The 57,671-nt window shown below is 49.8% G+C and carries 29 protein-coding genes and 1 pseudogene (1 of these 30 running past the window's edge); 10 read left to right on the plus strand and 20 right to left on the minus strand.

Going from position 1 to position 57,671, the window contains the following annotated elements; translation table 11 throughout:
- Both ACO6VE_RS04765 and ACO6VE_RS04770 read right to left on the minus strand, forming a co-directional pair.
- Positions 1 to 1,757, minus strand: a 1,757-nt coding sequence (locus ACO6VE_RS04765) for a hypothetical protein (protein ID WP_422460000.1), incomplete at its 3' end; no start/stop codon positions are given.
- 386 nt (positions 1,758 to 2,143) lie between these two features.
- Positions 2,144 to 2,950, minus strand: coding sequence for a hypothetical protein (locus ACO6VE_RS04770; protein WP_422460002.1), 807 nt, complete (start codon positions 2,948 to 2,950; stop codon positions 2,144 to 2,146).
- 297 nt (positions 2,951 to 3,247) lie between these two features.
- On the opposite strand from ACO6VE_RS04770, the gene sodB reads away from it, so the two are divergent.
- From sodB to ACO6VE_RS04790, 4 genes are all read left to right on the plus strand, one after another.
- Positions 3,248 to 3,829 (plus strand): superoxide dismutase [Fe], encoded by a 582-nt coding sequence (sodB, locus tag ACO6VE_RS04775; protein ID WP_422450512.1) that lies wholly within the window; start codon positions 3,248 to 3,250, stop codon positions 3,827 to 3,829.
- Positions 3,830 to 4,802: 973 nt separating this feature from the next.
- A complete protein-coding gene (locus tag ACO6VE_RS04780) occupies positions 4,803 to 6,599 on the plus strand; it encodes an ankyrin repeat domain-containing protein (RefSeq protein WP_422450511.1) in 1,797 nt (598 codons plus the stop codon).
- A 138-nt stretch (positions 6,600 to 6,737) separates the two neighbouring features.
- Complete coding sequence (locus ACO6VE_RS04785; RefSeq protein ID WP_422450510.1) at positions 6,738 to 8,951, plus strand: ankyrin repeat domain-containing protein; 2,214 nt, start codon at positions 6,738 to 6,740, stop codon at positions 8,949 to 8,951.
- An 86-nt stretch (positions 8,952 to 9,037) separates the two neighbouring features.
- Entirely contained in the window at positions 9,038 to 10,330 is a 1,293-nt protein-coding gene (locus ACO6VE_RS04790) for an ankyrin repeat domain-containing protein (RefSeq protein ID WP_422460004.1), read from the plus strand.
- Positions 10,331 to 10,347: 17 nt separating this feature from the next.
- On the opposite strand, the gene ACO6VE_RS04795 is transcribed toward ACO6VE_RS04790, so the two are convergent.
- The 13 genes and pseudogenes from ACO6VE_RS04795 to ACO6VE_RS04855 all read right to left on the minus strand — a co-directional run bounded on the left by ACO6VE_RS04795 (position 10,348) and on the right by ACO6VE_RS04855 (position 32,609).
- Positions 10,348 to 13,689 carry a hypothetical protein gene (locus ACO6VE_RS04795; RefSeq protein ID WP_422460005.1) on the minus strand — a complete coding sequence of 1,114 codons (3,342 nt, stop codon included), beginning with the start codon at positions 13,687 to 13,689 and terminating at the stop codon, positions 10,348 to 10,350.
- Positions 13,690 to 13,768: 79 nt separating this feature from the next.
- A pseudogene (locus ACO6VE_RS04800) lies at positions 13,769 to 13,939 on the minus strand (aldehyde dehydrogenase family protein); the annotation flags it as partial.
- A gap of 129 nt (positions 13,940 to 14,068) precedes the next feature.
- On the minus strand, positions 14,069 to 15,382 hold the full coding sequence (locus tag ACO6VE_RS04805; RefSeq protein ID WP_422460007.1) for a hypothetical protein: 1,314 nt from the start codon (positions 15,380 to 15,382) through the stop codon (positions 14,069 to 14,071).
- Between the two features lie 577 nt (positions 15,383 to 15,959).
- On the minus strand, positions 15,960 to 17,258 hold the full coding sequence (locus ACO6VE_RS04810; RefSeq protein WP_422460009.1) for a hypothetical protein: 1,299 nt from the start codon (positions 17,256 to 17,258) through the stop codon (positions 15,960 to 15,962).
- 768 nt (positions 17,259 to 18,026) lie between these two features.
- Positions 18,027 to 20,381 carry a hypothetical protein gene (locus tag ACO6VE_RS04815; RefSeq protein WP_422460011.1) on the minus strand — a complete coding sequence of 785 codons (2,355 nt, stop codon included), beginning with the start codon at positions 20,379 to 20,381 and terminating at the stop codon, positions 18,027 to 18,029.
- A gap of 646 nt (positions 20,382 to 21,027) precedes the next feature.
- Entirely contained in the window at positions 21,028 to 21,804 is a 777-nt protein-coding gene (locus ACO6VE_RS04820) for a ferredoxin--NADP reductase (RefSeq protein WP_101744898.1), read from the minus strand.
- A gap of 237 nt (positions 21,805 to 22,041) precedes the next feature.
- On the minus strand, positions 22,042 to 22,398 hold the full coding sequence (gene rplT, locus ACO6VE_RS04825; protein ID WP_066018014.1) for a 50S ribosomal protein L20: 357 nt from the start codon (positions 22,396 to 22,398) through the stop codon (positions 22,042 to 22,044).
- A 35-nt stretch (positions 22,399 to 22,433) separates the two neighbouring features.
- A complete protein-coding gene (gene rpmI, locus ACO6VE_RS04830; protein WP_066018013.1) occupies positions 22,434 to 22,625 on the minus strand; it encodes a 50S ribosomal protein L35 in 192 nt (63 codons plus the stop codon).
- 164 nt (positions 22,626 to 22,789) lie between these two features.
- Positions 22,790 to 23,332 (minus strand): translation initiation factor IF-3, encoded by a 543-nt coding sequence (gene infC / locus ACO6VE_RS04835; RefSeq protein WP_257284275.1) that lies wholly within the window; start codon positions 23,330 to 23,332, stop codon positions 22,790 to 22,792.
- Between the two features lie 121 nt (positions 23,333 to 23,453).
- A complete protein-coding gene (gene thrS / locus ACO6VE_RS04840) occupies positions 23,454 to 25,376 on the minus strand; it encodes a threonine--tRNA ligase (RefSeq protein ID WP_422450503.1) in 1,923 nt (640 codons plus the stop codon).
- A gap of 255 nt (positions 25,377 to 25,631) precedes the next feature.
- Positions 25,632 to 29,045: a hypothetical protein gene (locus tag ACO6VE_RS04845; RefSeq protein ID WP_422460013.1), complete on the minus strand. Its 3,414-nt coding sequence runs from the start codon at positions 29,043 to 29,045 to the stop codon at positions 25,632 to 25,634.
- Positions 29,046 to 29,178: 133 nt separating this feature from the next.
- Positions 29,179 to 30,516, minus strand: coding sequence for an HlyD family type I secretion periplasmic adaptor subunit (locus ACO6VE_RS04850; RefSeq protein WP_422460015.1), 1,338 nt, complete (start codon positions 30,514 to 30,516; stop codon positions 29,179 to 29,181).
- Positions 30,513 to 32,609 (minus strand): type I secretion system permease/ATPase, encoded by a 2,097-nt coding sequence (locus ACO6VE_RS04855; RefSeq protein WP_422460017.1) that lies wholly within the window; start codon positions 32,607 to 32,609, stop codon positions 30,513 to 30,515. The genes ACO6VE_RS04850 and ACO6VE_RS04855 overlap by 4 nt, the downstream gene beginning before the upstream one ends.
- A 235-nt stretch (positions 32,610 to 32,844) precedes the next feature.
- On the opposite strand from ACO6VE_RS04855, the gene ACO6VE_RS04860 reads away from it, so the two are divergent.
- From ACO6VE_RS04860 to ACO6VE_RS04885, 6 genes are all read left to right on the plus strand, one after another.
- Positions 32,845 to 34,194 carry a TolC family outer membrane protein gene (locus ACO6VE_RS04860; RefSeq protein WP_422460019.1) on the plus strand — a complete coding sequence of 450 codons (1,350 nt, stop codon included), beginning with the start codon at positions 32,845 to 32,847 and terminating at the stop codon, positions 34,192 to 34,194.
- A complete protein-coding gene (locus ACO6VE_RS04865) occupies positions 34,191 to 44,921 on the plus strand; it encodes an Ig-like domain-containing protein (protein ID WP_422460021.1) in 10,731 nt (3,576 codons plus the stop codon). Before ACO6VE_RS04860 ends, ACO6VE_RS04865 begins: the two co-directional genes overlap by 4 nt.
- Before the next feature lie 182 nt (positions 44,922 to 45,103).
- Entirely contained in the window at positions 45,104 to 46,225 is a 1,122-nt protein-coding gene (gene mnmH, locus ACO6VE_RS04870; protein ID WP_422460023.1) for a tRNA 2-selenouridine(34) synthase MnmH, read from the plus strand.
- A 278-nt stretch (positions 46,226 to 46,503) separates the two neighbouring features.
- Entirely contained in the window at positions 46,504 to 47,661 is a 1,158-nt protein-coding gene (locus ACO6VE_RS04875; RefSeq protein ID WP_422460025.1) for a MalY/PatB family protein, read from the plus strand.
- Between the two features lie 138 nt (positions 47,662 to 47,799).
- On the plus strand, positions 47,800 to 48,552 hold the full coding sequence (gene tsaA, locus ACO6VE_RS04880) for a tRNA (N6-threonylcarbamoyladenosine(37)-N6)-methyltransferase TrmO (RefSeq protein WP_422460027.1): 753 nt from the start codon (positions 47,800 to 47,802) through the stop codon (positions 48,550 to 48,552).
- On the plus strand, positions 48,552 to 48,788 hold the full coding sequence (locus ACO6VE_RS04885) for a YheU family protein (protein WP_422460029.1): 237 nt from the start codon (positions 48,552 to 48,554) through the stop codon (positions 48,786 to 48,788). The genes tsaA and ACO6VE_RS04885 overlap by 1 nt, the downstream gene beginning before the upstream one ends.
- A gap of 185 nt (positions 48,789 to 48,973) precedes the next feature.
- On the opposite strand, the gene ACO6VE_RS04890 is transcribed toward ACO6VE_RS04885, so the two are convergent.
- The 5 genes from ACO6VE_RS04890 to smc form a co-directional block, all read right to left on the minus strand.
- Positions 48,974 to 49,585 (minus strand): hypothetical protein, encoded by a 612-nt coding sequence (locus ACO6VE_RS04890; protein WP_422460031.1) that lies wholly within the window; start codon positions 49,583 to 49,585, stop codon positions 48,974 to 48,976.
- A gap of 446 nt (positions 49,586 to 50,031) precedes the next feature.
- Positions 50,032 to 50,613: a hypothetical protein gene (locus ACO6VE_RS04895; protein WP_422460033.1), complete on the minus strand. Its 582-nt coding sequence runs from the start codon at positions 50,611 to 50,613 to the stop codon at positions 50,032 to 50,034.
- Positions 50,614 to 50,755: 142 nt separating this feature from the next.
- Positions 50,756 to 52,810, minus strand: a complete 2,055-nt coding sequence (ligA, locus tag ACO6VE_RS04900; RefSeq protein WP_422460092.1) for an NAD-dependent DNA ligase LigA — start codon at positions 52,808 to 52,810, stop codon at positions 50,756 to 50,758.
- 84 nt (positions 52,811 to 52,894) lie between these two features.
- Positions 52,895 to 54,091 carry a cell division protein ZipA gene (gene zipA, locus ACO6VE_RS04905; RefSeq protein ID WP_422460035.1) on the minus strand — a complete coding sequence of 399 codons (1,197 nt, stop codon included), beginning with the start codon at positions 54,089 to 54,091 and terminating at the stop codon, positions 52,895 to 52,897.
- Between the two features lie 256 nt (positions 54,092 to 54,347).
- Positions 54,348 to 57,671: the 3' portion of a chromosome segregation protein SMC gene (smc, locus tag ACO6VE_RS04910; protein WP_422460037.1), read on the minus strand. It continues 186 nt past the right edge of the window; only the last 3,324 of its 3,510 coding nucleotides appear in the window; its start codon lies off the right edge, out of view; its stop codon occupies positions 54,348 to 54,350.

Below are 57,671 nucleotides of genomic sequence, written 5' to 3' on the forward strand. Positions count from 1 at the left end.
CCATCACCTGATTTCTTGGCCTCATCCCCAACCAGACTTGTTTCAGTCCCTTCAGGCATTGGCTTGAGCGAATCAGGAACCGATGTGGTCTCACTGCCTGTAATGAAGGCCCCCGGTGCTTCGGACGCTGGACTGGTTTTAATTCCCTGGTCAACTGGGGATAAAAGAGAGGTAACGTCAGAACCATCGCCTGATTTTACAGCTTCATCCCCAACCGGACTGGTTCCAGTCCCTTTAGGCATTGAACCGGGTGAGCCATCAGGAACCGGTAAGGTCTGAGTGCCAGTAGTGGAAGCACGCCGCGCTAAGGATGCTGGACTGGTTCCGGTCCTCTGGTCAACTGAAGATGAAAGAGAAGCAACGTCAGAATCATCACCTGATTCTTTAGCTTCATCTACAACCGTACTGGTTCCAGTCCCTTTAGAGATCGCCCCGGGTGAGCGATCAGGAACCGGTAAAGTCTGAGTGCCTGTAGTGGACGTACGCCGCGCTTCGGAGATTGGACTCGTTGCAGTTCCCTGGTCAACGGGAGATAAGAGAGGAGCAACGTCAGGACCATCACCTGATTTCCCGGTTGCATTCAAAGCCGGACTTTTTCCAGTACCTTCAGGCATCGGCCCGTCTGACTCAGCAACCGGTAAGGTCTGAGTGCCTGTAGTGGACGAGCGCCGCGCTATGGACGCTGGACTGGTTTCAGTTCCCTGGTCAGCTGAGGGTAAAAGAGAAGCAACGCTAGAACTATCATCTGATTTCCTGATTTCATTCACATCCGGACTTTTTCCAGTCTCTTCAGGCATCGGCCCGGATGAATCTGAAACCGGTGAGGTTTGAGTGCCTGTTGTGGACGCTCGCCGCGCTGAGGACGTTGGACTGGTTTCAGTTCTTTGATCAACTGGAGATACAGAAGAAGTTACGTCAGACCTATAACCTGATTTCCCACCTTCATCTTTGGCCTTATTGGTCACCGCAGGCACTTCATGCCCATTTGTCGCGATCAAGGCATCGTCACTGATTACGGCCGGTGTTTTCTCATCATCGGGCCTGGCCACGGTGCCGCTGCGCACGGCTGATGTTGTCTGGCCATCCGCTGAAGCAGGAGTCACAGGGTGCGACTCATCACCTGATACCTCTCCCTTGGCTGGAGCTATAATTTCTTGCTTTGTTACACCCGGCTCTCCAACACTGTAATTGCTGAGTATATCTCTAAGCTTTCCTTCCGAATCAATCAGTTGTTTGCCTGTGATTAACGTTTTGTCGTAGCCTGCGTTAAAATGCCAATCCCGGATATCATCCATTGATGAAACAATGATTTGTGCAAGCTCTTTTGGGCTGCTTAGATCCACTCTTTTAAGATCATTCAGGTGGTTTTTCAGCTTTACTGAGAAATCAGCATCCAGATTTACTTCTTTTTTTGCTGATTTGGTTTGAATATCTATTAATATGTTCTTAACTTCATCCCGGTCTGACTGTAGATTTCGACCGTCAGCCTTTATATCACCACCACTGTTCAGTGCTGTTTCCACATCCCGAAAATGATCAGACTTTAACAATCCCCTGATTTTTATATCAAGAACAGGAACCGAGCGAATCCTTCTGGCACGAAATGGTGTGCTTGAATGATCTGGACGTCTCAAGTCAGACTGGATATATCTAGGGGGTTTAGAGCTTTTTTCCTTAGCAGTTTCCTGATGATCACCCCGGAGGAGTTCTGGCGGTGTTGAAAAACTGGTTCCTCTTGGACCATTGACATTACTCATAACCTGTCCTGACTGTTTGTTGTCCTTAACTATCAGCAGGCAATCAGTTGAAAAAACATCATCAGATCCGGTTGCCGGAGTCTGATTAATCCATGATTACACTTATTTAATTTCAGGCTAGCAGAATAGAAGGGCTTATTTAGTCTTTAAATGAAAACTCAGAGCAGTTATCAATAAAACCGAACAGATTGAACAGTTTTTTTTAAATTCTCAAACAACCACCTTTTAAAAATTCATTCAGTACATTTTTTTGACTAGTCTGAAAATAGACTGCCCAGGTACCTGTATCCATGCAGTCCTGCGGTGGTCGGCAGCCTGACGAATAAACCAAAATAGTTCATGTTCACCGCCCATTTCCTTTCCAGAGCATTAAAAGTAGCTAACCGCTACTGAACTGTCAGCCCCTTCTCTTTCGGATTCCCAAGATCCCGCAGGGTGTTTTCCAGCTGTTGCAACCGCAGGGAGACCTGGCTCTGGAAAGCGCCCAGCTTTTTACTGAGTTCATCCTGGGTTTGCGCAGAGGCTTTTATTTGCTGCTCGACACTCTGCTGTGCAGATAAAGTGCTCTTTAAGCCATCAATTTCAGCTTTCAGTGCTTCAACACGGCTAACCATATCCGAATTGGCAACCAGCTGCTCAGTGGTCACAGCCTTAATGACCTGGTCCAGCTCATTCAGCTTTGAGACCGCCTGCTCGGAGGACTTTTTAGCCGCATCAAACTGTTTGACAGCAAGGTCTACTTTCTTCGCCCCCTGGTCAATCTTATCTTTATTCTCATTAATCCACTGACGGTTTCTTTTGTTAGCAACATCCCAGAGCTTGCGAATTTCAGAGTTCACTTCTTTAAGTTCTGAGCGGAAGATGGAGTCACTCTGGTTAATGGACTCACCGGTTTGAGAAACCTGCCCGGTCACCAGCCCCAGTTGATCCCGGGTTGCCTGAAGCTCCTGCCGGGTCTCCTTCAAGGCCTTCTGCAACTCAGTCACCTGCCAGTAACCGCCAGCAGTAACACCAGCCAGAAGCACAAACAGAACACCCGAGACCAGATAGCCCGCACCGCTGCTTTTACCGTTGGCTGCGGATTTACTGAAACTTTTTGGCCCGAAGCCTGTGGAACGGTGCCTGGAAGGACGCTGGTCAGCGGTTATGGATAAGTCCTGGTTTGACTGATAAATCTTGTTATCCTCTTGCATACTCACTGCTTTCCATCAAAAACACCGATCAATTTGTGTATTTATTAGACTCGGACGAAACGGTGTTCCCGGCTCCTGATTGTTCTGAACAAATGAGGAACTATTGTAAAAGAAAGAAATCCTGCCCCCAACCTTTTTATTCAACGTAAAGGAGTGAGTTGGGCTTGAAATTTCTGCGGCAAACCTCAAGATACATCCCACATGGATTCGTAGTAGCCACGGTGCTACTATCGCTTTGCGAAAAATCAGGTCTCTGAACGAAACCAATACTATTCCAACCACAGCGGGAGAACACAAATGGCTTTTCAACTGCCTGAGCTGCCCTACGAGCGCAATGCCCTTGAACCACATATCTCCAAGGAAACTCTGGATTACCATTACGGCAAACATCACCACACTTACGTGGTCAAACTGAACGGTCTGGTTGAAGGCACCGAGCTGGAAAACAAGAGCCTGGAAGAGATCATCAAGACGTCTGAAGGCGGCATCTTTAACAACGCTGCCCAGGTATGGAACCACACCTTCTACTGGAACTGCCTGAGCCCCAATGGTGGCGACAAGCCTTCCGGTGAACTGGCAGCAGCTATCGACAAAGCCTTTGGCTCTTATGATGAGTTTGTTGCCAAATTCTCTGACATGGCCGTTAACAACTTTGGTTCCTCCTGGACCTGGCTGGTAAAAAACACCGACGGTTCCCTGGAAATCGTCAACACCAGCAACGCCGGTACACCAATCACTGGCGACCAGAAGCCTCTGCTGACCTGCGACCTGTGGGAGCACGCTTACTACATCGACTACCGTAACGTGCGCCCAGACTACCTGAAAGGCTTCTGGGCCCTGGTGAACTGGGAATTTGTTGCGGCTAACTTTGCGGCTTGATCAGTCAACTGTCAGATACCCAATTAAGTTGGGAAACAAACCTGACTAATTGGCAAATAAACCTGTTGAGTTAGGAAATATTTCCGAGACAGGAGTCTATACCGCCTGATAAGAGTGCTTATCAGGCGGTATCTAAAATACTAAAAAGAGATAATAGCAACTTCCCTTAATTTCAGATCGGAAAGAAAATATTCCACTCGGGAAAAGCAAGGTCGTGGCACTGGCTCTGGCTCAGACTAGATCCCCGGACTTTTCATCACTGAAGCGCCTGCATTACACGGTAACCAGAAACACTCTGTACTAACCTCAATGTATCTGAAGACCTGCAAAACGGATTTAGTGAATGTTTCATCTATTTTTACGGTTCGCAAGAGTATTGGGATAAGTAATATGCAGACGACAAATTTCACACAAACAGAATGCAGTAAACCCTGGTCGATAAGAAATACTGATTACAGCGACACGGGATGTTTACTGGGCTGTGCTGCGGGTTGTTTCCTGGGGCATTCTGTAGTCATTTATAGCGGTGCTGGATGTCTTCTTGGCGCAGCCATTAATACGCTCTGCCAAAACGATTATAACGATAAACATTGTAAAGATCTTAAAATTATACTCTTTGGATCAGAAGAGCCTGTCAGCAAAAGATCCAACAGTATTCCTGTTACTGACCAACCGAAGCGTTGAACAAAACCGGGGCGCAATTCCACTCACTTTTGGATAGGAGCAATTACCGCGCAGGGCAGTCTATTATCGGACGCCTTAATGAATCAGGGCTTTTAATGGCTGCCAGATTTTTGTGGTTGCCATCCCTTGAATTCTGGTGAACAACCTTCTTTGCCCGGTGCAAAACGGGCAGGCTTGTGCCTGACTTAGGGATTTGAACAACAATCGTCTTATTCCAGGTTTTGTTTTATGGAATTTTCTCTGCTGATTTTTGTCCTACCCACAATTGAGTCATAAAGCAGGCAAAGCAATGAACGCGGCAGGTTTCGCATTTAATTGTCCTATTTGTTTCTACGACGGCTATATCGGAGGCCAAACTGGTGGGAATTCACTGGTCAAAACCTCTTGCCCGGCATCCCACGTTTTCCACCTGAAGTGCATCACCGAATGGCTTGAAAGTAATCAGCAGAAGATAAAAAGACTTGATCAACGCCAATGCAGTCAATGCATGCAACCGGCACTGCCACTGCTTCTTTTGGACAGGAGTAACGTCATTGACAACGAATCAGCTTATTGTGAGTCCGTAATGTTTAATGCCTGCCGTACCGGAGAGCTGGCAACACTGAAGATGTTGCTGCGCGAAGACGAGACCCTGGCAAACCGGACTTACCGTTCGGTGCTCACCGGTCATTCTGAACACCTGTTAGTTGTCGCCATCAATTACGGCCATTATCATTGTGCCCGGGCTCTGATCGACTGCGGTGCCGATGTCAATGCCGCTGGTCACGATGCTGAGACGCCCCTGTGTATCGCCATCCGGAAGAGCTGCTCCGAGGTTGTCGACATGTTGATCAGGGCCGGTGCCGATGTCAATGCCGCTGGTCACAATGGTGAGACGCCCCTGCGTATCGCCATCCGGAAGGGCCGCTCCGAGGTCGTCGACATGCTGATCAGGGCCGGTGCGAATATCAATAACGTACTTCGCACCGCTGTCCGGGAGGGCAATGTTCGACTCCTTCGATACCTGATCAGCACCCACCCCAGCCAACCAGCCCTTAATACCGCCCTGCGCGATGCTGCCGAACGGGGGCAGGCGCTGTGCCTTTTCATCCTGATCTTTGCGGGAGCGAACGACCTTAACGGTGCCCTTTACGCTGCCGCCGAGCGGGGGCATACACAGTGCATTGATATTCTGATCACAGAGGGAGCAAACGACCTTAACGGTGCACTGTACATTGCTGTTCTGACGGAAAACATCGCGGGCCAGGTTGTTCTGACCCAACAAGGAGCAAATATTGCTACCGTACTGCACACTGCTGCCAGACAAGGTTCCTGGGAATTTTTCAATCTCCTGAGCGACCCGACACACATCAATGACACCGATGCAGAAGGTCAAACGCCGTTGCATATCACCGTTGCCAACGGGCATTGCAAATGCGTGGAAAAGCTGCTTGAAACCAGGGGAGTGAATATCAATAGCACTGATAGCCTCGGCTATACGGCTCTTCACCTGGCTGCCCGCAATGGCAACACAGAGATCGTTAACATCTTGCTGGCCGCTTACGGCATCAATACCAATGCCAGGAATAAAGATGGCTGGACGGCTCTTCATTTAGCGGCCCGCCGAGGCCACACCGAGACTGTCAAGGCGTTACTGGCGGCTCGCGATATCAAGGTTAATCGGAAAGATCACGATGGCTGGACGGCTCTCCACATGGCGGCCTGGAATGGCCAAACAGAGACCGTCATGGCGTTACTGGCAGCTGACGTTATCCAGATTAATGAGAAAGATCACGATGGCTGGACGGCTCTCCACCTCGCGGCCAGATACAATCATCCAGAGTCCATCAAAGCGTTACTGCTGGCTCCGAGTATCCACGTCAATGCAACAAATACCAATGGCTGGACAGCTCTCCACCTCGCTGCCAGATACGGCTGTCCAAAGTCCATCGAAGCGTTAATGACCGCTTTCGGCATCCGGGTCAACGAGATGGATAAAAATGGCGATACGGCCCTGAGCCTGGCTACAAGGTTTGGTCACACCGCCAGTAAGGAACTTCTTGTTGAAAATGGGGCAATTAATCCACCGTTCTGCCATCTACTATGAGCCATAAAATTCGGGATCATTCATTAAACGGCTAAAACAGCTTAATCAAAAACGCCTCGTTCAAAATACTGTTTTAAGGAATTTTCTCTACCGATGTTTGTCCTAACCACAACCCTTATCACACAGTAAGCTTCAGCCATGCACAGCGTCAGCGGCAACACCACAGATTTTTCCTTTAATTGCTCGAACTGTATAGGCGACGACAGCAATATCGGAGGACAATATGGCGGACATTTACTGGTCAAAGCCTCTTGCCCGGAGTCTCACGTTTTCCACCTGGAATGCATCACCCAATGGCTGGACAGTGATCAGCAGAAAGTAAAAAGGCTTGATGAACGCCAATGCAGTCAATGCATGCAACCGGCGCTGCCATTGGTTCCTCTGGACGGTAGCCAAGTCCCTGGCGACGAATCGCCCTATTGTGAATCCCCGATGCTTAATGCCTGTCGTACCGGGAATCTGGAAACGCTGAAAATACTGCTGGCCGAAGATGAGACTTTGGCAAACCGGACTTACCGTTCAGCACTCACCGGTCATCCTGAACACCCGATAGCTGTCGCCATCAATTACGGCCATACAGATTGCGTCCGGGTCCTGGTCGACTGCCATGCTGATGTCAATGCCGTTGGTCACGATGGTGAGACACCTCTGCAAAATACCACTACCCGGCAGCGCCAGACCATTGACTTGCAAATGCTGCTGACCGGGGCCGGCGTGAATATCGATAACGTACTGCACACCGCTGTCCGGGAGGGCAATGCCGAACTCCTTGAATACCTGAACAGCACCCAACCCAGCCAGCGTGCCCTTGATAACGCCTTGAATGAAGCCGCTGGGCAGGGGCAAACGCAGTGCCTTGAGCCCCTGATCAACATGGGAGCAAACGACCTTAACGGTGCCCTGAGCGAAGCCGCCGAGCAAGGAAAAACCCAGTGCCTTACCACCTTGATCAACATGGGAGCAAACGACCTTGACGGCGCATTGCGCGAAGCCTCCAGATGGGGGAAAACGCAATGCCTTGAACTATTGATTAGCAAGGGCGCGAAAGATCTTTACGGAGCCTTGTATATTGCTGTCCTGACGAAAAATGTAGAGATACAGTGCATTCTGATGAGAAAAGGAACGGGTCTTAATACCTTATGGAGCACTGATAACAAAGAGAATCCTATGACAAGTTTCATTCGCAGGATCATCATCAGTTACCTCAATACCACCGATGAAGCAGACATAAAACCACTGCATTGCGCCGCTGCCAGGGGCTATACCAAAGGCCTTAAAACGCTGATTGAAACCAGGGGAGTGGATGTTAATGCCACTGATTACCATGACCATACGGCTCTTCGCATCGCTGCCTGCTGCGGCCACACAGAGACCGTCAAGGCATTACTGGACATTCCCGGGATCCAGGTCAATGTTGAGAATACTTCCGGCGAAACGGCTCTCCACTTTGCTGCCTGGAGTGGCCACACAAAAACCGTCAAGGCATTACTGGCCGCTGACGGCATCAAAGTCAATCTGCGGAATTGCATTGGCTGGACGGCTCTACATTTTGCCGCCAAATTCGCCAGTCCAGAAACCATCAAGGCGTTACTGGAAGCTGACGGCATCAATGTCAATGAGAAGGATGACGGAAACTGGACGGCTCTCCACGTAGCTGCCGCATACGGCAATGCAGAGAACGTCAAGATGTTACTGGCTGCTGGCGGCATCAGGATCAATGAGAAGGATGACGAAGGCTGGACGGCTCTCCATTTAGCGGTCTACGACGATGAAACAGAAGTCGTCAGGAGGTTACTGGAAGCTGACGGCATCAAGGTCAATGAGAAGACTAACGATGGCTGGACGCCTCTGCACCAGGCTATCAGATACGCCAGTGCAGAAACCGTCAAGGTGTTACTGGCTGCTAACGACAGCGGGATCAATGAGAAGAATAACAAAGGCTGGACGGCTCTCCACCTGGCTGTTGGATTCGCCAGTGTAGACATCATCAAAATGGTACTGGCAGCTGACGGCATCAAGGTCAATGAGAAGAAAAACGATGGCTGGACGGCTCTCCACTTAGCTGTCTATCGAGGTGACACAGAGATTGTCAGGTTGTTACTGGATGCTGACGGCATCGAGGTCAATGCGAAGACCAACAAAGGCTGGACTGCTCTGCATCAGGCTGCCAACAGTGGCAACACAGAGATCGTCAAGATGTTACTGGCTGCTCCAGGTATACAGATCAATGAGCAAAATAACACAGGCTCGACGGCTCTCACCCTGGCTACCAATTACGGCTACACCGCTTGTGCAAAACTCCTTGCTGAAAGCGGGGCAGTAGATAATCCATCGCCCTGCCCGCAACAGTGAGCAATGAAATGGTGGAACTCCGTTATTGAACATTTAGCGCCCTTTTTCAGTTCTATAAACACAGGCTTCACGGTAAGGAAGCAGTCATGAATATCCCGCAAAGTAATCATATTACCAATTACCTGTTTAGCACTGATCATAATGTTGTTTTTCAGGAAAGCACCGGAAACGCACTGCCGCCTAATTTAAAACATGAAATGCTGAAAATTTACCAGCAAAGCCCTACCCGCTTCAGTGAAGATAATCACAGCATTCCCATTAATCAGAGGAATATTGAACTGATCCATGTATTGCCAATTCTGGCTCAAACCGATTACTTTCTTGAGAAACTAAATAGCCATGCCCTGGAGTTCTGTAAAAACATTAACAAAATTCATTCAATAGATATACAAATGTCCCTCTGGGATACAGGCCCCTTCAAAACATTATCAGATATCGGGAAGTTCATGGAATCCATTATTGCCAGGCACAATGATAGACGTGATATAACTCATAATGAAAAAATAGCATTCAGATTTCTGTTAACCGGTTTATTAAAAATGGATCATGATTTGGATGTTTACAATTCAACCCACATATTGAATATATTATCGAAATATTTTCACCCCGACAAAAGTATCAGACATTGTGAACTCTTCTCATGTATCTTAAGCAAAGGACCACGACTTGCCATGGTGATATATGATGTGTGGAGCTTAAATAATACGCCGAAACTCTCACTTCTGAAAAATGAGGTTTTTGGTATGTCCGTTTACCGGTTAATTACATTAATTTCCAGGCTAAATGAAAGCATACATGAAATCCCAAGAGTTGCAGAGCGATGCCAGCTTCGCAAACAGATACAATTAAGGTTAGAAACACTCCAAAGCATTAGCCTGAAAGAAAACCTGTTAAAGACACTGATCAAATACAATGAACAAGCACTACTGGAAGCATTGACAAATCGTGCAGACTTCAATATCAATGAACTGCGTATTAGTGGAGAAACACCACTGATTTACGCTATTAAACAAAGAAGCCAATGGATTATCGAATTTTTAATAAAAAAGCAAGATATCAATACGCTTGGCCTGGAAAAAAAAACACCCCTTCAAATAGCCATTGATTGCTACAGTAAATATCTTGATGAGAATGAATCCGGTGATTCTTGCAACCCCTACAAACCAGTCATTGAATCTTTATTAAATTGTCCTCAACTCGACGTTAATGCTCAGGACTCACTGGGCATGACCGCTTTATGCCATATTGCCATGCTACCAAAAGCCGATTCAACATACTTTTCGTTTGTCGAGAAACTGATTTCCAGGGGTGCCAATATAGAAAAAGCTGTTTATGGCTATGGAACAGTGATTAGTTTATTAGGGCAAAATAGAACCTGACCAACGGTTAAAGATTACTAGTGATATCGCCAACCTGTCAGTATGGCAAACCAGAATAAAGAATCCAGATGAACCAGAGGGAGGGGCGCGCTGTTCGCACCAAGGTTTGGCGATTTCGCTCCTGATGAACGCCATATACCCTTACGGGTAAGGTTGTTGGGAGTCGGCGTCAGGTTCATCTTGATAAAGTCTTTATGCGTATAATCGGGGTAGACTGACCTGGGGAAGCGCTTTTTCCTGATGTCCTGCACATAGCGGACGTCAGGGTCACACCAGTAACCACACTCAAGTGCTGCCCTTCTCAGTGTTTCTGCCGGTAGTTTCTGGTGAATTATCTCCTTCATTGCTTCCGGTTGCATGCCAAAAGCGGTGCCGAACAAGTCTGCGGCAATTGCAACCAACTCCCCGGCCAACTGATTCATCTGCTCTGAATTGGTGTAATCCAGTTGGCCAGTGTCGTGGCGAACTCTCAGCCAGTTGATCGCCAGCCCGTAAAAAGTTTTCCCGAGTTCAGAGATTCTGAGCAGTTGCTGACTCTCGGCACTGGTTACATCAACGTGACACCTGGTAACGAAGAGGTCGATGGTGTGTTCATTAAAGGAACGTATATCAGCCCAGTCTCTCATTCCTACGGGGGCTGGTGCGATATTTGGATAATCCTGATGCCACTCGCCCATGTTGCCGGGACAGCGCTGCTTGCTAAAAAAAGGGGTCGGTGACCAGGCTCTGCCTTCAACCGTGTCATGAAACATGGATAATGCATCCGGTGCCTGCAAGTTTTGCCGCCACAGGCGGCCGGCATCTCTGGCAAACAGTCCGAGCCCAGCGAGTGATGCCTCAACACCGAGGCCAGCAACACCTTCAGTCTCGTAGGGATAATGGTGATAGAGCGCGCTGTTTTCTTCGTCATCAAATACCTGAAGAAAAGCGGAGTTGTCGGGTTCAAACGCAATCATTGCCAGGGTTGACTCAGGAACACCGGCCCGCTGCAACTTACTCAGGGCATCGGTCAGGCGAAAGATTCCCATGGGTTTAAGCAGTGCACTTTCCAGCCCCAGCTCCGCTTTATGCCGGCGAAAAAACTCAAGGTGTGGTTGCTCTCGAATAAAATCTCCCCAGGGCTCTCTGCCACCGGGCAACTGTTTCAGGAACTTATAACGCCGATAACCGTTTGGCGTTGCTGCACAGGGAAAAGCCAGGCTGCGCCCGTAAACCGTTATGTGGCTATTGGCAAAGAACGGTTTTTCCCAGGGTTCAGGAAGCCTGGGAATGTTTTTTTCCGTATGCCTGGCAGCAAAATTTTCAACTACACGCAAAAAGCCGACGCTGCAAGCCACCCTGGGCGCTGGGATACTGTCAGCCCCGAGTGCAAGACCAATGAGATGCCAGGGATAGTAAGACTCCTCAGGTGTATCGGCACTGCCCCGTTTAATAAACATTGACTTCCTGTCGGCCCGTGTTCTGGTCAGATACTCAAGGAGACAGTACTGCATGTCCGGTATCATAACTCTGATCACTTGAGCAAGATATTCAATCGGTAGCTCTGAGTCCTGTACAAGCATTGTTAATTCCAGCTCAGCTTGCAAATTCCAAAAAATATCGGTGTTACTTGCCAAAAAGCTGATAACACGCTGAAAAAAATCGTTCGTTGATTCCAGAGTGTGGTGGAAATTTGCCTTCTCGCATCTCTCGGGCAAAGGCGAACCAATGGGAAAGGCTGTCGGAGTGAATGTCAGGGATGGTCGTTGGTAGTAGAGGTGCTTAAAAAGGTACAGATACTCACTGAACCAGGCGACACTCATTGGGTGACCAAATGCAATCAGGCTTTGTATGCAGTCAATAAGGCTCTCCCCGGAGGTTAGCTTTAGCAGGCTATTGCGCCGACTTCTGACAAGGTTCTGGTCCGGTGAGATCAGTGGTAAGTCAGATACCTGATACGGGTGGTGATGATACAATCGCATCAAGGGAGTAGCACCACTGTCGTCCTTCATATTCGCCAGATCTCTGGCGGGCAGCAACTGGAACAGGTCATCATAGGCGACCACATAACGGTTGAGAAAGGTAAAGTGTACTCCTTCACAATAGTCAGGCAGTGCTGTAGCCAGAACGTGCAGTATGTTTGCTCCCTGATTAAATCTCTGATTGAGAATGGCCTGCCAGGAGTCTGCCAACGTCTCCTTCAGCAGACCGAACATCTGCTTCTGACCCAGAATAAAGGTGCACAAAAATAATCGTTCTCGCTGTGCGGCGTCCATCATGTGGTGCAATTCTTCTTTGATCAGCGGTTGATATCGTGAAGCGTTAACCTCAAGCTGATAAAGATTTGCTATAAAACGTTCTGAGTTGAGATCCGTTATGATGGATTGACTGATATCCTGTTCAGTCCGGGAGTCGCTCAATGTGTTACCCAACACCGCAAAAATTCCGGTTATCAGATAGTGTGCAGCACATTGGGAAAATAGCAGATTGGGATTTTTGCTTAATGGAAAATAGCTATTATAGAATTCCGGGTTGTTGTTAAAACTGTGAACGGCCTCCTTGATCTCAGCGTGAGTTAAATATTTTTCCACCGTTTGCGTACTGGTAGAATCAGCCATGTACATCATTCTTACGGCATTTATGTCCAGAAACGCCATCACAGCCTCATCGTCACTGTTGTCCAGCACCTGCCTCAGTAACAATGGAGGAACCCTTGGGTCGAATTTATAGAACCCGAGCTCTTTCACCACACCCACACCCTCATCAGCCAGTACTTGCAACACCGATAGATTGCCAGGATAGACACAATCATGAATCAGGCTTCTGACAACTTCTTGCAAGACCGGCCGCGAGGATTCAGAATTTTCAACGCGTGACAGCTCCTTTTGAAGCCGATCCATCTTTTTCTTAAAATTGGACCTTAAAGGCGTATCCAGCCTGGCCACGGCATTTTGAATGATCGCCAGGCGGTTTTGCTGGTCAGGATCAGCTGTGTGGATACGACGTTTTTTCAAAGGAGGCTCAAGCTGGTGATCAAGACCAGCTTGCTCGATTTTCTTTTTTTGCAATGGTTGTTGAGAGCGCAGCTTCCTATTAGATACGTCTCTAACCTGCCTTGTCTGGATTTGGTCCTGCCTGGCCGGACCTGGATTTACCTGAAGATCTACTCTCTCTGGCTTGACGTTACGACTGGAAACAGGCTTTTTGGATAATTTATTCCATGCTAATGAGCCCACATAAAACGTTGTCTTGACCGGGGTAGCAATGGCATAGAGAGTGTTCCAGAATGCCCAGGAAAAAAAACCACCATTTTTGACGTTTTCCAGATTAAAGCCGGGAGGAGGATAAAAAGGGGGCAATGGAGATTCAATTCCATTCATAGGGCGGATCCGTACTTTATCGTTTAAATAAAGTACTGACAAAAAAATTATGGTTTAGTTTCATTTCTTAACCCGGATATTAATTAATCCCCCCAAAACAGAGGCACTTGGTTTCCAGGTACTCTTCCAGACCTTCCTGTCCACCTTCCCGACCAAACCCAGACTGTTTAACTCCACCGAAAGGTGCCAGCTCTGTGGAAATAATGCCTTCATTGATGCCCACCGTGCCATATTCCAAAGCCTCAGCCATTGATTCAGCCAGGGGTTTGCCCTGCTCAAGGGTCATCAACCGGGCAAGGTCAGCCTGATTTCCCATCAGTTCTTGATCCCTTCAATAGTAAACCAAACGTGCCTTTGAAGCAGTGACAAATACCGTGTTTTAATTGTTTACCATCAATGAAGTTTGAATGTCTTCTAAAAAGCTCCTCAGCATATCGACAACATTTTGCTGCAACGGAAATTTCTCCATCTTGCCTATACGTTCAACCATCCTTTCAATGGTACCGGGCAAACCGGGATTATCGGTTTTGACAAAGCGTAAGGAAGTGATCAAATCATCAAGAAAAGAAGGATCGGTGTGTTTACACCTTTTTACAGCATCGACCTGATCCAAAATGTGATAGTGAAACATCTTAATGTCCAGATAAGCATTATATTTGCTGTTCAGCTCACTTGCCCAGGGAATATCTTTGTTCTCAATCGCTTTTTTCAGGAGTATATCGATGGCCTTTTGGCTCGTACAACCGCTGCTTGCCAGCCGTTGTTTACAGGCATTTTTGGCCATACGATAAATGTAGTAAAAACGCGGATCAAGCTTGCTTGCCAGCTTTTCCAGAAGCCTGCTATTCGCCGTGTCAGAGTCATCACTGGCAAACAAAGGAAAGATCAGTTCAAGCAGAAAAAACTGGCGTTCATCAAGTGCTCTGTCTATCACCACTTCGAGCTTCCCGGAATCTATCGTTGCCTGGTAATTGGTCTTCAACTGGCCTGCCCACTCTAAACCGTGAGAACCTAGGGTACTGACGGCTTTCGTCATTGCGGCATTGACGGCAGTTTGATCCCTGACACCGTGACTCAGCAGCGTGTTGATAAATCTCATATAATTGTCAAAAAAATTGCCATAGCTCCGATCAAAAAGCTTCGGAGAGTAATCCTGTGGCTGCATCGCAACGGTTTTTAAAACTTCACGCAGGATCTCTTTGCAAGACTTGTTATCTTTATCGTATAAACTCAAGATACGTTGCAACTGATAGTTTTTTTTGGCCTCATAAGTTTTAAACAGTTGTTCCTTTAATTGCACACCATTAAGAGAGATGCCATATTGCTCTTTCATGGCTTGTGCATAATCGAACCTGCCTATTGAAACAAAGAAGTCAAACGCCTCTTTCTGCACGTTTTCACTGAGTATTTTTGATTCAGCCAGTCGGTTGACCACATCCCCCGGACAGCCTTTTTTCTTCAATACTTCCTGCAAAAAATCAGAAACCAGCCTTTCAGAGGCATCATCATGGGTCATTAAATCCAGCGCCATCCGAATTTTATTTTCAGCAGAGGGTATTACAAACGCATGGAAAGTTTGTGGCAGTATCTGCCATAAAACGTCCTTAAATTGAGCGGCACTGAGTGTGATTCCATATCGGCTTTTCAGTTGCCACATTGCGGGAAAGTTATTTCTTCTTACCGCCTCGTCCATAAGCACCCTCACGGCATCCAGGGTCAGGGGGGCAGTATTCACAGGTGTTTCCAGGAACGATGGTTTTGGGTCGTTGGTTTCGGCTTTTTCACTATCCAGAGGAAAACCACGATCCAGCCTGTTTTTCGCCTGATTACCCTCAGATATTACCGTTTTACAGGCAGGACAAGTAGGAACGGACGGCAGGCTCGGGTCTCGATCAGACAGATCCCGGCAATGACTATCCCAGTTGTCAGCACATTCCCCGTGCATCAGGTGCTTACATCCCGATAATATAAATACATATTTATTTCGCCAAGAGTGACTGGGTACTTCATCGGGATACAGGTAATCAGTAATGGAGTTCAGACAAACTGAACACTCGTGTTTTCTAGCATGGCATATCGAGAGATATGAAACTGACATAATCTACACCCTCAGTTTTTGAAGCCAGTTTTCTATGCTGTTGACAAGAATGCATTCAAAAGTCTAAAAGGTATTTTCCTCAAAATAAATATTAGTTTTCTATTACATGGGACTTAAGTATGGCAGGAACAGCTCATGATTCCTGCCATTTTAAACCATTACATATCAAAATTTAACCCGGGAGGTTGTCCGAGAATTTTATCAGCTCATTGACGACACGTTGCTGCAAGGGAAAACTCTCCATTGTACATATTTGGTCAACAGCCGCTTGAATGGCATTGGGCAAACCGGGATTATCATGCTCGATTAATTTTAAGGGGGCGAACAAATCGGCAAGATAATCAGGTTGGGTGTGTCCTCTTCTTTTTACATATTCGGCCTCTTTCAGAATATGATTTTTAAGTGTCTCAGGGTCCAGATAGGCATTATATTTTCTGTTCAGCTCCTCAGCCCAGTAAAAATCATTGTTCTCAACAGCTCTTTTAATGAGTGTGTTGACAGCTTTCAGACTCCAACAATCGAACTTTTCCAGTTGTTTTTTCAAGGTTTCTTTTGCATCACGATAATCACCAAAATACTGATCGGGTTTGCTTGCCAGCCTTTCCAGAGACCCGATAATCGCCTCCTCGGCATCTTTACCATTGGCAAACAAAGGGGTTATCAGTTCAAGCAGGAAAAGTTTGTTCAGATCTACTGCCTTATCCATCGCCACTCTGAGCTTCGCAGGATCCATCTTTGCCTGGTAGCTGGTCTTCAATTCGTAAGCCCATTTCAAGCCTTTGTGAGCAAGAGTACTGACGGCTTTTGCCATTGCGGCATCAACAGCCATTTGTTCCTTGACACCATGGCTCAGCAGCGCGTTGATAAACTTCATATAATTGTCAAAAAAATTGCTACGATTCTGACCAAGAAGCTCCGGAGAGTAATCCTGCGGCTGCGTCGCAACGGTTTTTAAAATTTCACGCAGGGTCACTATGCAATACTCGTTATCTTTATCGTATAGGCTCAAGATACGTTCCAGATCGCAGGTACTTTTTCCTGATTCATAAGCTTTAACCAGTTCGTCCTCCAATTTCGAACTATTAATAGAGACACTATATTGTTCTTTAATGGCTTTTGCATCATGAAATCTGCCTCTTGAAATAAAGTAATTCAGAGTCTCTTTTAGTGCATTTTCACTAAGCATTTTTGAGCCTACCAGCAGGTTGACCGTCGTCTCCGACTGGCCTTTTTTCTGTAACACTTCCTTCAGAAAATCACAAACAACCCATTTAGAGGCATCATCATGGGTCATTAAATCCAGCGCCATTCGAATTTTATTATGGGCAGAGGGTGCTACATACCAATGGAAAGATGGTGGTAGTGATTGCCACAAAAGCTCTTTTAATTGAGCTGCACTGAGTGTGATCCCGTATCGGCTTTTCAGTTGCCACATTGCGGAAAAGTTGTTTGCACTTAACGCCTTGTCCATAGAAGGCCTCACGGCATCCAAACTCTGGGGGGTTATTTGCACAGGTGTTTCCAGAAACGAAGGTTTTGGATCCTGAGTTTCGGCTTTATCACAGTAGTGGTCCAAGCAAAGAAGACTATAGACCATCCTGTTCTCCGGCTCCTTCCTAACTTCCGTTTTACAGGTAGGACAACAAGTTACTAACGGAAGGCTCGGGTCACGTTTTGACAGATCCTTGCAGTGCTCTTGCCAATTCTGAAAACAATCCATGTGCATCAGGTGTTTGCATTTAGCTAAGATAAACACGTCTTTTTCTTGCCAGGAGTGAATGTTTTTTGGTTCAACAGGCAAACTGTAAGGTATAACAGTGCTCAGACAAACTGTACAATTGTGTTTATCGGCTTGACATATCGAGTGATATGAAACTGACATAATCTACATCCTCAATACAAGCAGTTAGATTTTAATGTTGTTGACAAGCTATTCCGGATTGATACTGTCGTCTACATTAAGAACAGTGAGGTAAGCAATAAAGTTCCATTTATATCCAGTCCATTCATCACCCGGAACTTAGCCTGATTAAAATACTTAGTCATTGTTCTTAATGATGCTTAAGAATAGTTGAAAATGAGATTATGTGTTTTTTTTGACCTGTCAGAAAGCTTGTACGACTTTGTCCCCCCAGTTTTAAAACCTTTCGCTCTTTACGTTTATCCAGTTCTGCGACATCGTTATAGGAATGTAAGTACCAGTTGTGCAGCTGGCACATGCTTTCATTTGGTTAACTACTTAGCCACAGCGGATTTTTTCAGCGGTAAACATACAGAGAATACCGAGCTGATATAAGTCTTCCTCATTTTGCGGTGCGACGAATACCCTTTGATCATCCATAACAACTTTATCAATCACCGGTTGTTCATCATTCTCTGGTAATCGGTCCCTGCCATTTATCAAACACCGGTAGTGACGTGTTCTTACATCTCTGTCCTCAACATAAAACACTTTGGCCACAATCCTGTAGCTTTGGATAACGTCTTCTGGCGGAAGAGAGTCGTCAGGGCTGGCCTTTCTGCAGGTTAACTGAAAATCCTGAGTGACATCATGGGCTAATTTTTCCGCAAATTTTGCCCGGTCACATGGATCGGAGAGCATCTTTAGCTGAACCGTGATCACCTCCGGAACATCTTCCACCAATAGTACCTGCCGCTCTTGAAGAACATCCCACAGGAGGTCTCCTGAGCCCGTCTCTTTTGCCCTGGACAGAGCGGCCGGGAGGTTATTGATTGCATGTCTGAAATTATTACAATTTATGGTTATTTTCTGGTGCTCATTGTCAGGTATACCTTTCAGGGAAAGCGCATCATCCAGAAGCATTTGAATGGAGCAATCATCTCTTTCAGCCTGCTCAGGAGAAACCGAGACGGAATAAATCAACGTGTCAGGTTGAACTATATCTTCTATCTGAGAGACTCCGGAGGTGTTCACGGGAGTTGTCCGTGGGTCATCAGTGATCATTAATATATCGGAGTCCCTCATAATCTGCCGTTCAGTTAAAACCCTGAATGCACATTTTTTCAGCTGCTCTGCGGGGATAACCAATTTTAATAGTGGTGCTAAAAACTCAGCTGAATCCTGGGGTGGTAATTTGTTCAGGGGTAAAACCGGTAGTTCATTATTCTGGTCAAGTTCTTGAGAGAACAAACTCTCTGTGTTTTTTTTGTTTTCTGCCTGCAGCAGGAGTCGGGTAGTTATATACTCTGCATAATTTTCATGGAAATTTTCAAAGCCCATGAAAATATTATCAGAAGCACAAGCAGAGCATAACGTTAACAACAGCTCATAGGTTTTTTGCATTTTCGAGTACTGTTTTTTTAAATGCTGGTTTTCCAAAGTGACCAGACACTTTCTGAGCGCATTAGTTAACAGCTGTTTTTTTACTTTTATGTCTGATGCCTTTTTGATCAATGTCAGGCATAATTCAGGAGTGAGTTTTTTCAGTGGAATTGCTTTTTTTCCCGGACCCGGGGATATATACCCTTCATTTTGATCTAGCGCAGTATCGCGGGCACCCTCAGCCGCCTGTGGATGTAAGGGAGCTGCAAGTAAAGAAATATAGCGTGAAACCAGAATTTGCCAGATCGAAACGGCGGCAAAGCAGGTGTTACCAAAGTTTGAAAATCCTTCCATAGAGTTGACTGACGAGAGGAGTGCGCCCAGCGGACGATGAGTGAACAACTTAAGAAGCCGTTGTTGTTCTTTTCTCCCGGCCATTTCCTGTATGGCTTGTGCATCAAAGCCAAGGACTGTTTCTATCGCCTTTACTTCGTTTTTCAGTGACCATAAAACAGGAAGGTATGCTAACGTTGCTGAGGTTGGAGCGAGTAGCCTGGTCAGGGCTTTGGGAATAACATCATAGTGATACCAAGGTATGGCGCTGTATTGCGAAGGATGAGTCAAGGTTCTTTTCATGTATATGCCAGGATCTAAAATCTGAAAGAACGATTCTTCACCAAACCTTTGGTAATATTTCTTTAACATCTGCTGTATCCCATTATTCAAACTTTCCAGATGCTCAGGATTTACGTCTGGCATTGATCCTTTATAGCGATGAAGTGTCTTTAACGTTGTGTAGATTATCTCCTGGATAATGGAGCGCAATGCTCTGGGGCAATAATTCCAGTATTTTTGGGGGTTTTCATCAATCGCCTGAATTTTCACACTCATATAATTAAGCCACTCTTCATCTTCTTCCCCTTGACCCAGGTCAGCGCAGCATCTGATCAATGAATGTGTAAATTTTTCCCATACGCCTTCTCCTTTTATGATTGCCTCAAGGCTATTTATTATTTTCAGGCTGCCGATTTCCAGTTCCTTTTCAGGCTGTGATTTTTTGTCTTTGGTTATTTGGGATTTCCCTGTTGTTCCGGGCTGATCATTAAGCGTTACTGGTTCAATAGATATATCTACAGGAAGGGGGGATATATCTTTCTGCTGAGGTCGTGATGACGGTATTCGTACCCCACATACCATTTGGTTACTGGTTGAGCGCTGGCAAAGTCTTGCATGAAGAGTATCTTTTATCTCTTTTAGATTGAGCAGGCTGCTTGTTTTTCTTACGCAACATTCTTCATTACTCCGCTTCAATGCCCGCTTCGGATAGAATGCAGTGGTCGTTTTATCGTCAGACTGTTGTTCAGGTAGCAGGGGTTCATGTGAACCGGAGGCAGCGTAAGTGCATTCAGGTGAAATTTGGGGATCCATATGACGGTTCTTTGTTCGAGTTAGACCCTCTTAGTGTAGTTCTGTAATTAAGCTCTATAGATATAACAGCTTGTTGTAAGTAATGTGAAATTTATTGGCAGGAAACAGCGGATGGGAAATGCGGCAGTGTGATTACTGCCTATCCTTTGGTTTTTAAAATAGCCGTCTGGATAACCGCTATTTTAGGGCCTGTTGACGTTTCGTTGCGTGCTCAGCGTATCAGGGCGCTCCTATGACGAGGCGCAGCATTGGAGGAAGGCTGGTTGCCTTTCAAAATGCTGCAACGAAGTCATAGGGGCACCCTGATACGCCCGAAGGGTGGCTCAGAAAGGCGCCATCTGCTTTGTCAGACTTGCTTGGCGTAGAATAACTACGCGCTGCACAAGTCTTTCGCGCAGATGACGCCTTTCTGAGCCAGACTGCGCGTCCCGCTGAGCACGCAACGAAACGTCAACAGGCCCTTACCATTAAGGACAGGCACTTTCAGACTCAATCGGATTTTTAACCGGACAAAATGACTATCAGACAATTATTTCTCAACGAAAGCCCTCTCAATCACATAATCAGCCACATCTCCGGTATGCGCCGATGCAGTAAAGCCGAGGTTATCGAGAATATCACAGGTATCATTGAGCATGGCCTGACTGCCACAGATCATGGCTTTATCGGTTTGTGGGTTCAGTGGTGGCAGGTCCAGGTCATTGCACAACCGACCACTGGTAATCAGATCTGTCAGTCGACCGGTATTTCTGAACAGCTCACGGGTAACGGTTGGGTAGTAGACCAGCTTCTGACGAATCTCTTCTCCCAGGTATTCATGGTGAGGCAATTCATCCAGCAGGTAGTCATGATAAGCCAGTTCACTGACGTAACGAACACCATGAACAAGTATGACCTTCTCAAACCGCTCATAGGTTTCAGGGTCTTTGATAATGCTCATAAACGGCGCAAGACCTGTACCGGTGGCAAACAGGAACAGATTCTGGGCCGGCTTCAAATCACCCACCACCAGGGTGCCCACCGGCTTGCGACTGACCAGCACGGAATCCCCCGGCTGTAAATGCTGAAGTCTGGAAGTCAGAGGCCCATCAGGCACCTTGATACTGAGGAACTCCAGGTGCTCCTCATAGTTGGCACTGGCGATACTGTATGCCCGCATCAACGGCTTCCCATCCACTTCAAGGCCCAGCATGACAAAATGACCATTATGAAATTTGAGCGATGAGTCACGGGTGGTGGTGAAGCTGAACAAAGTATCATTCCAATGCTTCACGGTTAACACGGTTTCTTGATTAAATGCTGACATACTTTGCTTCTTTTTCGTTGTTTGCGTCCTTACCAAAGATGACTTCGGAATCCATATCCGACGGTGGAGCAAGGTCCTTTTTATCAGCGACCTTAAAAACCAGAGGTAACTTTAGCAAAATTCGGGAAAAAATGCTGGCCTCATTCTCTGCCAACAGGAAATGAGTCTGAATGAATCACAAACAAAAAAAGGAGACCCACAAAAGCAGGTCTCCCTCATACAAACCGGTATAAAAACTTAAGCCAGAGCAGCTTTCGCCTTTTCCACCAGCTGGCCAAAAATCGCCTTGTCGTGAACGGCCAGATCAGCCAGAACCTTACGGTCGATTTCGATAGCCGCTTTCTTCATACCTGCGATGAAACGGCTGTAAGACAGGCCATTCATGCGAGCGCCGGCATTGATACGGGCAATCCACAGAGCGCGGAACTGACGCTTACGCTGACGACGGTCGCGGTAAGCATACTGACCAGCTTTGGTAACTGCCTGCTTGGCTACGCGGAATACACGTGAACGTGCACCGTAATAACCTTTAGCCTGCTTCAGAACTTTCTTGTGACGACGGCGCGCAATGACGCCACGCTTAACACGTGCCATGAATTATCTCTCCTGTAAAATGATCAAAAAAGCGATTAGTCGCGCAGCATACGCTTAACGAGACCCTGATCGGCCGGAGATACCAGTGAGGTACCACGCAGCTGACGCTTACGCTTGGTGGTCATCTTGGTCAGGATGTGACTCTTGAAGGCACCTTTACGCTTGTAACCGGAAGCGGTTTTCTTGAAACGCTTCGCGGCTCCACTGTTGGTTTTCATCTTTGGCATGAAAAACACTCCGCATTCGCGACCACTGATCTGCGAAACCAGCGTCGGGACAATTAAAAATACTGCCGCCAAAAGCCGAAGCCCTCAACCGGCACGAAGCACTAAAAAAAACGGCCAGACCCGATACCCTCAACGGACACCAAACCCAAACGCCGTTTTTTTAATTACTTCTTCTTTTTAGGGGCAATCACCATGATCAGTTGACGGCCTTCCATTTTCGGATGCTGTTCAACGGTTCCGATTTCTTCCAGGTCTTTTTCAACCCGTTTCATCAGTTCCATGCCCAGCTCCTGGTGAGCCATCTCACGACCACGAAAACGAAGGGAGACCTTCGCCTTGTTGCCCTCAGTAAGGAAACGTACCAGGTTGCGCAGTTTTACCTGATAATCCCCTTCTTCGGTACCCGGGCGAAACTTGATTTCTTTCACCTGGATCAAAGTCTGCTTTTTCTTGGCCGCAGCCTTCTGCTTTTTCGATTCGTACTGGTGCTTACCATAATCCAGGATCTTACAGACCGGTGGCTCACTGGTCGCATTGATCTCAACCAGATCCAGCCCCGCTTCCACAGCCATGCTTAACGCATCTTGTATATCAACTACACCGACCTGTTCTCCGTCGGCCCCAATGAGGCGGACCTCTTTTGCACGGATATTTTCATTAATCGGAGCCTTTACTGGGCGACGATCACGGAAGCTGTTGCGTCTGATGGTTGTATCTCCTGTGTAAGCAACATAGTAAGTCCCGCAAAGCCTCTTGGACTAAAGAGTTGCCAGACCATCAGGCAACCCGGGACAGTTTTCTCGAAGTGCATCGGAAAGCGGCACAGCCTCAGGCAGTGCGACCACGCTTGAGGACATCTGCCTGCAGGCGTTCCTGGAACGCTTCGATGGACATTACGCCCAGATCCTCACCGGTGCGGGTACGGACCGCCACGGTATTGTCTTCCATTTCCTTATCACCGATCACCAGCAGATAAGGAACCTTCATTAAAGTATGCTCGCGGATTTTAAAGCCGATTTTCTCGTTTCTCAAGTCCGCTTTTGCCCTGATGCCCTGTTCCGAGAGGTTTTTTTCCAATTTTCTGGCGTAATCGGCCTGACGATCAGTGATATTGAGGATAGCAGCCTGCATGGGAGCCAACCAAACCGGCATGGCACCTTCATAATGCTCGATCAGAATACCGATAAAGCGCTCGAAGGATCCCAGGGTTGCGCGGTGCAGCATAACCGGCGTTTTGCGCTCTCCGTGTTCGTCCACATATTCCGCACCCAGTCGACCCGGCATGGAGAAATCCACCTGAATGGTGCCACATTGCCACACCCGGCCAATACAGTCTTTCAGGGAAAATTCGATCTTCGGTCCGTAGAAAGCACCTTCACCGGGCAGTTCATCCCATGGCAGCTGCTGGGCATCCAGGGCTTCAGCCAGGGCTTTTTCGGCTTTATCCCAGATTTCGTCGGAACCTACGCGCTTTTCAGGGCGGGTAGACAGCTTGTAAATCAGGTTTTCACGGGCAAAACCGAAGTCGTCGTAAACACTGTGCAGGAAGTCGATGAACTCACAGACTTCTGACTGAATCTGGTCTTCCGTGGCAAAAATATGGGCATCGTCCTGGACAAAGCCACGCACCCGCATCAGGCCGTGCAGGGAACCGGAAGGTTCGTTACGGTGGCAGGAACCAAATTCAGCCAGTCGCAGCGGCAGGTCACGGTAGCTCTTCAGGCCCTGGTTAAAGACCTGCACGTGGCAGGGACAGTTCATGGGCTTAATGGCCATGTCCTTGTTTTCAGAGCTGGTGGTAAACATGCCATCGGCGTATTTATCCCAGTGACCGGACTTCTCCCACAGGCTGCGGTCCACCAGCTGGGGGGTTTTGATCTCTTCATAACCGGCCAGGCGCTGTTTGTTGCGCATGTACTGTTCCAGTTCCTGGTAGATCACCCAGCCGTTAGGGTGCCAGAACACCATTCCCGGTGCTTCTTCCTGCATGTGGAACAGGTCCAGCTTCTTGGCCAGTTTGCGGTGGTCGCGTTTTTCCGCTTCTTCCAGACGGTGCAGGTAGGCCTTCAGGGCTTTCTTGTCTTCCCAGGCAGTACCGTAGACGCGGGTCAGCATTTCATTATTGGAATCACCGCGCCAGTAGGCACCGGCCACCCGCATCAGTTTGAACGCTTTCAACTTACCGGTGGAAGGCACGTGTGGGCCACGGCAGAGGTCCATCCACTCACCCTGGCGGTAGACAGAGATCTCTTCGCTGGCGGGCAGGTCGTTGATAATCTCAACCTTGTACTCTTCGCCCATGGCTTTAAAGGCGCTGATGGCTTCTTCACGGCTCATCACCACACGCTCGATAGAGAGATCCTGTTTGGCCAGCTCTTCCATGCGTTTTTCAATTTTGGACAAATCATCCATATTGAAAGCGCGCTCGTAGGAGAAGTCGTAGTAGAAGCCGTTTTCAATCACTGGCCCAATGGTCACCTGGGCACCAGGAAACAGGTCCTGCACGGCCATAGCCAGCAGGTGCGCGGTAGAGTGACGAATAACATCCACACCCTCTTGATCACGGGTGGTAATGATGGATAAATCAGAATCTTCGGCAATTTTGGCGCTGGCATCCACCAGTTCACCATTGACGCGGCCGGCGAGGGTCGCCTTGGCCAGCCCCGGACCGATGTCCTGGGCGACTTCCATTACGGATACTGCATCAGCAAACTCACGTTTGCTGCCATCGGGAAGCGTAATAACAGGCATGAAGGAGTCCTTACATTGTAATCACTATACAGTGGCAACCGGTACCGGAGGCTGCTTGTTCTATTGCTCGTGCCAACCCATACGCAGGGCTGAGAGCCAAAAACCAGTGGCAATCCATACCAGGGATTGCATGAATTTTCTCAACGTTCATCAGGAACTGTTGGTTGATAAAACCGGGGGAGAAAATTGCAGGTCTAACGTTATATCATCGTAGTGAATACACGAATATGTCAATAAAAGATCTTTAAAACGCATTTACACTTCAGAAGACTTTATTCTCAACTGACCGATACGTTCCATTAAGTTGCCCCATTTCGTCAAATCCGCTTCATTAACATCAAATTGTGCTGCTTCCCTGCTCAGGCGCTCACGCAGCTGAGTATAAACGCTCTTCTGATAAGTGATGGCTGCTTCTGTGCTGGCACTGGACCCGGAGCGAGGACCATAAAAGCCGAGTTTCTTCATAAGTTCAGAGCGGGCAGTCATGACCCTGGCAACCACCCTTCTGATGGAGAGCAAGTCATCCTGCTGATCAAAAAGGCTATTCAGATCACTCTCCATAATATGCAAGATAAAATCCCCCGTATCCCGCAACTGCAAGACAGAGCAATCATTCATCAACTCTACCGCCTTTTCATACATCTCCACAGTCGACCTGAGTGCCTTAAGTAATGAATTCATCTCATCTTGTGATGGCAAGCTCATGGCTAATGATAAAAGTGACGCTTCTTTTGGTATTTTATATTCGTTTTCTGACAGCCAGTTTTTTGCATCGCCAGATTTTTTCACCACGTCATCGGGAATATGTTGTGCAATAAGATCCAGTAGATGTTTAACCGGAGTGACTTTTGCTGTGACCGTGACCACCCGGGCAAGCAACTCGTGATACGGTTCCAGCAAAGCATTGCCACAGTCTGCCCATACACAGGCCCGATCAATCTTATCTTTACAGGCTTTCAGTGCAGACGCCCTGCTGGCTTCAGCCTCAGCAAGCTGGCCATCTTTATACAGCGATACGGCAACGGCCAATGCCTGTTCCCATGGACTGAGTTCCAACTTGATAGCATCGACTGCCGTCTCCCTGATGGGCGCGGTCACCAGACAATAACGCTGTTTCTCATTTTGCTCCTCATTTTGTTCCTCTGCTTGCTCAATGTCCCGGCCAGGCTTTTCTGGCGGATGGCTCTCTTTTTGCTGCATTCTCATCCGCGCTTCAAGTTGCTTGCTGCGTATATCCTCCTGCGCCTTACGTTTAGCAAGGACTAACTCACGACATGCCTTCTTGAATGCCAGCTCATCGTCGCCCAATATTTTCTCAGCGGAACGAACAGCCATGGCGATGCGGTCTTGCTTCCCGGGTGCCGGTGAGAACCACGATAGGCTCCGGCTATCTTCACCTTTTTTCTGGAGTGCATGTAATCCATCCCTCAAATCCATCACTGCCCGGGCAACTGTGAGACGGTTTACCCGCAAAGCCCCCGGAAAATCCATCAATTGGTGCAAATAACCAAAGGTTTCCTGTATCTGTATTGCCAGGTTATTAACTTCCTGCCAATTCAAGCCTGGCAGGGGCAAATCAAGTGGTAGTCGGTGAAGCGAGCTAATAATTGATGCAGAAATATCGTAGCAGCCATGATGATTAGAGGCAGACATAATGGTGGCAAGAGTACTGACTAACCGCTGCTGAAGGGTTACCGGAAGGGCTATTTTTTCCAATTCAACTGAGGTCAATACCACCAGACAAGTCTGCGGCAACAACTTCAGGATCGGTGAACCGCTACCCGCTTCATAGCGTGCAATGATTCTGCTGTCATGCTCAATCATGTCTGTTAATTTGAACAGAAGTGCACTCATTTGATTTTTTTCTTTGGGCATATAGACCAGATATTTAAGCATTAATGCCGCAATAATCGCCCTGACTTCATTTTGGCTCGCCACAGAACACTCACTCTGTTTCAGGGAGTCACCTAATTCATGAACTATCTTTTCAATAATGCCAGCCAGCCCTTCATAGCTGTAGTTAAAGCCCTCTTCAGGTTGTTTGACGTAGTAGCATTGGGCTCTGCCAAGGAAAGGACTGCGCCTGAAAGGGTGGCGCACTAATTCAGCGCTTTTCTCAGTACTGATAAGGTTGTTTAACCCGCTAATCACCCCATCAGGTATAGACAACTTCTCCAACCGTGCCCTCTGTTCGTCAGCGACAACGTTAGTGACTTTGGTTAAAGCCTGAATCGCTGCGGCAAATCCATAACGATCACTTCCTCTGGCACGCAGCCCCTTTGCACTGCCTTTTTTCCGGACATTTTTTGTTCGTTCAGACGCATCAACTCCACGTCGATGCCTTCTTCCCCTGCTTTTGCTGTTACCGCTGCTTTCGTTATTTGATTCAGGCTGTTCAACTTTCGAGCCCTGGTGCGCAATTCCAGCTCCCGTCGATTCAAAGGATGGCAGTATGTCTGCTATCAGGGAAAAGCCAAGGTCCTGAATGGCATCGGTATCTTTTGTTAGACTGTTACCATTGTTCAACACCAAATGAGCAGGACCTGATCGAAGTGCGACAGGTGTTACGGTTTCACCTGTAGAAGACGGTGCCAGATTACCAGTCTGATCTTCAACGACTCCCTGTTCACCGGGCTGCATTACCGATGTTATAGCCGACGCCTCAAGATCACCTGGTACATTTATCTCAAATGGTTGCGAAAAAGACTCTGTTGGAACATGCGGAGTACCAGGACAGTATTCGAGTTGCCAAGCAGTTGCAACTGGCGAATAAACGGGTTGGGCCATAGTGGCTGTGCAATAATCATAAAAAACTGCTGGATGCAGATAAACCGGCTGTTGTGAGTAGATCCATTGCTGAATTGCAGGACAAAGGCACCACGCTTCCTCATCGGTTATTGCCTGGGTTTGGAATTCGGTCTCAATAATATTGTACGCATAGGGATTATTAACCAAACCAGCAAACTGTTGATTCAGCCATACGCCCCAGGCTTCAGTGGATATTCTGAGTGTTACAGGCTTTCCCTCAGAGGGTTGATAGGTGTAATCTCCAATATTCAGGTTTACGGGGGCGTCAAGCGTTAATAACCTGATTGAAAAGAACTCTTCGCCATTGAACAGATAATGAAACTTCTCTTCCTGAAGCATCCCTGCGCCAGAAAAAGAAGAAACACGAGCGTCTTCTTTTTTCTCTTTATGCAAAAAGCGCCCCATTAACCTGGTTAAATCCTTGCATTGCCCGGGGCTTACCACGACATCCATCTGCCAGCTACTGAGAAAGTCTTCATCTCTGAGAGCTTGCACCTGAGCTACTGAAGCCTGCATTTCTGAAACCATGGGCTGGCGAAACGCCCTGACAAATACGCCCGTTACCGTCGGCAAACCGGATATATCTTTACTGACAATGGATAAAAAACCGATAGCCTGATTAATCAGTGCTGCGCGTAAGTTGCCAATGTCATGATCAGGGGGAGTAATGACACTCTGAATTTTATCAGCAGACGTTAAAGCCTTAACCTGCCTGTCATGCAGAGTTCCGGAATCATCCATTGCACCCGAATTACTGGCACCACCCACGATATTGACGCCCAATGTCTCATGAGTATCTTCCGGCAGGGTTTGTGGGCCAGCAGAGTAGCTGTCAACGGGGTGATTATTAGAGGGTTCCATCCGATTACACCTCCTGAATCATGAACTGATTACAGTTTGAGTCCCATAAGGCGGGTTTAGTTCCTTTTTGTATCTGAAGATAAAAAATTCAGTAAAACTAACGTTCTTGTTAGTGACTGAACTGATCTCTGTTCTATATTCCAAAACTTCTCAGCAAAGGCCTTATAAAATACTCAAGCACACTTTTGTTCCCCGTCACAATATCGGTTACCCCTGTCATGCCAGGAATCAACAGCAAGGAGCTATTATCACCCGACAGCACTATTCGAACCCGGTAATACGGCAGCCCTTTTTCATCCTCCAGCGTGTCAACACTGATCGTATCCACAGTTCCTTTCAAACTTCCGAATGTGGCAAATTCATAAGCCGTTAACTTAATCAGAGCCATTTGCCCTGACTGCAGGAAGGCAATATCCGCCGGTTGAATGCGGGCTTCAAAAATAAGAGGGTCTTCTGCCGGTACAATCTCAACGACAGTGCTTCCTGGTTGAATAACACTGCCTTCTGTATGTACCTTTACCGTTTTGACTAACCCATCCACTGGTGCATACAACGCCGCCTTGCGAACCCGATCTTCCAGGCCTGCCTGCCCCTCCAGTAGTTTGCCGGAACGATCCCGTGTATCCTGCAGCTCTTTTTGTAAGTCTGCCCGGTAACGAATCACCAGATCATTACGACGCCCGATGGCCTCCTCCAATGCAGACTCAAGACGAGCAACCGTCAACCGGGCATTGGTCAGATCCCCCTGAAGTTCATTTGCCCTTCGCTCAAGGTTAATAATCTCTACGCGGGTAATAACGCCATCATCCGTGAGCGGTTTCTTCAGTAATAACTCCTCATTGGCAAGCTGCAAGCTTCTGGTCAGCGTTTTTACTTTTTCCTTTAGCTCATTCAGTTCATGCTGTTTCTGAATCACTTGCTGGTCGAGAATAGTAACCTGACTGTTCAGTGCCGCCATTCGTTCATTCATCAGTGCTTTTTGTTGCAGTGCCTGTTCAGGAAAATGTTTTTGAAAGTGTTCCGGGAAGTTGATGTCACGTTGTTCATCAGACCATAAACCACTTAGCATCCCAGCCAGTGCCGCTAATTCTGATTCCAGCCTGGCCACAGAGCCCTGCAGGCTTTCCAGCTCAGATTCATTCACCCGAAAGGAAGATTGATAGCGCGTTTCATCAATCTGCAAGAGCAAATCCCCGGCATGGACAAACTCACCTTCCCTGACATGGACAGATTTCAGGGTTCCACCATCCTGACTCTGAACCTCCTGAACTCGACTGGAAGGAATAACTCGCCCATAGCCTGTGACGGTCTCATCCATCATAGCCAGACAACTCCAGGCAATTAATGAAGCAACAAAAAAAACCATCACCCAGATAAACCAGCGTGAAGTGACAGTAATGTCCATCAGCTGAGCCTGCTGCCGGTTACTGGCGGTTAACCGCAACCATTCCGACCATGATTTTGCTTTCATGCCTGAGGTTCTCTGATTTGAACAGGCTGATCAGATACCAGTTTGCCGCCGTCCAACATAATGACACGATCAACAACAGACAACAGGCTGCTTCTATGGGTGATGATAATCAGAGTTACATTGTTCGGTAAGCTCTTGAGTGTCTTCTGAACCCGGGCATCCATCAGGCTGTCCATATGAGCAGAGGGCTCATCAAGAATCAGGATATCCGGTTTGGACAGCATGGCACGAGCCAATGCAACGGCTCGCCGTTGACCACCAGAGAGTTGTCGTCCACCTTCGCCCACGGGGTATTCCAGGGCAGCCAAAGAGTCGCCGGTGAAGAGTGTTACACCACAGTCTCTCGCAGTGGTCAGCAGATCTTCCCCGGAGAAACTGGAAGCCCCCATTGTGATGTTATCCATCACTGAACCATGAAATAGCCAGGGATCCTGGGCCAGAAAGCCTATTTTCGCCCTCAGGGTTGCCGGATGAATATCCCCCTGGGCAATACTGTCCAGAAATACCTGTCCATGGTCGGGTTGATAGAGTGCCGCCAGAATACGGGCAAGCGTTGATTTGCCCGAGCCAGAGCGCCCTACTACAGCCACTTTCTCACCACTGTTGATGGACACGGATACATTAGAAAGCGCAGGAATAACACTGTCAGGGTAAGAAAACGACAACTGTTTTAACTTGAGATTCCCATGAAATTTTTTAACCCGGCGATGGGCCATTTGCGTACTCTGCTCGTCAGGTGCTCGCATCAACTGGTTTATCACCATAAAAGCACTGCGAGCCTGGTAATATCGTGTACCCAACAGGGCCAGTTGCATAAAAGGCGTTATCGCCCTGCCAGAAAGCATCATAACGGCTATCAATGCGCCCATATTCATTGTGCCAGAGCTGATGAAGATCACGCCGAAATAAACAATTGCAACTGTTGCCAATTGCTGCAGCCAGGTTGCCAGCGCAGTAACATTGCCGGTCATTGCCCGGGTTTTAAGCCCCCAGGTTGCCATATGCCCGGTTGCCTGCTCCCAGCGTTGCTGAAAACGACTCTGTGCACCGGCAAGCCGCAAGCTTTCAAGGCCGTTAATACTTTCCACAAGATCCCCATGCTTTCGTGCCGAAAGTCGTTCGCTCTCTTCGATACTCTGACGGAGCCAGGGTTGAACTGCTGCACTGACAAACGACATAACAACAATAACCAGCAGGGGAATCCACACCAGCTGACCACCCATAAGCCCGATAACCAACAGAAACAGGATGGCAAATGGTAAGTCGACCATGGCTGTTAGCGTAGTGGAGGTGATAAACTCCCGAATAGCCTCAAAGTCCTGAATTTGCCGTGCAAATGAGCCTGTGGCCGCAGGAATAAACGACATTCGGATTCCCATAATTTTGGCAAACAGCTGACTGGATATCAGCAGGTCGGATTTTTTCGCAGCTATATCAATAAACCGGGTGCGCAGCTGTCGGCAGATCAATTCGAAAGAGATAACAACCACCACACCGATGGTCAGTGTATTCAGCGTGGTCAGTGCCATACCGGGAATCACCCGGTCATAGATCAGACGAACAAACAGTGGCACCGCAAGGGCAAAAACATTGATCAGCAGAGACGCTAACAACACTTCCCGATAAATACGACGACATTCCAGTAACGAACCCCAGAACCAGTGATCTCGCCAGTCCGGTGGATAGTCCGGATCACGATCATCCTCAAACCTGGCGCGACTGAAAAAAACAATGCGGTTGTCAATACTCTGGAGAAAGTCGTCAGGATGCAGACGCTCAGCGGTCATCCCAAGTTTCGGTTGACGGAACTCAACATACTCTTTGGTAATCTGCACCACAACGATGGGTGACTGTGCCAACCAGACAATACAGGGAAGGCACGAAGGTGGACAGTTTTCTTCCAGTGATCCATGGGATACCAGCGACCTGGTAAACAACGTAAGCCCTGCATTCACGGCAGCCCGCTCCAGATATTCTTCTGGAAACTTATCTGGTTGAACGGGCAACCCCGTCAGTACACTTTCTGCAATGACCCTGATCCCATGAAACCTGGCAATCCAGATCAAGCTGGTCAGTAAAGGGCTTTGCGCCATTGCAACTCCATCCAGAGACAGGTTCAGCATTATGCAAAACAGAGCCTAGGGTAGAAATGCCTCCCCCGCCATTCTCAGCCAGGCACAACAAAAAATCATCTATTCTTACTCAGAGTTTTTATCCTTGGTTCTTGTCAGTTGTTAATTGTCAGGTAGCTCACCTTGTTTGCCTGAACCTCACTGCCCCCGATACGGGAAAGATCATCCCCGGAACATTTTCAACATGGTTATGAGTATGAAGCGTCCTGCCGGTATTCATCATCTTCGCTTCTGGCTGCCTGTGCTGATGGTTGCTGCTAACATCCCGTCAGCAAGTGGGCAAAGTTTGGCAGAAGCCGTCTCTACTGCACTGATGACGAGCCCGGAGCTGCATCTGGCCATGCAAAAAGTGCAGACCCGCGTTCATGAGCAAAGCATTGCCAAATCAGGATTCCTGCCAACATTGCATGTACAGGGAGGCTCCGGCTATGAATGGACCTCCAACCCGGCAACCCGTGCCGGTGGGCCTGACAGTGATGACCGACTTCATCGGTATGAGTCTTCTATCGCGCTTCGCCAGGTGCTTTTTGCCGGTTTTTCCACAATACACGACAGTAATAGATCTGAAGCCAGCACACGCTCTGCACAGTACCGACTGATAACCACCGCTTCCGAGATGGCACTCAAAGTCACTCAGACCTATCTGACTGTGATCATGATGGAAAGGGCATTGGCCATGTCCGAGCAAAACCTGAAGATTCACCAGGATATCTACTACAACATTTTCAAACGTTCTGAGTCCGGTGTGCAGAGCACTGCAGACCTCAGTCTTGTCAGTGGCCGACTGGCGAGGGCTCAGTCCAATACCATTGCTGCTGACAACAATTTGCAGGATGCCCGTTGCCAGTTTGCCCGGCTGGTGGGAGTCCCAACCAGCACTCTTCACGAACCTGTGCCTGATTTTGACCGACTGCCAGATACTATGAAGCAGGCAGTACTACTGGCTGGCAAAAACTATCCATTGCTCAAATCAGCGCTTCAGGACAATAACGCTGCAGAGAGTGAGTACATGGCCAGCAAGGGACGCTTCTACCCGGAAATCTCCTTTGAGGCAACCCGGTCATGGCACTACAACACGAATGGCGTGATCGGGCGTGATGATGATTACAGCCTGATGTTCCATGCCCGCTACAACCTGTTTAATGGTGGTGCTGATTCCGGGCGTATCAAGGCATCCCTCAGCCGCTGGAATGAAGCGAAAGATATATACCACCAGGCATTGCTGGATACCCAGCAAGAAGCCCGTCTCGCATGGGAAGCCCATACTCAGCTGAACAGACAAATTCCGCAATTACAGAAACACGTCGCCTACAGCCAGGATATGGTATCTGCCTACCGGAGACAATTTGCTTTTGGAGAACGGTCGTTACTGGATGTATTGAACGCAGAGAATGAAAGCCTTGAAGCAGAACTGGCATGGAACCGGGCATGGGCTGCACAGCTCGATGCCTTCTACCGGCTGCTTCATATTACCGGCCGACTGCTTGAGTCGCTGAAACTGACGCTTCCGCCGGACTGGGCTCCTGGTAATGGTGCCACACCATGAATAAACTCGTGTTGCTGCGTAATGATGGCAGGATCATTAGCGTTGTCGGCCATGCCTGGAAGCTGTTGTCAGGCCAACGTCGTCAGTTGCTGGCAGAAGGAGAACCGCTGACTGCTGGCGAGCTGGTTGAGCTTGAAGGCAACGCAGATATCCTGATTCATCCTATAGCAGCCGGTGTTTTATCCGTCAATGAGCTAAACAACGCCAATGATTATCTGTTGTCAGACACGCCATCAATCACGTTGGCTGGCGATAACAGAAGGGACGCAAACGAAAAGACCGCTGATGAAGGACTGATGACTCCCACCATCATTCCCCTGTATACGCCGACAATCACACCCTATGCAGGCATTGGAACGGGGCCGGATCATCTGCCGGAGATCACGGAAACGTTGCATGAGGGCGACAGTGACCAGACCACTATGGATAGCCTGGCACTGATTACCATTGATACACCAATCACCCCGGATAATATCGTCAACGACCGGGAGTCCCGGGCGCTGACCATCGCTGGCCGGATGGTGAATGTCGAACCCCTGCGCCCGGTTACCTTGACCCTGACGGATAAGGTCGGCCATCAATTGCAGCTGAAAACAACGGTGAACAGCCATGGCAGCAGCTGGCAAATTGAAGCACCGGATCTTACCGGGAGCGGGTTATTCAATGGCCCTATTACCATAACAGCAGAAACCAGCGATCTGGCTGGTAATATTGCCAGAGACAGCACGACGTTTCTGCTGGATACCGTCACCGAAATCACCCTTGAGCTAGCTCCTCAGAGTGACTCCTGTTACGGCAAGGCAGCCGATACGCACGACAATCCCACCAGTGAAAACACACCGGTGATGACCGGCACCGGTGAAGTCAACGGTACGATAACACTGTTCGCTGATGGCCAGCCACTGAAGAGTGGCATTCCGGTTGCCAGTAACGAAACCTGGTCTGCACAAATTACCCATCCATTGTCTGATGGTTCCCATACAGTGACAGCGCAAATTACCGATATGGCCGGTAATACCGCCACTGCTGAGTTGCTACTGTCCATTGATACCGAAGCAGGTATCTGGATCAACGATATCGACACCTACGGCATCTATTCCTTTAATACACCCATAACCGGTGAGACCACAGGTATTGACAATGGACAGCCGGTTACTGTTTTTTTTGGCCCCGGCTTATTTCAAAACAGGGTAACGACCGAAGTCCCGAGCAAGGTTCCGGTAGAGGATAACCACTGGAGCCATCCCCCTTTTGTGGAGCCTATTACCGGAGGAAGCAATTACCAGGTTCTGGCATCCGTTGCAGACTGTACCTGCACCATCGCCACCGATCATCTGATGCCCCTCGGTAACCCTTCGGACATCAACATTCAGGAAAGCGTTGATCTGGGAGCTAGCAAGGACATAGATCCCATTTCAGCCAGCGGCACAGTACTCTCTATCGAGCCCGGTTACCTTACCGATCTACCCGACAATATCAGCATTATTGACAACGGCTCCAGCTTTCCGGTCAGCTGGCAGATCACCGGCCACAAAACGTTGACTGCCGTCTACCATGATGGGACATCAACCCAGACAGCCCTCACGTTTACCCTGCCGGACTCAGGCACAGGCCTGGCCACTTTACAGGTTGACCGTCCCTTTTTTCATCCGGGAGACAGAGACGAACTCAGCTTTACCCTGCCGTATCAGAAAAGCCTTTACTCTCCAGCCAATCAAAAAACCCACTACTCCAAAGCGGGATTTGTCGTCACCATCACGGATGATGTGCCAACCCTGGTGGATCATACGCCAGTTCTTGTACAGGAAGGGACTACGGCGCGGTGGAGAGAGAATAACGGCAAATTATTTACCCCTGTCCAAGCCGGTAGCGATGGCGGCTTACTGAGCGCCATTAACGGCACTCCGCTTACCAGTAGCCATAAACTCAGCGATGACATAGCAGACTTTTACCCATTCCCCGGTCAATACGGCACCCTGTATGTCCATCCCGATGGGGCCTGGAAATATACTGCTGCCCCTGACCAGGTTCATACCACCGACAATACACTGACTGAGACGTTTACCTTTACCGTTACCGATTCGGATGGGGACAGCGACAGTGCCACCATCTGCTTTACGGTTCTGGATGGCACAGCACTGAGCTTTTCAAACGACACGGTCAGTACCATGCCCATCGACCAGGAGTGTGACCAGCCCGGCCCCATTCCGGATTACGGGCAAATTACCGTTCTGAAAGGTTCCGACCCCCTGCCACCGGACCAGTTGCAGTTTGATATTAATGGGACCGCAGAGCAGCTGAACAACCCCCAGGCCAGTCGGTTGCCCAAAAGCGATGGAGAAAGTCTGGATCTTGATAACCTGTATCCCGGACCGGGAAACCAGAGTCTGGTGCTATCGACCCTGTCCGGCAAACCTGTGCTCAGCATTCATCTGGCCAATATCACCACCGATAACTCAGGCAACCTGTCTGCCCACCTGGTGGTACAACAGCTGGCCAACCTGGATCCCACCGCACCTGAGCCTGCGATGATTCCCGTGGTACTTACTGCCAGCGACCATGACCTCAACACCATCACTCATAACATAACGCTGGCGGTGATGGATGGTGGCGTTACCCTGGCCGATGATTATATTGAGGTTACTGAAGGTCAAACGGTGACCGGCAATCTGCTGGGCAATGATGTTCATTGCCTTGACGCTCTGACCGTCACCAAGGTCTCCCTTGACCGGTTTTATCTGGATGAAAACACCATAACAGAAACCTGGCAGGTGTTTGATTTTCAAACCGACACCCGTATTGAAACCCGTTACGGCACACTCACCGTACAGCCGGATGGCCATTACACCTGCACGGCCCGGGACTCTCTGTATCATCCTGGCCAGCAACCCTTGTCTCAGGAGTTTACCTACACCGTCACCGACAGTAGTGGTGACAGGGCTCAGGCAGCTGTTTTTGTCACCATTAAAGATGGTGCAGCCGCCAAGGGAAATGAGCAGGCCAACCTGACCTTTACCGAAAACAACCTGGCCACTCCTCCCCATTATCCAGAGTATTACGCTGGCCCCATTGCCACCCTGAGTGGCGATGGCTCTGATGCCATCGCCCCCGGGAGTCTGAGATTCACTGCGGATCCTGATAACCTGAACGGTATCCTGACCTCACTGGGTGCTACGGTCAGCTTCACATCAGCTGGTAACCAGCTTCGGGGCAGTGTTATCGAGAATGGCCAGAGCATGGATATTCTTACTCTGTCACTGTCAGCTATTAACAATAACGGCAAAGATCTGAATGTCCGGGTTATTGGTGAGCTGGATCGCCCCCTGGATCACCTGGCCGGTACCGTGGGCAATAATTCAGTGATGGTGGATGACCAACGGATCATCCTTACCCTGCCCTTTACCTTTGACGATATTGACGGCACACCGGCAGTTACAGAGAGTACGGTTACGGCGACCTTTGTTGACGGTGTATTCCCGGTATTAAGCAATCCCTCAAAGATCAACATCGATGAAGTAAACCTGCCGGTTACCGCCACCGGGACGATTAAAGCCACCCCGAAATCCGACCATATCGTGCCAGAGAGCTGGCAATTTTCAACCAGCCAGCCCGGACTGGATGGACTGTTCGCCAGCAACCAGCCACTGAACTGGAGCGTTCAGGGGCCAACCCTTTCCCTGCACTGGCCTGCCCAGCCGGAATCCCCGGTACTCACCGTGACGCTGGATGATCCCCCCCTCCCCGCACTGTCGGCCACACTGCACTACACGGTAAAGCTCTCCCATCCCATGAATCAGGATAAGGGCCGCTGGCCTTTATCCATCGCGGTGGCCATTACGGATTCAGACGGTGATACCACGGAAAAACGGATTCCGGTTCAGATCAATGATATCAGTAACAATCTTGAACTGAAGCTGGCGATAAGTGACCTGGAAATGACCGAGCCCCTGTATCAAAAGACATCGGTCAGCGAACGGGTCGACGTCGACATTCGTGCCGATACCGACGCCGTGACCAAAGTCTGGTTTCTGCCCCCTGTCGTCGACAGCAGCGGCTTTGCCCTTGATGACCGGGGCAACCGGTTGACAGCCGATGGCCTCCCCATCAAATACTTCGCCCAATCCACCGCCATCCGCTACCCTGCAACCTGGGAAGCCTGGTCCATTCAGGATGGCAAACAAAAGGATCATATTTTCAGTCTGACCACGATACAGAATGATGGATCGGTGATTTATGTACCCTCAGGCACCTCAGTAACCGCCACCATTGGCATCACCTGGTATCACCACCTTGATCACCTGACGCCGACCGGCCTGAATACCCCGTCGCTGCCCGTCAGCTACACCCTGCAAGCTATAGATGCCGATGGTTCTAAAACCAGTGACGTCCTGACCCTGTCACTGCGGGACGGTGAATACCCAACTCCCGGCAAGATCACCCAGCCACCGGCGACCACGGATATTAACAAAGGCAACGATACTTCCGTGACCGGCACCCTCAACTATACCCCGGGTTCCGACCGTCCCGTCCCCGTGTTTGATCGATCCACCATTGAGCAGGAGGTGGCCGGGTTAAGCTCCGATGGTAATCCACTGACCGGTATTGCCGTGTCTGGTCCGGACCACTCAGTACTGACCATCAGCCGGGACAATGACCATCTGCCGGTTTTCCGGTTTTCCGTGAGTGATCCACAACCGACCTCTGCCACCCTGCAATTTGAACAGCTGGACAACCTTGATCACCCAATGTCGTCTTTCAGCCAGAACGAGTCGATCACCCTGACCATACCGGTATTGATGAGTGACAGTGACAACAGCCTGAACACCACACCCACGAATTTTCTCTATACCGTGATGGATACCGTACCGGTGGCCAACGGCGACTATTACCGGAGAAATAACCAGCCCATTGGGGCAGAAGGCCAGACCTTCAAAGGCAACCTGCTTAACAACGACACTCTGAATGCCGATGCCGATAATGCCAGTCTCACCGCCATCAGCTACCAGAATATGGTCCATCCAGTCAGCCCAACCGGCACAACTGCCATTACCACGGATGCAGGCATACTGACCGTCCGGAGCGATGGCGAATGGCAACTCCCTGCCAATCCTCATTTTGATCACAGTGCGGGACAGAACTTCACTCTGAAGATGGTTAACTCCATTATGGATGGCGATGGTGATCACAGCAGGGCACCTTTCCAGATCACTATTGCTGACCAGCCTGCAACGTTCACCAGCGTTATCACTACCGAAGGCCCTGAAGACACGAACACCCCTGTCACCCTCTCCTTTTCCATTGATCTTGGTGACCCGGACCGGGAGGAAACCCTGACCAGCCTGTCGTTCAGCACCAGCGATCTTCAGGGAGGCATGCTGACCTGGAATGGCAATCCCCTCAGCGCCACCGGAGACACCGTACAGATCCCCGTTGCCGCCATGAGCCGGAGCATGGTCTCCGGCAGCGTCATCCTGAGCGCTGACAATCTTGGCTATCTGCCCCCAGCCGATGCGTCGGACTTTACCCTCCACAACCACCAGGTCACGCTCAACCTGAATGCCACCATCAGCAACAATCCGGGGCCGGTTCAAAGCCTGAGTACTCCGTTGGTTATTCATATTAAAGGCATAGCTGATCCCCCCATCTGGCCCAAACCGATACCCGTGGTCACCGGCGAAGAGAATCAATACATTCCCCTTGGCAACAGCATAAAAGCCGGGCTTATGGATAAGGATGGATCAGAAGCCCTCTCATACGCGATAACGCAATTACCAGGTAGCATGAAACTGTTGTGTCATGGACGGGAAATTAATGCCGGGACCACGCTTACGACAGAGCAGTTTGGGCAGCTGATTGTTCAGTCTGATGAACATTGGAGTGGCAGACTGGAAATAAAGGTGGATGCCATCGCAACCGAACAAGGTTATTTTGCGGTTGAAACCGCACGATCACCGGCAACAATCACTGTCAATGTTCAACCTGTGGCAGACCCTCCCACACTGGTGGTTATGCCTGCGGGTGCGGACCCTGACACCGTTAAGATAACGGGAAATGAAGATGAGCGCATTGCCATTGGCAGCCACATCAAGGCAGCCCTGGTGGATACGGACGGGTCTGAAAGCCTCTTCCTGACAGTCACACCATTGGTTAAGCCCGGAGAAGCTACAGGCCGTCTGTGGATTCAGCAGGGAAGCGCCTGGACAGAAATAAAACACGGCCCAACGAATCATTTTGAAGTCACTGGTCCGGATATTGACCATCTCTATTATCAACCGGGAAAAGATCGAAGTTCGGCAAACTTTGACGATGTTCGTTTGCAGATAAACGCCATCAGTCGTGAGTCTACTCAGGATGGGCTCACACCGGTGGCTGGCAAAGAAGAAGCCATATCACCGGACCGGTTTATGCAAATAAGCATCAAAGGGGTTCCAGATTCGCCGGAAGTGACCCCGAATGATACCTGGACCGTGAATCCGTATAAAGCCAATGAGTTGACAGGCCGTGGCCAAGAAGACCAAAGACTTCCACTGACGTTTGATCTTCACTCATCGGATGTTGATGGCTCCGAAAGCCTGAACTCAGTCGCTACGCTGGAAGACAGCCGGTTTCGTCTGGAAGATAACCATGGGCGACAGCCGCCCATCGCTTATATCGTTAATGGCAAACCGTTTTTCCAAATAACGCCAGCTGATCTTAGCTCCGGCAAATACCGGTTGAAACCACCCCCGGACTATGCTGGTGAGGCACTGGTACCCATGAAGGTTCTGGTGACAGAACTGGACGGAGCCCATGCCATTTTTGACTACCAGCTGCGAGCTATCTTTGCCCCGGTGGTGGATACCCGGGATCAAGCCATCGCCCCCATCCGGGGTAAAGAAGTTGAACTGGACAGAGCCGGTAAATTTCTTTCGGGTGGAGCACCACTGGCCCTTACCGGGTTCACCCCGGGCGACCGTGATGGCAGCGAAGCCATTAGCGATATCACCGGATTCAATTTGCCCGATGGTTTCCAACTGATGGTAAAAGGCACATTGCTGGCCAACCAGTGCGGGTCCCTGGTTGATCACCTGGGCGGTCTGGATGCACTGAAAAAGATGCTTGCTGCAGGCGATATCCGCATTGTACCGATCCATTCAGATGGAACGATTGATCATGATTACCCAACTCCCACCCGTCAGAGCACCGACTTCAGCTTTACCGTGGAAATCTCGGATCAGCAAAATGGTTTAACGGCGAAAAAAGAGGTAACCGTCAGTGGGCATATTGACTGGCAGGGCGAAGTTGATGGTGAACAGCCTCCAGCCACACCGTTCAACCCTGATGAAAACACCAAAGTCGTTCATGATAACCCCGGGCCTTTTACAGGAAATGATGTTCCATTGAGGGCATTACAACTTGTTGCCACCGATAAAGATGGCAGTGAGCGGATAAAAGACGACAAGCGACCTCAATATGAAATCGAGGTTTATGACCCTGCCGGAAACAAGATGACAGGAGGCTGGCATCTGCAAACCTCTGGAGGACAGGATCTGATCTTTGATAACGATAAATGGCTGATTCAAAGTGGTGAACTTGATGGTGTCTCGGTCCATTTTACCGAGAAGGGCACGTACTTTATCCATACGAAAGTCATTGTTGAAGACGTTGGGGATGAGGAAGCGCGCTATGCCCGGATGCAGGTCATTGTCAAAGAGGAAGCGCTCCATGACCGGGTGCAGGTCATTGTCGAAGGGAATACCGGAGACCCGGGTCAACCGATACCTCCGGAGAACCTGTTTGTCTGCTCAGAACCGGTAGCGGGTAAAGAGGATTACTACGTCACCATTCCAGACCATTGCATCAACCTCGACCAGACTCACACCTCTGCAAAGGAAGAAGCCACATTCCGTATAACGGTGGCGAATCTTCACGGGTGGAGCCTTAAAGGTTTCACAACGGTGTGCTGGAATAACGATGGTGAGGTCACCGAGTACATCACCAGGCCGGAAGACGTCGGAAACCTTCAATTTCACCCACCCAGGGACTTTTCCGGAGAGGACAGTATCGACTATCACATATTGAAGAGAAATACTGATTCCGACCAGACCAGCAAAACGGACTTCAAGATCCCATTCAAGGTTCTGCCGGTGGTGGGAAACTCACAGGATGAACCACCGGAAGATTCGGTATCTGACTTGAAAGCCTGGACAGAACCGGCAGCGGAGGCCGATGAGTGGAAGGATACGGATCACCCCGAACCCATGCACCTGCAGTTAAGAACCACCGATATTGATGGTTCGGAAACCATCGAAAAAGTTGTCTTTAAACCACCGGACAATATCGTTATCCATGGTGATGGGCTGCAACCGGACAACTCAGTAGCTCGACAAATATCCGAAACAGAAGCGCAGTTTGAGCAACGGATAGCACGCTTCACCTTCACTCCCGGAGCAGGACTTCCGGCGGGAACCTATACCATGCCGCTGACTGTAGAAGTGCTGGATACCGCTCCGGGAACCGGAAATACCGACAGCAAGGTATTTAGCAAAGCGATTGACCTGATAGTCAAACCAGTCAATCACTGTGCCACCCTTACTGCACCCAATCAGGAAGGCCATGAAGACTCAGATATCCCTATTAAAGGGCTGATTGCGGCCCTGAACGATAATGATGGCTCTGAAGTCATCTCTGTTGTGCTCTCTGGCCTGCCTGATGGCAAGGTGGTCAAGGACAGTTCCGGCAAGCCCCTGCCCTTTAACGGGAGCGGGAAGTGGCAGATTCCAGCACACTTAATGGATAACAACGGCCATGTACAGCCACTGTTCCTGAGGCCGGTGAAAGACTTCAGCGGTGTCGTGCAACTGACCCTGAAAAGTCACAGCCACGAACAGAGCCTGAGTACGGTTTGCAGTGACGAGCAGGCATTTCAGATTACGGTACAACCTGTGGGTGACCCCATCACACTGGATCACATTCCCGGGGCAATGACGGGGGATGAAAACACTCCCATCGTCTTTCGTCTGAATGCCAAAACCACAGACAGCCATTCAGACAAACATGACCATCCGGAAGAACTTCAGGCCACATTGACGATTTTACCGGGCAGCACCCCCACGCTGATGCCTCCTGAGCCAGAGGCCATCAAACCCAGCCTTACCATTGCTGGCCAAACGACAGCCGTATTCTCAGCCAATGGCTCAGGCGGTTATACCGCAACCATCGCAACAGCGGATGCCACATTACCCGTGCTAGAATTTAATCCGGGCGATGGTCATGGAACACTGCAGATGTCGTTAGCCGTCCGGTCTGTTGATAAAACCGATGGACTGACAACGGCCTATGGCCCTGAAATCGTGATGGGCAGCACTATTACCATTGCGCCAAAGTCCGATAAGCCCTCACTGCTGATTGATCGCAAAAGCATCATTACCACCGTAGAAACACCAGCGCCTGTTTTTATCCGGGCTTCAGTGATCAATCCGGCTGAGACGGTCAGCAACCTGGTCGGCACGGAGCTCTACACCCTTGTTCAGGGACTGCCAGGCAGTGCATCGCTGGTTAACCATGCCGGAACACCAACCGGCACTGTTTCCTCCAGCCCCGCAGGTATTGCACTGGTCAGCAATGAGCTGCAAAACCTTTACCTTAAAGATCATCAAACCGGAAGTTATACCCTGAATGTTGAGGCCATCTCCGATGTTGGTGATGGGAATAACCAGAGCAGTGATGTCATTGCCCTGAACATTGTGGTGGTTGAAAAAAGTAAAGACATCAGCGGCACCCCAAACAGCGATATTATCATTTCCGATGGCACAACGCCGAAGATCTCCGCTGGTAATGGAGATGATCTCATTGCCGGGGGTAACGGTGAAAACCAGATACTTCCCGGGTCAGGAAACAATACAGTTTGGGGGGGAGCGTACTCAGGCTCAGGCGATGGTCGCCGTGATACGTTCCTCTTTGAGGCTGGCGATACAGGCACAACCGCTATCCGGGACTTCGAGCCCGGCGTGGACGTTATTGATTTGAGCCAGCTGCTGAACCTTGACGAGGTGTGGTCCGGTAGTGATCTGGCGAACCAGGTCACCATTGATGAAATGGATGGGAAAGCGCGGATCACTGCACTATCCGAGGTGATTACCCTGGATACCATACCGCTGGAAACGCTGTTGCCCGGGGGAAACAACATGGATACTGCAGAACGTTTAAGCTCGCTGGTTGAACAGGGTCACCTGATTGTCTCCCATCAGTTTGGTCACCAGGGAAAAGATACCCTGTATGCACCACCAGCCGCTGAATTAAAGGGCGATGGCATTGTAAATGCCGGTGCCGGAGATGATCACCTGTATGCCAACAATGAGGGCAGCAAACTGAGAGGCGGGTCTGGCAACGATATTCTGGAGCTGAGCCGAAACAGCCATGCAATAGACAGGCTCTACTGGCGGAAAGAAGACGCTGGCAGTGAAGCTGCACCCGCTTATGACCGGGTATTCAATTTTCACAGTGCAGAAGATGTTATCGATATCTCTGGCTTCCTGCCTGCAGAAGCCAGCGCCCAGCCTTATGATTACATGGCGCTGAACAGCAACGGCAGCAGTACCAACCTGAACCTTGCCAGTACCAGCGCCCACCACTGGACCAATACCATTGAGCTTGCAAATGTCGACTGGTTACAGGGCAGCAGTTCGGAAGATGCGCTGAAATACCAGCTGGAACAAGGTTACCTGATCACCGGGTTTCCTATCTAGCGGTACAATCATTAATCACCTTGAACAACTGCAAATTGAGAATATCCTTCATCTTTTCGCTCAAGCGCTGTGGTGACGTTCCAGTAGGGGTAGTTACGGTTACTCCTGCACCTGTTCACACTTGCCAAATCACTGCTACGGATACGAAACTATGCAGTTTTGATCAGCCACAGCAGCCCTCAATGACGACATCCGCAAATCAAGAAAGAGCCAACACTGAAGACTTCCTGTCTATTTTTCTGCATGACATTCCGTTGATGGATGTTCGTGCCCCGGTGGAGTTCGCCAAGGGCAGCTTCCCTTTGGCGATCAATATCCCCATTCTGGATGACCACCAACGGGAACTGATTGGTACCTGTTATAAAGAAGAAGGACCTGAGGCGGCTGTTACCCTGGGCTACAGACTGGCTACTGATGATATTCGGGCTCAGCGACTCGAAGCCTGGCAATCACTTATCAGGCAACAGCCAACAGGGTATCTGTTCTGCTTTCGTGGTGGACAACGCTCCCATATTACCCAGCAGTGGCTGAAGGAATCTGGCTACCCTTATCCACTAATCAAAGGTGGCTATAAAGCCCTGAGACGTTTTCTGATCGATGAACTGGAACGCTCCATTGATGAAATTCCATTCATTATCCTCAGTGGCAAAACCGGTACCGGCAAAACCTGGCTGATTCAACAACTACCTTACAGCATTGACCTGGAAGGCCTCGCCAACCACAGAGGCTCCAGCTTTGGCCGCCGATACGGTGGACAGCCGGGCCAGATCGATTTCGAAAATCGCCTGTCCATCGCGCTGCTGAAGCACCGTCACAGGCACCCCGGAATGCCGGTACTGCTGGAAGATGAAAGTAAACTGATTGGCCGCTGCAGCCTGCCCCAGACGATGCGGGACAAAATGCAGCAATCCCCGTTAATTTTGCTTGAAGAGACCCTGGAAGAGCGGGTCAGGATTGGTCTTAAGGAGTATGTGACCGACAATCTTGCCGAGTTTATTGCCGCTTATGGTGAACCACAGGGTTTTGAGCAATTTGTCGAAGGCCTCTCTGGTAGCCTTTACCGTATTCGCCGCCGACTGGGTGGCGAACGCTATCAGCAGTTAACCAATATTCTGGAAAACGCCATCGCGCAACATAGATCGGGCGGGGGAATAGCAGGCTACAGCCCTCTGATCAGTGATCTGCTCAGCAATTATTACGACCCCATGTACGACTATCAGCTGGAGCAGAAGGAGGGTAAAGTGATCTTTCGGGGAGATCGTGAGGCTATTGAAAGTTACTACAACACATCATTGATAAACTGATTCGGGCCATCATTGGCAGCTGCAAGGCCCTGTTGATTAAAGGGCCTTGTCTGAAATTGCCCTATCAAGAATTACCGGTCGAGCATTCTGGAAATCCCGGCAAAGTCATTGATAACAATATCATCCTGACTCTACTATGTTATTTTTTATATGACTAAGCAGTAGACAAAAGTTTTAGGCGTTTGTTCCAAATTTTATTCCAAAAGCCAATTAAAAAACTGAATATTGATAAGATAACCAGAAAATAAACACTGGAAAAACAAACACTGGATAGCGCAATGAACATCGATTTCGACAAAGTGGTGGATCGAACCAACACCTCCAGCCTTAAATGGGAGCGCTTCAGCCCTGACGTTCTCCCCATGTGGGTAGCGGATATGGATTTCCAGTCAGCGCCTGAAATCATCGAAGCACTGCACCAGCGCATCGACCATGGGGTTTTTGGTTACACCGAGCCAGACAGCGAACTGGAAAAACTTGTCGTTGAGCGCTGTCGCCATCTCTACCACTGGGATATTGAGCCAGAATGGATTGTCTGGATGCCGGGCCTGGTTTCTGCCCTGAATGTCTGTGTTCGTGCTTATGCCAACCAAAGCGAAGGCGTCATTTCCCCCGTTCCTGTCTACTATCCCTTTCTTATGGCACCCAAACTGGCCGGACGTGAGTTAATCGGTGTGGAATGGGTTAAACAAAACGGCCAATGGGTGCTCGATCTCCACAGCCTGGAGCAGAAAATCACCCCCAGCTGCAAACTACTGATGCTCTGCAACCCGCAAAACCCGAACGGTCGGGTATTTACCCGGGCAGAACTGGAGAAGCTTGAGCAACTCTGTAACAAACATGGCCTTGTGGTCTGCTCTGATGAAGTGCATTGCGACCTGATTCTTGATCGCCGTGCGGAACATATTCCCTATGCGGCCATCAGCGAATTTGCCAGAGACAACTCAGTGACGCTTATGTCACCGTCGAAAACCTTCAATCTGGCCGGCTTCGGCTGTGCATTCGCGATTATTCCCAATCATCAGTTACGCCATCAGTTCAACCGGGTTCGCACCGGTATTGTGCCGTCAGTGGACAGCGCCCTGATTGGCTACACTGCTGCGAAAGCGGCCTATCGTCATGGTGAACCCTGGCGTCAGTCATTGCTGGATTACCTCCGTGGAAACCACGACTACCTGCTGGAAGCCATCAATAACATTCCCGGCCTGGCCATGGAACCACTGCAGGCAACCTATCTGGCCTGGATTGATGTCAGCGGACTGGGGCTGGAAGATCCTCATCAATTCTTTGCACAGGCCGGTGTTGGCCTGTCCCCCGGAAAGCAATTTGGCGATGAAAATTATCTGAGGCTTAACTTCGGTTGCAGCCGATCTGTGCTGGAAGAAGGCGTGGCACGAATAGCCAGAGCCGTTGCACAAATGCAGTCAATGGATTAAAAACTTTCACCACAAAGGCACAGAGACACAAAGAAATATTTTATTCTTGAACTCTGTGCCTCTGTGGTCACAAAGCCTAATTGCTTATAACAGCACCTGCGGTCATTATATCCAGCCCAACAACTTGTCAGACTCACCGTGAAAGAGATCACCAACCACTCATTTCAGTTTGCACAGATAGGTGTTATCCACTCCTGCTACCGCCAGAAATTTGGAATTCCCCGTCAGCCCGGTATTGTCACCGCCGCTGAAGCCACACTGGAGCTTTTTCCCCCGTACAACCAGGATAACCTGGTACGCGGTCTGGATGGGTTTTCACATATCTGGGTACATTTTATCTTCCACAAAACCATGGATGAGGGCTGGCGTCCAACCATTCGTCCACCAAGACTGGGAGGTCGACAGCGCATGGGGGTATTTGCTACCCGTTCCACACACCGGCCAAACCCTATGGGTATGTCCGTGGTTGAGCTGCGCAGCATTGAGTCCGGCAATGGCAAGCTGACCTTGAAGCTGGGGGCGGTGGACCTTCTTGATGGTACTCCCGTTATTGATATCAAACCCTACCTGCCATACGCCGATGCCCTGCCTGATGCCAAGGGTGGCTTTGCGCCCCTGCCAATGGCGATGGCAGAAGTGAAGTTCACCGATCAGGCCATGAACCAATGCCTGCGTTATCAACAACGAACCGGCAGGCAGCTGATTCTGCTGATCGAGCAGGTACTTGGCCAGGACCCGAGACCCGCCTACCTGAGGGAATCCTCCGGACGACGCCATGGCACCGCACTATGGGACCTGAATGTGGTCTGGGAGTACACCAACCAGCACTTCCTGGTTACAGAGCTGGAACCTCTGAAGCTTGACGTGAAAACAGTGGCAGGTAATGGGTAATGATTATTCCCCATGACATGATTGAGCCGGAAACACTTAAAAGTCTGATTGAAGAGTTTGTCAGCCGCGAAGGGACGGATAATGGCTATGACGACGCCCTTGCAAAGCGAGTGGCGCAGGTATTATCCCGCTTGAAATCCGGCGACATGGTGATCGTATTTGATCAGGAAAGCCAGACACCGAATATTCTGCACAAAGACGTTGCCAGGCAAATGCTGAGCGAGCAGGACTCCTGATCATCCTTTTTCCAGAAGGCTGTCCAGGAAAATAGAACCACTCTTCTGGACAGATCCCCCAGACAAAGTTACCCGGGCGGGCAATATGTGAAACGTTGTCGTTTACTTGATACAGAGTGTGTCCTACCCGTTGTCAACGACGTCTATCTGTCTGAAAAATCTCATGGCTGGCTATGTCGGCCGTGCTAATTTGTATGAAAACTTCGAGTGGCAATGTCAAATGTAACTGAGACAGGGCCTTCTTCAGTTCTGAGGACATTAGCTGGATCAACATTAAAAAAATTCTGTGCTAACTCATCAGCAACGGGACCACATAAATAGGTGGTTCCGGGCTTTCTCTGCACTTCTTCCTGCCAATAGCCAGCATGATTTTCAGCAGCACGGATTTCTTCTGGAAAAAATATCGCAGCCATGGCTCGCCGAGTGGGGTTCAGTAAAAAGGTCACATCGGGAGGTTCCATATGCCAGGCTACATAACCCCTTCCATCATCAGGAACATGAACAAGGCATAAACTACCATCCATGTCCACAGCTTGAATATTCCTGTTGATGGTAACCCGTTCATAATCACCAGTTTCCAGCTTTAGAATGCCATTACCACCACATTCAGACTCATCATCAGAAGACTCAATGGAATATGCTGCTAACGGTTTAGCTGCAGCACCATGGTTCTCTGGGTTATCAAGGCCAACGGTTTTAGCTGTGCCAACATTTTCAGGGGTAACAGCATTGGTCTCCTGGGAAATTTCCGGTAGATCCGGTGTCGAAGGGGCTGGTAAGGAAGAAGAAGGAATCATAAGTATTACCTTTATTGAATACCTGTTCTCTTGAACAGACAAAATAAAGCTTGAAAGGTTCCAAAAATATAATTCAATAAATCAATCAACCCACGGTGAACGGACAATCCAACGATTCAATACCCCTGACCAATGATCAGTTAACGTCAGCCCGGATATTTCATAAGCTGCCCCGAATTTCGAACGACCACATGGGTGTGAAAGGCAGGGCGACGCAGGATGCCAAAGCCTGGCACACCATTTCAATGAGTTTGAGGTGTATAATCCCCGTTCACCCTGAGCGTCCTTCGGCTCCGCTCAGGATGCACGGACGAAGGGTGTTTGGCACAGTCTTTATTCAGGGCATGGTGTTTACGCCCTTCGACTCCGCTCAGGACGAACGGAATTTGGGCATCATTGATAGAAGGAACCCATCAAACTCATCGAAATGATGCACACTATATCCACTACAGGCTACAGCGGCGCAACTGCTCACCATAGTTACTGGCCCTGCGCCTTACTTTGCTGGCGGTGCTTAACAACCATTTCTTTTTCTTATGGGTTCCCTTGCGGTAACCGTTCCAGCCTTCATGGTAATTCAGGTACTGCTGATCGGCGGCCCACAGTGAAGTGCCATTCAGCTTGCGGGACTTGTGGGTATACCAGCCAATAAAGTCAATCGCGTCGCCAAAGTCTTCGCGGCTCGAAAAGAAACCTCCGGCTTCGCTGACATATTGCTCCCAGGTGCCATCCTGCGCCTGCGGGTAGCCATAAGCGGAAGAGTTACGGGGTAATGGAATGAAAAGGAACCATGGCCGTGGCGGCTGGGCATCGTGCCGGTAAGATGATTCCTGATACATAATGGCCATCATGATCTGGATAGGGGTGCCCCAGCGCTGACTGGCTTTTTTTGCATCTTTATACCAGCCGCGTTTTTCCTTGAAGACACTGCAAAGGTTGTGGGGCTTCTCGGGTGGTGCCTTACTGGCACAGCCTGCCAGCACGGCAGACAGGATCAAAATAAACAGCTTTCGACTCAGGTTTGACATTCAGCCGCCATCCTCCAATGTTCAACCACAGAGACCACCAGGAGCACTGAGAAAAGAGAACCTTTAGCTTGCTTCATCAGCTCAGATTTCCAGGAGTGTTTACAGCCTCTGTGGTTCAGCTCGAATCAATTTGCCTCAGGCACTACTCACCCCAGGCCTGCCTCATCTGCATAAAGTCATCCTCAGTGACGACACGCACTCCCAGCTTCTCTGCCTTGGCCAGTTTTGAACCGGCCTTGTCACCGGCCAGCAAGGCTGATGTTTTTGCTGAAACTGAGCCAGTCACCTTGGCACCCAGTTTTTGCAGGATGGCCTTACCTTCGTCGCGGGTCATTGTGTTTAATGTCCCGGTTAACACCCAGGTTTCACCTGCAAGGGGTTGATCGCCCCCTTCTACAACCGGCGATTCCGTTTCCCATGCAACACCTTTCGCCAGAAGTGCATCAATCACTTCGCGGTTGTGTTCCTGACGGAAAAACTTCTCAATATGACCGGCAACCACAGGGCCAACATCATCCACGGTTTGCAAGTCTTCCACCGAAGCGGCCATCAATTTATGCAAATCGCGGTAGTGACCTGCCAGCCCCTGTGCGGTTGCCTCACCCACTTCGCGAATGCCCAGTGAGTAGATAAAACGGGGAAGCGTGGTTTTTCTGGACTGATCAAGCGCATTAATCAAGTTCTCGGCCGACTTTTTCCCCATACGTTCAAGGCCGGAAACCTCCCGGGCATTGAGACTGAACAGGTCTGCCACCGTTGCAATCAATTGACGATCGACAAGCTGCTCAACCAGTTTATCCCCAAGACCATCAATATCCATCGCCTTGCGAGAAGCAAAGTGCTTAATGGCCTCTTTGCGCTGGGCTGAACAGAACAGTCCGCCAGAGCAGCGCAGGATGGCTTCTTCACGTTCCAGCTCAGAGTCGCATACCGGGCAGCGATCCGGAAAGATGATATCCCGAACATCATCAGGACGCATGGAGTGGATAACCCGGTTCACCTTGGGTATAACATCACCCGCCCGGAGGATAACGACACTGTCGCCTATTTTGATATCCAGCCGTGCAATTTCATCCATGTTGTGCAAGGTCGCATTACTGACCGTCACCCCTCCCACAAACACCGGCTGCAAACGGGCAACCGGAGTGATAGCACCGGTTCTGCCAACCTGAAACTCCACATCCTTAAGAGTCGTGATCGCTTCCTGTGCCGGAAATTTACGGGCGATGGCCCAGCGCGGTGCCCGGGCAACAAACCCCAGAGCCTGCTGCCGGGCAATGGCATTCACTTTATAAACAATACCGTCAATCTCATAAGGCAGCCCCTGACGTTTTTCAGCCATGGCTTGATAGTAGTCTTCACAGGCCTGAACACCTTTGACCACCTGCAGTTCGGGGCTGACTCGCATCCCCCATTTTTTCAGACAGGCAAGTATCTCACTGTGCGTGTCTGGCAGTACTCCGCCATCGACAACGCCAACACTGTAGCAATAGATCGTCAATGGTCGTTTAGCCGTTATCCGCGAATCCAGCTGGCGCAAACTGCCAGCCGCTGCATTTCTCGGGTTAACAAAGGTCTTCTCACCTTTGGCACTGGCCCGCCGGTTTAACTGTTCAAAACCAGCCTTTGGCATATACACTTCGCCCCGGACTTCAAGGCGTCGAGGCCAGCCATCGCCCATCAACTTGAGTGGGATTGATTCAATCGTACGAATGTTCTGGGTAATATCTTCCCCGGTAGTGCCATCGCCACGGGTAGCTGCCCTGACCAAAAGACCATCTTCGTATAACAGGCTGACAGCGATACCATCCAGCTTGGGTTCGCAGGCATATTCAATGTCTTCAGTGGTGCCCAGCCGCTCTTTAACCCGGCGATTAAAGTCCGCCTGGTCTTCTTCGTCAAAAGCATTGTCCAGAGAGAGCATGGCCAGTTCATGGCGAACCTGACCAAACGCTTTCAGAGGCGTGCCGCCAACCCGCCGGGTGGGAGAATCTTCAGTTATCAGCTGTGGGTATGCAGCTTCAAGGGATTTCAGGCGGATAAACAGCTTATCGTATTCACTGTCGGGAATTTCCGGCTCATCCAGGACATAGTAACGATGGTTGTGCTCGCTGATTTGCTGACGCAGCTGAAGTATCTCTTGCTCTGCAAGCTCAAGGGAAGGAACCGATGGGATATCTGAAGAAGTCATGCTCATGGAATTATCAAAGGCCAGCGGGTTCTCTGCCTGAGAACCCGCTGAAGAAAACATTAGATAGCAATGGCCGGGCCAGCAGGAATATCAATGCACCGGCTGTTTCGCCAGCTGCTTGCGCTCATATTCACGAATACGCTGACGACAGTGTTCAAGGGTCTGCTGAGTCATCACGCTGAACTGTTCATCTTTCAGCTCACCGCCCAGATCGAGGGCAAGACGACGGGCCGTCTCTTCCATCAGGGCAAAGGCCTGCATGGGTTTTTCCGGCCCCGGCAGACTCATAAACAGACTCAAAGCCGGTGTTTCAGTGGCTTCCAGATTATCAATGGTAAAGGTACCCGGCTTTACGCCGTTGGCCATGCTGAACAGAATTTTTCCGGTATCATCGGCATTGGTATATCGATGGAAGATCGACATATCACCAAAACGCATGCCGGATGCCAGCATGGACTGCATCAGCTGGTCACCGGCAAAAACACCGCCGCCTTTGGCCAGCACATTGATCACAATCACTTCACTGGCGGGCGGGCGCTCTTGTAGTTTCTCTGCCTTCTCACGCCCCCCCAGGTTGAGTTCTTTCTGTGGGTTGGAGCTCTCTCTGGCCGAAACGTCACGTTCCTGAATCGGTGCCTTGCCCTGACTGGTTGCCGCTCTTGGCTGACCTACGAACTCCTCCGGCTCAGCACCCAATCTGGACGTTTCACGGGAGCGAACAGAACGGTCAGCGCCTGCGGTCCGTGAAAGACCTCCGTGTAAATGATCCTCAGCAGACGACGGGCGTTTACTTCTTGAGGGTTGCTGTGACTCGTCCAGATTCATCAGCACCGGAACAGGCTCATCCAGATCAAGCGCTCTTTGCACTCTCGCTTTTTCCCCGGCGTCGCTTTGCTCTGTATGCCGTTCCGCTTCTTCAGGGTGACGATGGCGCTGTCTCAAGGATTCAGGGTACACGGTCGGTTCTTCGATACCCTCTTCCGGGTAGTCATCAAAATAGTCGCCCCCGGAAAACCCGGGCTCAACACGGGGTCTGGCAGGCTCTTTTTTGGCAAACCCTTCTTTCAGAAAGCTCTCTTTCAGGGTGCTTTCTTTATGCGCACTGGGCCGGGCACCGCCATTGGGCAGTTCACTGGAAAAATCATCGTCATAGCCTTTGACTTCCTCCAGACCAAAGCTGATTTCCGATGACCTTTTTCTGGCCAATCGCATCCTGCGATAACCGTCGGCCAATACGCCGACGATTACCAGTATTCCTATGAGTATCAGCCAATCTCGCAAACTCATGTCCTTGCTGCCCTGTAGACCTTGAAACAACGCCCGAATTGCAGTCTGCCTCCCTGTGATAACACTTGATGACAATGAAAAATAGGCCACCGTCATCTATCACATCTGCATTAATTACTGCTGCAATCGACCAACGTTGCAATATTACAATAAAAAAATAACAAATTAAGCCATGAACGTTTACTTTACGTGCTTTATAAACTGCGTATTGTCAATGTCATAGCTTATTTATCCAACTCTTAAGCATACCGGATAGTTACAACTCAGCCATCGCCGCCGCCTGCTCAATATCCACCGATACCGGTCTGGATACACCCGGCTCATGCATGGTGACACCCACCAGCTGACTGGCAGCCTGCATGGCGATTTTGTTGTGAGTGATGTAAACAAACTGCACTTTATCACTCATCTCAGAGACCATTTTGGCATACCGCCCAACGTTGGCATCGTCCAGAGGGGCGTCCACCTCATCCAGCATACAGAAAGGCGACGGATTCAACTGGAAGATGGCAAATACCAGGGCAATAGCCGTCAGCGCCTTTTCACCACCGGAAAGCAGGTGGATCGTACTGTTTTTCTTGCCGGGGGGCTGAGCCATTATAGCCACTCCGGTATCCAGCAGGTCTTCTCCGGTTAAGGCCAGATAGGCCTGCCCACCGCCGAATACCCGGGGGAACAACTCCTGGAGACCGGCATTGACCTTGTCGAACGTCATTTTGAACCGTTGACGGGTCTCCTTGTCGATCTTGCGAATGGCATTCTCCAGGGTATTCAGGGCTGACTCCAGGTCATCGTTCTGGGCATCCAGATACTGTTTGCGCTCTGACTGGGTTTCGTACTCCTCAATAGCCGCCAGGTTAATCGCGCCCAAACGCTCAATGCGTGCGGCAATCCGTTCCAGCTCCTGCTCCCACTGCCGTTCAGATGCGTCATCCGGAAGGTTCTCAAGTACCGTTGCCAGATCAAACTGATCCTCTTTCAGCTGTTCAGCCAGTGTCGTTCGACGAACCTGCATGCCCTGCCAGTCCATCCTCAGTTTTTCCAACTGTTCGCGAATTTTCTGCGCCTGCTGCTCAGCACTGTGGCGAACCTTCTCGCCAGCACGGATCCGCTGTTCCACTTCTTCAAGTGCCATCCGGGCCTGCTGCATCGTCTCTTCCTGCTCAAGACGTCTGGCCAGCATCTCCTCCAGCTGTTCCCGCAGATCCCCCTCTGGTGAGTTGGATTCAGACATGGACTCCCGGAGAAACTCCCGTCGCTCCCGGAGCTTGGTAGACTGCTGACTCAAACGCTCAATGGCTGCTTTCAGAGAGCCTATCTGGGTATTGATGGATTGCTGGCGAAGGGCAAGTTGATGGGCTCGCTCCTGATCAAAACGGGCCTGATGACGTACTTCTTCGAGACGGGCCTGAAGCTTCTCACGCTGCTCCTGCATCGCTTCCCGACGACCAATGTCTTCTTCCATGTGGTCCAGTGCTTCCTGCAGGCGCATGCGGGACTCGCCAATCACCTCCTGCTCCAGCCCATACTGCTCCCTGACTTCCTGCAGTTCCTGCTCAAGCCGTCGACGGCGCTCGGAAAACTGTTCTAACCGGACCTTTCGGGCACCAAGATCCGCCCGCACCTCACCCTGGTTCCGGTTGAGTTCGGACAGCTGCTTTTGCAGCTGCTCTCGCTGAGTCTCATGCTGTTCGAGTTTTGACCTTGCGCCTTCCAGCTGCTCTTTCAATAGCAGACTGCTTTCTTCCAGCGTCGTGAGCTTATCACCCAGGGCGTCCATCTCTTTCTGGCGTTCCAGCACACCGGCGTTATTATCGACACCCCGGTTGACCCGCAGCCAGCCGGAAGAGAGCCAAATGCCATCCGGTGTAATGATCGATTCGCCAGCCTGGAGTTTTGCTCGCAGGGAAAGGGCCGTTTCCAGTGAATCTGCGGCATAGATTCGAGCCAATAAGGGCAGAGCTTCCTGACCGCTGATCACTTTGTCGGCCAGCAGTGGCAACTCACTTAATGAAGGGGTATGTTGCTGGCCTGCACCAGCCTCCAGCAGCACCAGCGATCCCTGCTCTAACGCACCCAGCGCATCAGCGACAGGATCAAGGCTATCCAGACACACGGCCTGCAGGCTATCGCCCAGAACGGTTTCAACCGAACGTTCCCAGCCCGTATCGACCTGAAGCTTATCCATCAGACGGGTATGGTTATTGAGCTGGTGTTGCTCAAGCCACTCAATGGTGCCCGTATCCTGATGCAGTGATACCTGGTGCAAAGCCTCCAAAGAAGCATGACGACCTCGCACCATGCTGAGTTCATCCCGGTTGCTTTCCAGATCCGCCGTCAGGTTCTGCACCTGATCACGCTGTTGTTCAACTGCGTCAACACACTCTTCGATGCGCAGTTCAACGGTTTCTGCGGTCAACTCCAGTCCGGTCAGTTTTTCCGACAGGAGCGTCATCTCCTCCTGGTCTTCAGTCCCCCCAAGCGCGGCGGACTCTTCTTTCAGGCGACCTTCCCGCTCCTGCAAACGCCCCATCACCTGTTCGGCATGATGGATGCGGGACTGCTCAACTTCAGCGGTCCGTTTTGGTTCATGGGATCGCTGATTGAAATGATCCCACTCCTGCTGCCACCGCTGCATGGCCTCTTCTGCCCGGGTCAGGACATCACCAGAGTCCGCCTCCTGATCCTGCAGCATGGCCAGCTCCGGTTCCAGCTCGATCAGTTCTTCCTGGAAAGACTCCAGTTGTTGCTGATCATCCGCCAGCTGTTCACGGGCCTCTTCCCAGCTGTGCTCCACCTGTTCAAGGTCGCGACTCAACTCTTTGGAACGTTCTTCCCGGTGCTGCAGGGTCTGTTCAATACGGGTGACTTCATTGCCCGTGCCGTAATAGCTGGATTGCGCTTCATGAAAACGGTCACTCAGCTCCATCTGCTGAACGCGATCATCTTCCATGGCGGCATCCGCTGAACGCTGTTGGCTGATTGCCGCTTCCAGCTGAACCTCGAACTCACGGATGGCCTGTTCCTGGGACTGGGCTCCGGTATTGATGGTCTGCCATTTCAAGGCTTGCAGCTGGGCCTTTTTCAGCCGTTCCTCGGCTTTGTACTCTTTGTACTTTTCCGCCGCCTGAGCCTGCCGTTGCAGATGGCCAAGCTGACGCCCCAGCTCTTCCCGCAGGTCGGTCAGTCGTTCAAGGTTTTCATTGGTTCGGCGGATGCGGTTTTCCGTCTCACGACGGCGCTCCTTGTAGCGGGAGATACCGGCCGCTTCTTCGATAAATACCCGAAGCTCTTCCGGTTTGGATTCAATCAGATTGGAGATAATGCCCTGACTGATAATGGCGTAACTTCTGGGTCCAAGACCGGTGCCAAGGAAGATATCCATAATATCTTTACGGCGACACTTACTGCCGTTGAGAAAATAGGTGTTCTTGGCATCGGAGTTAACCGTTCGCTTGACCGAGATTTCCCGGTAAGCGGCAAACTCTCCGGTGACCCGCCCTTCGTTATTATCAAAGATCAGCTCCACAGACGCCTGATTGGCAGGCTTGCGGCTGTTGGACCCTTTAAAGATAACGTC

Source organism: Endozoicomonas sp. ALB115 (assembly GCF_049310245.1).
Lineage (GTDB): Bacteria > Pseudomonadota > Gammaproteobacteria > Pseudomonadales > Endozoicomonadaceae > Endozoicomonas.

What these genes read in the sequence shown, in the direction of transcription:
- ACO6VE_RS04770 (WP_422460002.1), bottom strand. Translation starts at nt 2,950, where the DNA reads ATGCAAGAGGATAACAAGATTTATCAGTCAAACCAGGACTTATCCATA.
- sodB (WP_422450512.1), top strand. Translation starts at nt 3,248, where the DNA reads ATGGCTTTTCAACTGCCTGAGCTGCCCTACGAGCGCAATGCCCTTGAA.
- ACO6VE_RS04780 (WP_422450511.1), top strand. Translation starts at nt 4,803, where the DNA reads ATGAACGCGGCAGGTTTCGCATTTAATTGTCCTATTTGTTTCTACGAC.
- ACO6VE_RS04785 (WP_422450510.1), top strand. Translation starts at nt 6,738, where the DNA reads ATGCACAGCGTCAGCGGCAACACCACAGATTTTTCCTTTAATTGCTCG.
- ACO6VE_RS04790 (WP_422460004.1), top strand. Translation starts at nt 9,038, where the DNA reads ATGAATATCCCGCAAAGTAATCATATTACCAATTACCTGTTTAGCACT.
- ACO6VE_RS04795 (WP_422460005.1), bottom strand. Translation starts at nt 13,689, where the DNA reads ATGAATGGAATTGAATCTCCATTGCCCCCTTTTTATCCTCCTCCCGGC.
- ACO6VE_RS04805 (WP_422460007.1), bottom strand. Translation starts at nt 15,382, where the DNA reads ATGGACGAGGCGGTAAGAAGAAATAACTTTCCCGCAATGTGGCAACTG.
- ACO6VE_RS04810 (WP_422460009.1), bottom strand. Translation starts at nt 17,258, where the DNA reads ATGGACAAGGCGTTAAGTGCAAACAACTTTTCCGCAATGTGGCAACTG.
- ACO6VE_RS04820 (WP_101744898.1), bottom strand. Translation starts at nt 21,804, where the DNA reads ATGTCAGCATTTAATCAAGAAACCGTGTTAACCGTGAAGCATTGGAAT.
- rplT (WP_066018014.1), bottom strand. Translation starts at nt 22,398, where the DNA reads ATGGCACGTGTTAAGCGTGGCGTCATTGCGCGCCGTCGTCACAAGAAA.
- rpmI (WP_066018013.1), bottom strand. Translation starts at nt 22,625, where the DNA reads ATGCCAAAGATGAAAACCAACAGTGGAGCCGCGAAGCGTTTCAAGAAA.
- thrS (WP_422450503.1), bottom strand. Translation starts at nt 25,376, where the DNA reads ATGCCTGTTATTACGCTTCCCGATGGCAGCAAACGTGAGTTTGCTGAT.
- ACO6VE_RS04845 (WP_422460013.1), bottom strand. Translation starts at nt 29,045, where the DNA reads ATGGAACCCTCTAATAATCACCCCGTTGACAGCTACTCTGCTGGCCCA.
- ACO6VE_RS04850 (WP_422460015.1), bottom strand. Translation starts at nt 30,516, where the DNA reads ATGAAAGCAAAATCATGGTCGGAATGGTTGCGGTTAACCGCCAGTAAC.
- ACO6VE_RS04855 (WP_422460017.1), bottom strand. Translation starts at nt 32,609, where the DNA reads ATGGCGCAAAGCCCTTTACTGACCAGCTTGATCTGGATTGCCAGGTTT.
- ACO6VE_RS04860 (WP_422460019.1), top strand. Translation starts at nt 32,845, where the DNA reads ATGAAGCGTCCTGCCGGTATTCATCATCTTCGCTTCTGGCTGCCTGTG.
- ACO6VE_RS04865 (WP_422460021.1), top strand. Translation starts at nt 34,191, where the DNA reads ATGAATAAACTCGTGTTGCTGCGTAATGATGGCAGGATCATTAGCGTT.
- mnmH (WP_422460023.1), top strand. Translation starts at nt 45,104, where the DNA reads ATGACGACATCCGCAAATCAAGAAAGAGCCAACACTGAAGACTTCCTG.
- ACO6VE_RS04875 (WP_422460025.1), top strand. Translation starts at nt 46,504, where the DNA reads ATGAACATCGATTTCGACAAAGTGGTGGATCGAACCAACACCTCCAGC.
- ACO6VE_RS04885 (WP_422460029.1), top strand. Translation starts at nt 48,552, where the DNA reads ATGATTATTCCCCATGACATGATTGAGCCGGAAACACTTAAAAGTCTG.
- ACO6VE_RS04890 (WP_422460031.1), bottom strand. Translation starts at nt 49,585, where the DNA reads ATGATTCCTTCTTCTTCCTTACCAGCCCCTTCGACACCGGATCTACCG.
- ACO6VE_RS04895 (WP_422460033.1), bottom strand. Translation starts at nt 50,613, where the DNA reads ATGTCAAACCTGAGTCGAAAGCTGTTTATTTTGATCCTGTCTGCCGTG.
- ligA (WP_422460092.1), bottom strand. Translation starts at nt 52,810, where the DNA reads ATGAGCATGACTTCTTCAGATATCCCATCGGTTCCTTCCCTTGAGCTT.
- zipA (WP_422460035.1), bottom strand. Translation starts at nt 54,091, where the DNA reads ATGAGTTTGCGAGATTGGCTGATACTCATAGGAATACTGGTAATCGTC.